The following is a 54,281-nucleotide window of genomic DNA, read 5'->3' as shown; positions in this document are numbered from 1 at the left end:
CAGCGAAATCTGCGTCCCCGCGGATCTTGCAAGCGGACGGCTAAATCGCGAGGGATATTCGAGCGACTGGATGGGCGTCGACGCCCATCCCGATTCCAGGACGCGATTCGAAGGCGTGACGCTGCCGGCATACGAGCAGTGCGTGCGCAAGGTGATCGAGTTGCATGCAAAGGTGCCGTACGCGCGCTGCGTAGGGTGGGATGTGACCGTCGATGCCGATGAGCAAGTCATGCTGATGGAGTGGAACGCGGAACACAACGACGTCAAGTTCAGCGAAGCCACGCAAGGACCCTGTTTTTCCGACCTCAAGTGGGAAAAGCTGAAGCTGGGCGCATAGTCGATACTTCATATAACGGCATCATCCGATGCCGAGGACAAAACCGTTTAATGGCTTCATTCAAGAGGAACTTCACGATTCTGATGACGTTGCAGGTGTCCACTTACCTGGCACCGCTTCTGACTCTGCCGTGGCTCGCGCGCGTGCTCGGTCCGAACGAGTACGGACGTCTGTCATTCGCGCTGGCGTTCACCGCTTACTTCATCACGCTGACGAATTTCAGCTTCTCGCTCACGGCCACGCCGAAAATATCGATCAATCGGGACGACCGCGCGACGCGTTCGCGCGTCTTCTGGGAAACGATGTCGGCGCAGGCGTTGCTCGTCGTCAGCAGCTTTCTTGTTCTGCTGGCGCTGACGTTCACCGTGCCGCAGCTCGCCGAGAACCGTGACTTGCTGCTGACCGGCTTCGGCATGGCCGTCGGCGCGATGCTCATTCCAACATGGTACTTCCAGGGCGTGGAGGATCTCGCGCCGATCAGCATTTTCGTGTTCGCGGGCCGTGCGCTCAGCGTGCCCGCGATGTATCTGTTCGTGCGTCATCGCGACGATGTCTACATCGCGATGCTGGTCAACACGCTGGTTCCGCTGTTGTCGGGCATCGCGATCTGCACGTTTCTCTATTTCCGCCGCGAGATCGACTTCGTGCCGGTGTCGGTCAAGGCCGCGCTGGCGCGGCTGAGGGAAGGATGGAGCGTGTTCATCGCGACGTCGCTCGTCGAGATCTATGCGTCGAGCAATATCGTGCTGCTGACGCTCATGGCGGGCAACGTGGCGGGCGGCTATTTCGCCGCGGGCGACAAACTCATCCGCGCCGCGCTCGGCATGTTGCAACCGTTGAGAACCGCCGCTTATCCACGCGTGAGCTTTCTCATGCATCACGCGCGCGACGAAGCGTTCGTCTTTCTGCGCAAGATGTTCGTCTTGCAGGGCGGCATCGCGTCGATGATCTCGCTATGCATTTTCTTCGGCGCGCCGCTCGCGGTGAAGCTGCTCTACGGCCCGCAATACGAGCCAACCGTCGACGTGCTGCGCTGGATGGCGTTCGTTCCGCTGATGTCGAGCCTGTCCGACCTGTTCGGCGTTCAGACCATGCTCCCACTCGGAATGAACTCGGCGTTCAGCCGCGTGCTGATCGCATCGGCCGTGCTGAATTTCGGTTTGCTCGCGGTGCTCGCGAAGCTGTTCGGCGAGCAAGGCGCCGCCGCGACGGCGCTGATCGTGGAAACATCGATTGCGGCGGCGATGGCCTTGACGCTGCATCTCGAAGGCGTGCAGTTTCTCAGGCGTCCCGTCACGACCGAAAGCGCGGAATCGTGATCGGGCCTTTTCAAGCCCCGATCAAAACCCCGGTCCTGAACGCCTTCTCGCCTGAAACGCGCCCCATCGGCGCGCCTGCATACGCGAACCGGATCGCCCGGCGCATGTAGAACACCCCATCGTTTTTGGCATATAGCGTCGTCACTTCATCGGTCAGCGGGTCGACGATATCGAACACGGGATCGCCCGCCTTCAAACGCGCCCCGACCGCCGCACGATAAACCACCACCCCGCTCACCGGCGCGACGAACTGCTCGCTGCCGGCAAGCGGTGTCGCCGGATGCAAGAGCGGCGGCAGCTCGCGCGCCTGGCCTTCGATCACCCCGCGCCGCACGAGAAACTCAACGATCGCATCCGCATCCTCGCGTGCCGTCTCGTACGACACGTCACGCTGTCCGCGATGCTCGATCGTCACCGCGACGTTCGGCGCCGCGAGCGGCATCTCCCCCAGCAGCGCGCGCACTTCATTCCACAGCAGCGTGTGAATCTCATCGAACGATTGCCCGCCCGAGTCGGTCGCGAGCAGCACGCCATTCGCACCGATGTAGCGCGCGAGCGGCTCGACCTCGGGCCAGCTCGCCGGGCTCGTGTAGAGATGCATGGTCGCTTCGAGCGAGCAATGCAAGTCGAGGATGACGTCGGCATCGGCGGCGAGCGTGAGAAGCGTCAGGCGCAGCGATTCGAACTCGTTCTTCGCCGTGCTTTCAGCCAGCATGTCGCGCACTGCGCGCCGCAAGAGCCGCGTGTTCTCGCGTGCATCGCGCGTCCACTTCGAACCGATGCGCGTGACCAGCGCCGCAGCGGTCGGCATCGGAAAGCTGCGGTTGAAGTTGTGGCCGCTGTTTGCCTCGAAGCGTCCGAGAAATTGTCCGAGCACGTGCTGCGAAAGCCCGACCGGATTCGCCACCGGCACGAGCACCACTTCACCACGCAAGCGTCCATCGGCTTCGAGTTGCTTCAGACGTTGCTTGAGTTGCCACGCGGTCAGCATCGCGGGCGTTTCGTCGGCGTGAAGCGACGCCTGTACATAGACCTTCTCGCCCTCGCCCGGCGTGCCGAAGTGAAAGCTGACGAGTTCGCGCTGGGTACCGAGCGTGGTCGAGACGAGCGACTTGCGTTGCGTTTGCATCGATGATCCTTGAATAGAGAGCGTCAGTCGCCGTAGACGTCGAAGTCGAAATACTTGCGGGCGATCTTCTGGTACGTGCCGTCGGTGCGCATGTCGGCGACGGCGCGATCGACTTTCGCCTTCAGCGCGGTGTCGTCCTGACGCAAGCCCATGCCGACACCGTGATCGCCCATCGAAAGCGGCTCGCCGACGAACGCAAACCCCGTCCCGCGCGATGTCTTCAGAAAGCCGTGCTCCGCTTCCACCGAGCCGAGCAGCGCGGCGTCGATGCGTCCCGCGACGAGGTCGTTGAACACGCCCTCCTGACTCTGGTAAGCGACCACTTCGACGCCGCCCGGCTGCCAGTTCTTGAGCGCATACGTTTCGAACTGGCTGCCGCTCTGCACGCCGATACGCTTGCCGCGCAGCCCTTGCGCGTTGGCGGTCAGCGCCGCACCACTCTTCGCGATCAGCCGCGACTTGAACTGGAACAGCTTCGTGGAGAACGCAATCTGCTTCATGCGCTTATCGGTGATCGCCATCGAGGACATGATCCCGTCGATCTTGCGCGCCTGCAGCGCCGGGATCATTCCCGAGAACTCCAGCTCGACCCACTCGCAATGCATCGCGATGCGGCGGCAGATTTCGTCGCCGAGATCGACGTCGAAGCCCGCGACGTGTCCGTCCGGCGTCTTCACGTCCATCGGCGGATATCCAGGATCGATCCCGAGGCGCAGTGCGTTGGCGTCTTTGGCGAAGGCGAAAGCGGGGGACGCGGCAAGAACCGCGGCGAGCGTCGAGGTCATCAGAAGCGAGGTGAGTTTGGTCATCGAAGGAGCCGGCTGGTTTTTTGAGAAATCGCCAACCGATACTAAGGCTGCAAAACGCCACGAAAAAGGGCCGATTTGCTTATCATGATCACTTTTCGAGATCACTCGACGAAGGCGGCCCATCGTGGAAACAACGTGGAATTGACGCTTGCACAGTTGCGCATGTTCATCGCGGTGGCGGAAGCAGGCAGCCTGCGCGCCGCTGCGCGGAGTTTGAATGTCGCGCAGAGCGGCGTGACGCAGCAGTTGCGCAAGCTCGAAGCGAGCGTCGGCGGGCCGCTTTTCGAGCGTGGACATCGCGGTGCACGGCTCACCGCGATCGGCGAACGCCTGCGGGTGCGCGCCGACGTGATTCTCGGCGAGTGTCTGCGGACGGAAGAGGAGATGCGCCAGTTGCGCGGCGAATCGACGGGACAGGTGGCGCTCGGCCTCGCCGCCGAAGCAACGATGCGGCTCTTTCCCGCGCTGCTTGCGAGTTTTCGGGAGCGCTGCCCGCGCATCGACGTGCATCTGACGAGCGCGACCTCGCGCGTGCTGACGTCGTGGGTGCGCGACGGCAGCCTCGATTTCGCGCTGGCGCTCGTCTCGCAGGACGCGGACGTGCACGATCTCGAAACCACGCGTCTGTTCGATTCAGAAGTCGCGGTGATCGCGCGGCGCGGTCACCCGCTCGCGGGCGCGCGCACGCTCGCCGAGTTGAGCGATGCAGGATGGGTCAGCACGCGGCCGCGCAGGGTCGTATCCACGGCGAATCGCCTCTCGATGCTCTTCGACACCGCCGGGCTCGACGCGCCGCGCATCGCCGCAACGACCGAAGCCGTGTTCGACACGATGCACTGCGTCGCGAACTCCGACTATCTCGCGCTCGAGCCCGCTCGGCTCGCGGAGCATGCTTTTTTCCGCGAGCACGTCGCCGTGGTGCCGATCGTCGAGCACGTGGCGAGCACGCCGGTCTGCCTGCTGCGCCGCGCGGGCGTACCGCTCACGCCCGCCGCGCAGGAGCTCGCGACGATGGCGGTCTCGTTCGCGCGGATGTTGCCGGCTTCAGCGGGACGCGTGCCGTCGGCCTGACCCGCTCGCGCCCTTCGCGGCAGCGGCCTTGCGGCGCGTCGCCCAACCCTTCTTCGCGGCGGCGGAACGGTCGGCAGCGGAACGGCGCGATGCGCTTGCATGCGCCTGCCGCGACAACGCGGTATGCGATGCCGCCTGCGTGCCCTCGCGCTTTAGCACGCGCGTCGCGACGGTCGAGCGTTTGCTCTTAGACTCCGTGCTCGCGCTCTTCTTCGTCTTGTGCTGGCCCGCGGCGGTGTCCTTCATGGCCTTCTTGCGCGTGGCTTCGGAGGTGGTGCCTTTCTTCGGCGCCTTCACGCCGACGCCTGAGCGCCGCGCTTCCGACAGGCCGATCGCGATCGCCTGCTTGGCCGACTTCGCGCCATGCTTGCCTTCGCGAATATGGTCGATCTGTTCCTTGACGAAGGCGCCGGCCTGCGTGCTCGGCGATTTGCCTGCGCGCTTGGCGGCGTGGGCGCGCTCCACGGTTTTCTTCTCGGGCATGTCGACTCTCCTTGAAGAGTTCAGGTTGACTTGCACCGAACAGCACAGCAACACACGTGCCCGCGACTTTCATCGCGGGCACTGGGCTTCATTGCACGAGCCGCAGGATGCCGAGATTGCCCGCGATCTGCTGGAAGATCTGATCGAGCGTGGCGTTGGTCGGCGCGTGATAGTAGTTGCCCGGCGACGCGCAGGACTGCATCACCTGCTGCGCGACGCCGCTCGACGCGTCCGAGCCGAACGTGATCGCGTAGACGATGATGCCGCTGTTCTTCATCGCCGTGCAGACACCGAGCTGGAACGCGTTGATGTCCGTCACCGACGACATCGACCCGTTCACGAGCGACGTGCCGTTCGTGCGCGTGAGCGTCGGTGCCTGGAGCACGTTGTTGCCGACGCCCGACAAGCCGTTGAACGACGGCATCGGCATGATGCCGCTCGCGCTGCCCGGATCGTTCTGGCCATCGGTCAGAACGATCGCGACGCGCTGCAGCGCCTGCGTGGTTTCCGGCCTCGGCAGCGTGGAATCCGTCGAGATCCAGCCGTTGCCGCTGCCCGCCACGGCGTTCGACCAGTCCGACGACAGCATGCGCCAGCCCCACAGCAAGCCGGTCGGAATGATCGTCGAGCCCGCCGCCTGCATCCGGCCGATGGAAGCCGTGAGCGCTTTCGAATCGCGCGTGAGGAAAGTCGCGGGCTCGATGCCGCAGGGGCCGTTACTCGACCCGGTCGTGTTCGTATTGCCGTTCTGGTAGACCGTCGTGGTCGCGGGGCTGTTCGTGCTCGGCTGGCCCCAGGCGCTTGCGATCGTCGAGCCGTTCTTCGTGCCGCAGTACGTCAGCGAGCCGTTGTTCTGCAGCGTGAGCGGGCCGCCCATGTTGGTCGTGGTGCTGACCACCTTGCAACTACTACTGTTGTCGTAGGTCGTGACCTTGAAGCCCGTACTCGGCACGTTGTAGTAGAACGGCGTGAAGCCCGGCACGCTCTTCGGCGCGTAGGCCTTCGGATACAGGTTGCCCGACGCGTCGCGCGGCTCGACCGGGCAGCCGTCCCAACCCGATTGCGTGACCTTGGCATTGTCCGCGAGCGAGACGTTCAGCGGATTGTAAGTGAACGACGGCGTGAGCCAGCTTCCGCCCGAATTCAGCGAGTTGCTGACGTTCACCATCGTCGTGAACGGCACGAGGCCGACGTAAGAATCGTTCGACGATTGATTGAAGAGCGCCGTCACGAGGTTCGACGCCGCGGCGCGCAGCCCCGCGATCTTCGTGCCCTGCGTCTTGTCGCTGCTCGCGTAGTCGGACATCGAGCCGGTGTTGTCGAGCACCATGACGAGTTCGAGCGTGCTCTTCGGCAGGCGCAGCGCCGCGTTCGACGCCGTGACGGTGCCCACCGTCGGCATGTCGCCCGTGCCAGTGCCGTTGCCCGAGCCGCCCGTCGTGTCGCTGCCGAAGATGTACGGCGCCATCAGCGGCATCGAACCGGACGCCGACAGCTTGATCGTCTGCCCCGTCGCGGGCGAGCCGGTGACCGTCGGGACGAACTTGTTGTCGGGCATCACGAGGTCGAGATAACCCTTCGGCATGTTGGCGTCGTAGTAGGCGCGCGCGTCCTTCTGCCAGTTCGCGAGATCGGTGCCGGTCGTCGTGGCGTAGTGCGAGAGATCGGCACCCGCCGAGAGCGTCGCGACGTCGAGCGCCATCTGCATGCGCGCCTGCGTCATTTCGTAGTGGATCATGTCCATCGTGGTCGCCATCGAGCCGATCATCAGGCTCGCGCACACCGCGAACAACATCGTGACGGCGCCATCGTCGCCTTTGAAGAGCGTTTTCGTTGCGGCTTTCCTCATGACGCCGCCTTGAGCAACAGCGGCTGGCCGTCGCGCTGGCGCACGTAGACGCGCGTGTAAATCGTCTGCGTGCCGGGGGCTTTTGTCCAGAACGGCGCGGTCATCGCGAACGGCGTGTACGTGTAGAACACTTCAACCACGATCGCCGAGTCGCCGCTGCGAAATGGCCAAGTCTTCGGCAGGATGTTAGTGGACGTGACGCGCGAGGTCATGCCGGAAGCCGCCCACGGTGCCTTGCGCTGCCACGTGATCTGCGGCGTGCCCGCTCCCCACGACTGGGCGGGCGTCGTGAGCGGCGTCGTGCAGCCGGTCGTCTGGTCGCACACGGAGGTCACGACGACCCCGCCCTTCGCCTGCAGCGTATTGGGCGCCGCGATCAGCGTGGCCGCCTTCCAGATCGAGCCGAGGGTGTTCGAGTTACTGGTCGAAGTGTCGTCGATGACCTGCTGCATCTGGCCGATCGAATCGGCGAGCGTGAACGCCGTGCGTTCCACGATGCTCACCGCGCGCATGTAAAGATACAGCTCCGTGAAGCCGAGCAGCACGAGCAGCATAAGGGGAACGACGATCACGAATTCGATCGCCACGCTGCCGCGTTCGGAGCGCCAGAAGCGGTGCACGAAGCGACGCATGAACGGCCGAGGCGGTGTGTTTTCGGACGTGCTTTTCATTTTTCGTTTTGCACGAGATAGTTGCGTTGGAACGTCATCGACTTCACGCCAAAAAGCTTTGGAATGCCCGAGAAACCTGGAATGGTCACGGCGATGTTGTATGACACGACATCGCCGAGATTGCCCATGTTCGCCTGATAGTTGCTCGTGCCGACGTTGCTGTAGGTGCCATAGTTGAGCGTGGAGATACTCACCGTGCCGCCGATGTTCTGCCAGCGGCCCACGATGGCCATCACGATGCGCTTCGCCTGGTCGGCACGCGTGCCGCTTGCGGGATCGACGGTCGTCAGCCCGACGCGCGAGGCCGCCTGCGCCGCGATCTGCACCGACGCATCGACGATCATGTCGAGCGCGAGTTCCACCGTGCCGAGCGTCAGGAAGATCACGACCGGCCCGACGAGCGCGAATTCGATGGACGACATGCCCCGGCTGTCGCGTGCGATGCGCGGGAGGAAGTCCTGGCGGCACCGGTCGAGGAGCGGCTTCATCTTCATCGCACGCTTGCGACGGGAATCGCTGCGACCGTGGCGGGCGTCGCCTGCGCGGAAGGCTGCGTCATGCGCGTGCGCTGGATTTCGTAGTAGCGCAGGTTGTCCTGCACCGACGCCTTCGGCAGATCGTGCGAGAGGATTTCCGCCGCCGCTTCCGTATTACCGAGCAGGCCGTACGCGAGCGCGAGATTCTGCCGTGCCTGCGGCGGCGCCGCCGGATAGCGCGTCACGTCGAGCAGCACGTTCGCGCCTTCGCGCGGATTGCCGGCGAGAATCAGCGACAAGCCGAGGTTCACGCTCAGCACCGGATCTCCAGGATTGGTCTTGAGCGCCTGGCGCAGCACCGACTGCGCGAGCGCGTGATCGCCTTGCAAATCGAGCGCGGCGCCGAGGCCCGCGGCGGCCAAAGGATCGTTCGGCGAGACGGTCAGCACGCGCTTGTACGTCGCGATGGCATCATCAAAGCGGCGCTGATGGATCGCCACGCGCGCGATGCCGATGAGGGGTGCCGTCGCGTTCGGATCGCTCTGGCTCGCGCGCTGATAGTAGACACCGGCGCGCGTGAAATCGCCCACCGCATAGAGCGTGTTGCCGAGTCCGGTCAGGCCCGCCACGGACTTCGGATCGGCCTGCACGGCCTTCTCGAAGAGGCTCGTCGCGAGTTCGAGATTGCCGGAATCGAGCGCCGTATCCGCGATACGCAGTTCGCTTATCGTGCTCGGCGCCGTGTTGCGCGTGATGGGCCGGGCGCTATCGGAGACCTGGCGGGTCGTCGTCGTGCAGGCGGCGAATGCGAGCGCGATCGATGCGCCGCAGGCCAGCGTCACGACACGGCGGAAAAGTTCGGTTGAGTTCATTGTTATTGCCCCGCGACGAAAGCGAGAAGTTGGATGACGGCCGGGCCGGCTGCGATCGCGATGATCGCGGGGAGAATGAAAAGCATCATCGGCACGACCATCTTCGGTGCGAGCTTCGCGGCCTTTTCTTCGAGCGAAACGATATGCGCGAGCCGCTCGGTGCGCGAGAGCGTGCGCAGTGCCTGCGTGATCGGCGTGCCGTAGCGCATCGACTGGGTGAGCGTGGATATGAGCGCGCGGATCGACGGCAGGTCGATGCGTTCGGCAAGCGCCTGGAGTGCGCGCGTGCTGTCGCCGGAGAGCTTGAGCTCGTCGGCGGTGAGCGAGAATTCGTCGGAGAGCGGCGGGCAGATCGACTTCAGTTCGTCCGCGACGCGCCGGATACTTACGCCGAGGCTGTTGCCCGCGTTGGTGCAGATCACGAGCAGGTCGAGCGCATCGGGCAGGCACCCCGCCATCGCCTTGCGGCGGCGCGCCGCGCGAAACGCGACCACGTACTCCGGCAGAATCATGCCGACGATGAACACCATCAGCATCGCAATGCCGCGCGCCGCCGGATACTCGCCGATCATCGGAATGTGCGAGCCCATCATCACGGTAAGCGCCGCGCAGATCAACCCGACGCAAAACTTGACCGCGAGCAGGATCGAGACGGCCACGTTGCTGCGATAGCCGCTGCGCACCATTTGCTTTTGCAGCTTCAACCGGTACTTGGCATCGAAGAGCGGAATCTTGTCGCCGATTCGCGCGAGCCGGCGCAAAAGTCGCGTGCGAAAGCCTACGTCCTCGCTGGCATCTTCGAGTTCCGCGCGATCGCTGCGATGCGTGAGCGCGGCAAGACGCGCGCGCTCCGCGATCCGGCCACGCCGTCCGCCGTGCTTCGTCGCCCACCACACGGCCAGCACCGCGAACAGGGCGAACAGCATCAGCAGGTTGATCAGTGTTTCGGCGTTGTCTTGCGTCATCGTGGTATCAGCGCGAGGTATCGAGTTTGGACATCTTGGTGATCACGACGATGCCCATCACGATCGAAATGACGCCGAACGTCAGCAGCTTGTTGCCTGCTTCCGTGTCGAACAGGACCATCAGGTAGTCGTGGTTGGCGAAGTACATCGAGAGCATGATGACGACCGGGATCGCCGCGAGGATCTTCGTCGTGATGCGCGCTTCGCCCGTCAGCGCCTTCGTCTTCTGGCGAATCTCGCGGCGCGTGCGCACGATTCCCGCGAGGTTTTCCAGCGTCTCGCCGAGTTGCCCGCCGGTTTCGCGCTGCAGCAAAAGACACACGCAAAAGAACGAGAAGTCGGCGACCTGGATGCGGCGCACCGCCACCGCGAGCACTTCTTCGAGATCGAGCCCGACCTGCAGCGAGTCGCCCATCAGCTTGAACTCGGTGCGCAACGGCTCGGGACATTCGCTCGCCGCCGAGGCAATCACCTGCGTCACCGGCACGCCCGCGCGCACGGCCCGCACGATCAGATCGATCACGTCGGGGAAGGCATCGAGAAAGCGCTTGCGGAAGCGGTCGACGAGAAAGCGGTACGCCTGCACGACGGCAGCCGCCGGCAGTCCGAGCGTGAGCAGCGGCGTGGCGAAATCGGGCAGCGGCATGAAGTGCACCATCAGCAGCGCGACGATTTCGCCCACGATTCCCGCGCCGATCACGATCTGCACGCCGCGCGCGGCCGCGACCGTCTTCAGGCGCACGAGTTTTGGGCCGAACCAGCGGCTCAGGATGTTGTCGTGGCGGCTCACCTTGAAGAGATCGTGGTCGGCCTTGCCGCCTTCCTTGCCGCGCACGACCTGTGTCACGAACGACTGCTGCATGCGCGTGCGGATGCGTGCATGCGGCTGGTGGTTGCGCATGTCCTGCACGGTCAGCCACATCACGCCGAGCAGGATCACGCCGATGAACGAACAGATCGTGATGAGGTTGACGAGATTCATGGCGTCATTGCTTCGAGCAAGGCGGCTTCGAGGCCGTAGTACGCGGCGCGCGCGGAGAACGCCGGCCGCACCGATGCCGATTCATACGTGCCCTTCACTTCCTCGCTATACGCGCTCGCGTCGTAGCGGAACGTGAAGAGATCCTGCGTGATGATCACGTCGCCTTCCATGCCAACGAGCTCGGTGATGCGCGTCACGCGCCGCATGCCGTCACGCATCCGTTCGATTTGCACGATCAGATGCACCGCGCTCGCGATCTGCCGGCGGATCGACAGCAGCGGCAGGTTGCCGTTCGCCATCATCACCATGCTTTCCAGACGTGTGATGCCGTCGCGCGGCGTGTTCGCGTGGATCGTCGTCATCGAGCCGTCGTGGCCGGTGTTCATCGCCTGCAGCACGTCGAAGGCTTCGGGGCCGCGCGTTTCGCCGAGGATGATGCGATCAGGACGCATCCGCAGCGCATTGCGCACGAGGTCGCGCTGCGTGACGGCGCCGAGTCCTTCGGCATTCTCCGGCCGCGTTTCCAGGCTCACGACGTGCGGCTGTACGAGTTGGAGTTCGGCCGCGTCCTCGATCGTCACGGTGCGCTCGCCCAGACCGATGAAGTGCGACAGCGCGTTGAGCAGCGTCGTCTTGCCCGAGCCCGTACCGCCCGATACGATCACGTTCAGCCGGCACGTGCTCGCCAGCTTGAGCACGTTCGCCATTGCCTGGGACATGTTGCCCTGCTGCGCCATCCGGTGCAGCGTGATGTTGCGCTTCGAAAACTTACGAATGGAGATCGACGCGCCGTGGATCGCGAGCGGCGGCAGCACGACGTTGACCCGGCTGCCGTCGGCGAGACGCGCATCGACCATCGGGCTGCTTTCGTCGACGCGGCGCCCCACGCCCGCCGCGATGCGCTGCGCGACGTTGATCACGTGCGTGTTGTCGCGGAACTTGCACGACGTCAGTTCGAGCCGGCCGTGGCGTTCCACATAGACCTGATCGGGACCGTTCACGAGCACGTCGGTGATGGTTTCGTCGGCGAGAAGCGGCTCGATGGGGCCGAGGCCGAACATGTCGTTGAGCAATTCCCCGACGATCTGCCCCTGCTCCGACAGCGTGATGTTCAGCCGCTCGCGTTCGGCGACTTCCAGCACGAGCTGCTCGACGGCGGGCTTCATCTGCTCGCGCGTCTTGCCGACCGCCGCCGACGCGTTCATCGCGCTGAACACGCCGTTGCGGATCAGCTTGAAGAGGTCGGAGCGGACCAGCGTCTCGTTGCCTTCCGGCGCCGCCGAACGGGACGCAGGCGGCGCGACCGGTTGAGCGGGTGCGGCGGGTGCCGGCTCGGCCGGCGCGAGCGCGGCGCCTGCCTGCGCCACGACGGAGGGATCGATCGCCGGCTGCGGCCTGGAAGCCTGCTTTTGCCCGAACATTATTTCCTCCTCAGCTTGAGCTTCTGGAGGAACGTGCGATCGGCTGCCGCGTGTTGTCCGGTGAGGTCGCTCGCGATGCGCGCGATAGCCTGATTGAAGCCCGTCGGCGATTTTTCGAGCGGCGCCTCGCCGAGGTTTTCGGCGGTGGCGATCGCCTTCGATTCGAACTGCACTTCGTGCAGCACCGTGCGTCCGACGGCCGACATGAAGTCGGTCGGCTGCACCTTGCCCGCGGTCGCGGCGTTCGGGTTGTTCAGGAGGAGCGAGGTCGGCGGATTGTTGTCGCGGTCTTCGATGTAGCGCAGAAGGCGGATCGTCTCGCGCGTCGAATGCACGGAGCGGTCCACCACGAGGTAGACGCGCGACGCATGATCGAAGGCTTCCTGCGCGAGCGTATCGGCGGGATTGCCGACATCGAGGATCACGTAGTGGAAGCTGTCGCACAGCAACTCGATCACGCGCGTCAAGGCGCCCGGCTCGAAGTCCTTCGCGGTGCCGTAGTCGAGATCGGCGGAGAGCACATACAGGCGGCTGCCCTTCGCGACCAGCGTGCGCTCCACGTATTGCGGATCGAGCCGCCGCACGTTTTGCAGCACGTCGATCAGGCCGTTGTTGCTCTGCATGCCGAGCATGCCGTTCGCGGCGCCGCCGTGCAGATTCAGGTCGACGTAGGCGACGCGCCGGTGGGTGTCCTCGGCGAGGTGACGCGCGAGATTCAGGCCGAGCGTCGTTACGCCCACGCCGCCGCGCGTGCCGGCGAACGCGATGGTCTTGCCCGCGCGCGCGAGCGTCACCGGGCTCACCTTGCCCTCCGACACGTTCACCGTGCGCTTGAGCAGTTCGACCGTCAGCGGCTTGACCAGATAGTCGCGCACGCCGATCTTGAGCAGACTGCGAAAAAGGCCCACGTCGTTGCGTTCGCCGAGCGCCACCACTTGCACCGACGGCTCGCAGACTTCCGCAAGGCGCCCGAGGTCCGAGAGCGGCATCACCGAATCCTGCAGGTCGACGAGCAGGAAAAGCGGCGAGCGCTCGATCTTGGACAGGTGCGCGATCGCATCGTCGACGTTGCCGATCGCGATATGCGCGTGCGGCATCGCCTGTTCGAGCACGAAGGTCTTCAGCACCTGCTCGGTCTTGCGATCCGCGACGAACGCGATGAAATCGGCGATCCGCACTCCGGTCTTCGGCTTGAGGAAACTCAGTTCTGTCGTGCTCATTGTGTTCTTCTTCGAATGTGGCGCGTTACTTGGAATCGCGCGACGTCGTGGCGTCGAGCGGAATCACGCGACCCAGTTCATAACGGCGCACTGCGCTCGCTGCGACGGCGGCATCGGCCGGGCCGAGCGTTTGCGGCTTCACGATGTCCTCGGGGTGCGCCAGTTGCGCCGCGAGATTCGTGTAAGTCGCGCAGCCCCATTGCATGCTCGGGCGGCGAATGCCGCCGTCCGTCAAAAGCGAAGGTTGCGCCAGGCTCGCGCAGTCGGGCGGCACGGCTCCGTGGCCGTCGTAGCTGATGACCGTCTCGTTGGGCATGCCGCGCGGCGGCTTGAAGCAGCCGCTCGCACCAGCCGCGAACGCGCAGGCGAGAAGAAGCGAAAGAAGTCTCGTATGGTTCATGGCTGGGCGCTCAATAGACATATCCGGCCGCGCCGACGAGACGCGGTTGACCAGCAGCCGGCGGTTCGTCGCCGGAGCGGTGCGTGAAGCTGTATTCAACGTCGCTGCTCGGTGAAGTCAGCGACTCGAGCGGCGTGCGCAGTTTCGCGGGATCGGTCGGCTCGACGAGGTACGGCGTCACCATGATCACGAGTTCGGTCTTGTTGTTCTGGTAGTTCGACGACGAGAACAGCTTGCCCAGCACCGGAATCGACCCGACGCCCGGCACCTGCGAAATGATGTCGGTCGTGTTGCTCTGCAAAAGGCCGCCGATCGCGAAGCTCTGGCCGCTCGCGAGTTCCACCGTCGTATCCGCCCGGCGCACCGAGAGACCCGGCACCGTGATGCCGCCTGTCGTCACGCTCACGGACGTATCGATCTGGCTCACTTCCGGACGCACCTTCAGGCTGATCCGGTGTTCGCTGAGAACGGTCGGCGTGAAGTCGAGCTTGACGCCGAACTGCTTGAACTCGACGGAAATCGCGCCGTTCGTCTGCGAGACCGGGATCGGGAATTCGCCGCCAGCGAGAAAGCTCGCTGTCTGGCCCGACAGCGCAACGAGATTCGGCTCGGCGAGCACGGTCAGCAAGCCTTCCTGGTTCAGCGCATCGACGAGCGCGCGGATATCGACGTTGCCCGTCTTGAACGCGCCGAACATCGAATAGGCGTTGTTGGTCGGCAGGTTCACCGGATAGGTCACGCCGCCAGCACCGTTCGCGAGCGGCTGGTTCAGGTTGTAGATCGGGCGGCCGCTGAAGAGACCACCGTAGAAATTGCCGACCGCGCTGCCCATCGCCTGCCAGTTGATGCCGAGTTGCTGCGTGACGTTGCGGTCCACTTCCGTGATCCGCACGCGCAATTGCACTTGCAGCGGCCGGTCGATCGTCATGCGGTTGATCAGCGTTTCCTTCTCGGCGAGATAGGGTGTGACGGCCTGCACGACGGCGTCGGCATCGGAGGAGTTGCTCACCTGGCCCGTCAGCAGCAGCGAGCCCTGCCCCGTGGTCAACTGCACGTTCAGGTTCGGAAAGCGCGACGAGATCATGTTGCGCACCGCGATCATGTCGCGCGAAACCACGACCGTGCGTTGCAGTAGCGTGCGGTTGTTCGCGCCGAGCACATAGACCGTCGTCATGCCGGTCTTCTTGCCGAGGACGAACACCGCTCTCGGCGACGGGGCCTGCACGTCCGCGATGCTCGGATCGGCGACGAAGACCGAGGTCGCGTCTTCACTCAGGTTCAGCATCGTGCCCTTGCCGGCATCGAGGGAAAGCGGACCCTGCATGCTGGCGGGCAGCGGCGGCGGGTTGACCATACCGCTCGAAGACGCCCTGGGCGCCTGCGTCGGCACGCGCACCTGCGCCATCTGTATGGGCGGCTCGGGATGATAGGCCGGCATGCTATCCAACGAAGGAAGGCCGATGGCGGCGGGCTGTGCCGCGAGCGCCGCGGCGCCGGGCATCAGCGCCGCGCACGCCAAAGCGAGCGCGATGCGCGCGGCTTCGGTGCGGCTCGAACTGGACTGCGTTTTCATGACTTTCTTGTCCTGGCGATATGAGTCGGCATGGGCTCAGCGCTGCGAAGCGACGGTCGGCAGCGGCGGCGCGCCATCCGCGGCACCGGTCACCTGCGCGCCAGCCCCGTCGGCTTTCTCGGAGCCGCGATAGATGACCACCGTGCGCGGCACGGGCGGCGGTGCGTTGTTCGTGCTGGCGCTGGCCTTGTGCGAGCGCGGCAGGTCACGCACTGCGCGCGAAATATCGCCGGCCCAGATCGGCGAGCGTTCCGACGACGAAGCCGCCGTGACAGCCGCAGCCGCCGGATCGCGCGTGACCGTCGCGAAACTGCGCAGCGCGAGCGACAAGCTGCCAAGGCGCGCGGCCACAGCGACCACTTCGCCCATGCGCGGCGTCACTTCGAGCGTCACGGTGCGAGCGCGACTGCCGGTTTCGGGCGCGTCGGTGGCGTTGTTCTTCGGGCGCTTGATCTCCGAGCCGACCGCGAGAACGCGTACATGCTCGACCACCGTTTCACTGGATACCGCCATGTCCGGCGAATCCGTGCGACGGTCCATTTGCTGCGTGAGCAGGAGGTCGACGTAGTCGCCCGGCTGAATGAGGCCCGCGTTGCCGGAGACGTCGTCCACCGCCACCGATACCGCGCGCATCTCGGGCTTGAGCGTTGCCGCAAGGAAGCCAGGGGCGCTCGGCAGGATCACGTCGTCGGCGACGAGCACCGCACCGCTTGCCACCGGATGGCGCAGCAGCGCGCCTTTCAGGTCGGGTGCGTTGGGTGCGCCGGAGATGATCGCGTTAGGCGGAATCTGTGCGGCGGGCACTTGCTTCCAGACGAGGTCTTCGTCGCGCAAGAGCAGGCCCTGCGGAAGATCGGCGGCGCTGACCTGCACTTTCTCCGTCGTGACGGCGGGCGGTCCGGACGGACGCGTCGCGCTCGCGATGACCACGCGCACGATCAGCGCGATCAGGATCGCTCCGACGAGGAGCACGGCAAACTTGATGATGTTGGACATAGGGACGCCGTCCTATCGCGTCAGAAGCAAAGGCAGAAGTGCGGGCAGCACGATGACGAGACCGCCGCCAAGCGCAAGCGCCACGCCGTAAGGCACGCCGCGCGCGCCGGAGAACATCGCGAGCGCGCGCATCGGCTGCGAGCGCTGCGACGGATCCATGTTCCGCGTGGCAAGACTGACCAGGGACACAAGCGTCCCGATCACCGAAATCAGGGTTAAGGCAGCCAGCGAAAGACCCAAGCCTGCCCACAGAAAAATGACGGAGGCGAGCTTCGCATCGCCGCCGCCCAGCATCCGGGCCGCGAACAGCGCGGCGCAGATCAGAAAGACGCCGAGCGCGAGCAGCAGATGCGCGAGGACGTCATCGACGGACATGCCTTGCAACAGCGCATCCGCGAAAAATAGAGCACCGATCGTGAGGACGATGTTCGTGGGCAAGCGCCGCGAACGAACGTCGATGACGGCGAGCCAAAGCAGCACGCACAGTACGACGAGGCGAATGGCAAGCGACAGGATCTGCACGATGGTTACGTTGTGAGTTCGGGGGAAACTAGGGGAGAGCCGGCCAGACAGCGTCCGGACTCCCGACACGTCAGATCAGTTCGCGTTGTTCTGCGAGGTCGTGACCTTGGTGAACAGCGTGCTGAACATCGTGCCGATGCTCGTCTTGAACGTGGCTGCCATGCCGCCGAGAGCGATCACGACGATGCCTGCCAGGACGGCATATTCCATGGCGCTGACGCCGCGTTCGTCGCGGACAAACGCTTTGAAAAGCTTGCGCATTTTTGAAAATCCTTTTACGAGAAGGTAGGTGTGGACCCGATCCAAAACTGAATCGAGTACGCCAATCCTAGCGACTCTTAAAAGAAATAGTCTTGCCATTTGAGGCACAAACTGGCCTCAATTCCCGCGTTTGATTTGCCGCGTTAAAACCGCTAATCGGCAGAAACCGGGAAAACTTTAGGGAGTAGAAATTTGCTTTTTCGCCTTTTGCCGGCAAAACCGCAAAGGCCCGCCGGGCGCAGTGTTTTGCGCCAAACGTTTGCGGCTGACCAAGCTCCGGCAAGGGTTTTGGCGAAATTAGCGCCGCGTTTTGTCCTGATTTTTTTTGCGGCGCTTTTAGCCCGGTTCATTTTGCAGCGTTAAAGCCGCTTTAAACCGTCCGTCCATGTTTCGTACGGTATTTCCACATTTTATCCCGTAAACACCCGCCACTGGCAAGTGCAATTTCGCGGTTTGATTGAAGTTATCGTAAATGCCGCCGATAAACCCCCGGCTATTTTCTTTCCCGTCGATCCACGGAGGGAAGGTCGATTTCCCGGCTCGCGTCGCGCAAGTCGTCGCGGGCGTCTCTCGCGAGCTTTTCGTAGCGCTCGCGAAACCGTGCGAGATCCTTTTCGTCGAGTTCTTCGAGATCGAGCAGCGCGTTATGCGCCTTGTCGATCGCGCGGATCAGTTCGTCGAGCTTGATCTGCATCGCGGCGGTATCGCGGTTCTGCGTGTTCTGGATGAGGAAGACCATCAGGAACGTCACGATGGTCGTCGACGTATTGATGACGAGCTGCCACGTATCGCTGAAGTGAAAGAGCGGCCCGGAGATCGCCCAGACGATCACGAGACCCACCGCGATCACGAACGTCGAGGCGTGGCCGGCTACCTGCGCGAGCTTGTTCGAGAACTTGAGGAACCACGAGCTTTTCATGTCCGTTTCTCCGCGATGATCGAGTGGGCGAGCCCGGCTAGAATAAGGCCTGTGACCTCTCCAATCGATTTTTCCGCTCCTTCCGAACATGTTGCGCGCGTGTTGATCGGCGCCGTGGTGACGCTCGACGGCGTCGGCGGACGTATCGTCGAAACCGAGGCGTACGATCGCGAGGACCCGGCCTCGCACACCTTCTCCGGACCCACGCCGCGCAACGCGGTCATGTTCGGGCCGCCCGCGCACGTGTACGTGTATCGCTCCTACGGCATCCACTGGTGCCTGAACTTCGTGTGCCGCGAGGCCGGCCACGGCGCCGGGGTGCTGATCCGCGCGATCGAGCCGCTGCACGGTATCGACGTGATGCGCGAACGGCGCGGGCTCGAACCGCTCAAGCTGCTGTGCTCGGGGCCGGGGCGTTTGGCTCAGGCGCTCGGCATCACGCATCGAAACAACGGGATGTCGCTGCTCGAGCCGCCGTTTAACGTCGAAGCGGCGAGTGGCGAGATCGCGATCGTGACCGGCCCGCGTATCGGTATAACCAAGGCGATGGACGTGCCGTGGCGCTTCGGGCTCGCCGGGTCGAAGTATGTCAGCAAGCCGTTTCCGAAGGCTTAATCGGCCGGACGCAGCTTCTTCACTTCGTCGTCGGACGGCTGCACGCTCGCGCCATCGATGTAACGATACGACGTCATCACGCCCTTTCCGTCTTTCAGCGCCGTCACGCCGACATACGCGCCCATCGTCGATTGATTGTCTTGAGGCCGGTAGGTGATCGGCCCGAACGGTGAATCGACGGCGAGGCCCTTGAACGCCGCGGCGAGCTTGTCCGAATCGGCCGAGCCTGCCTTCTTCAAGCCGTTAGCAAGCGACATCATCGCCGTATAGCCGACCACCGACCCGAGCCGCGGATAGTCGTGATACTTCGCGCGATAGTCGGCAACGAATTTCTTGTTGGCCGGCGTATCGATCGAATACCACGGATAGCCCGTCACGATCCAGCCCGTGGGCGCCTCGGCGCCGAGCGGATCGAGGTAGTCGGGCTCACCCGTCAGCAACGACACGACCGCGCGATCCTTGAAGAGCCCGCGCGTGTTGCCTTCGCGCACGAACTTGCCGAGGTCGGCGCTGAAGAGCACGTTGAAGATCGCATCGGGCTTCGCATCGGCGAGCGCCTGCGCGACGGCGCCCGCATCGACGTTGCCGAGCGGGGTCGCCTGCTCGTTCACGAACTCGACGTCCGGTTGCGCCGACTTCAAAAGCCGCTTGAACGTGGCGACCGCCGATTGCCCGTACTCGTAATTCGGATACACGAGCGCCCAGCGCTTCTTCTTGAGCTTCGCGGCCTCGGGCACGAGCATGGCGACCTGCATGTAGGTGGATGGCCGCAGACGATACGTGTACTTGTTGCCGTCCTGCCAGACGATCTTGTCGGTAAGCGGCTCGGCGGCAAGGAAGAAGATGCGCCGCTGCTTCGCGTAGTCGGTCAGCGCGAGGCCCGTGTTCGACAGATAGCCGCCGAACAGCAGCTTCACCTGCTCGCGCGCGACGAGTTCCTGCGCGACGCGGATCGTATCGCCCGGGTTGCCGTTGTCATCGCGCGAGACGACTTCAAGCTGATTGCCGTTGACGCCGCCCGCCGCGTTGATCTGATCGAGCGCGAGGTTCCAGCCGTTCTTGTACGGCACGAGAAACGCCGGCTGCGCCTTGTAGCTGTTGATCTCGCCGATTTTGATCGTCTCGGCCCGTGCGCCGAATGCCGCACACGAGGCCGTCGCGATGACCGTCAGCCGAAGAAGCGTTGCCGCGCGCATCATGGAAATCTCTCCGTTGAATGTTCGGTTAAAACGTGATTGTGCCAGCGCTCATACGCTCAGGTAATCGCGCCGCAGCGCTTCGTCGCACGTGAGTTCGTCCATCGTGCCGGAAAAGCGCACTTGTCCTTTTTCCAGCACGTAGGCGCGATCGCTGACGAGTTCGGCGAAATGCAGATTCTGCTCGGACAGCAGGATCGACAGCCCCTCGCGCTTCAGTTCGAGAATCATGTTCGCCATCTGCTCGACGATCACCGGCGCCACGCCCTCCGACGGTTCATCGAGCAGCACGAGATGCGGATTGCCCATCAATGTGCGCGAGACGGTGAGCATCTGCTGCTCACCGCCGCTCATGCGGCTCGCGAGACGCTCACGCATCTCGCCGAGATTCGGGAACAGGCGAAAGAGCTTCTCGGGCGTCCACACAGGCGCACCTTCGCGCGGCGGCTGGCGGCCGGTGTCGAGGTTCTCCATCACGGTGAGGTCGCCGAACACGCGCCGGTCCTCCGGCACGAAGCCGAGCCCGAGCCGCGCGATGCGATACGGCTGCCATCCGCCGATCTCGTGACCCCTGAAGGCGACCGTGCCCGACGTGCGGGGCATGAGGCCCATGACGGCTTTCATCGTCGTCGATTTGCCCGCGCCGTTGCGGCCCATCAGCGCCACGACTTCGCCGCGCCCCACTTCGAGGCCGACGTCGAACAGCACCTGCGCGCGGCCATAGAACGCATTGAGGCTCGAGACGGCGAGCATCGGTTGATCGCCGCTCATCGCCTGACTCCGCCCGCGAAGGTCGCGCGCGGCGTGAACGACTTGCCGGTGCCGAGATACACCTCCTGCACGTGCGCGTGGTTGCGGACGGTCTCGGCGTCGCCTTGTGCAATCAGCTTGCCGCGCGCAAGCACAATGAGTTTGTCGGCGTATTCAAACACCACGTCCATGCTGTGTTCGGTGAAAAGCACGCCTATGTCGCGCTCCTTCACGAGTTGCTTCGTCAGTGCCATCAGGTCGTTGCGCTCGTTCGGCGCCATGCCGGCAGTGGGTTCGTCCATCAGCAGCAGCTTCGGCTGGTTCGCGAGCGCGATCGCCAACTCGACACGCTTAACGTCGCCGTACGCGAGGACGCCGCATGCACGCCGCGCGTGTCCCGCCATGCCCACCTGTTCGAGCAGCGCCATCGCTTCATCCGTATGCGATGCCGACGCCGGTTTCCACAAGCCGAGCAAATGTTTATCGCGCGATGCAAGTGCAATCTGCACGTTCTCGATGACGGTCATCGAATTGAACGTGGCCGCGATCTGGAACGTGCGTCCGACGCCGAGCCGCCAGATGTCGCGCGGACGCATGCCGGCGATTTCCTGATTATTGAAGCGGATCGATCCCGAGGTCGGCTTCAACTGGCCGTTGACCATGTTGAAGCAGGTCGACTTGCCCGCGCCGTTCGGACCGATCAGCGCGACGAGCCGTCCTGCGGGGACTTCGAACGTGACGCCATCGACGGCCTTGAAGCCATCGAACGATTTGGAGAGGTTGCCGACGCGCAGCAGCATCACTCGGCCTCCGCGAATCGTTCGCGCACGAAGCCGACGATGCCCTGCGGGAACGCGATCACGAGCAGCAGGATCGCGGCGCCGAGGAGCGCCTGCCAGTAGTCGGTCTGACGCGCGACCGTGTCTTCGAGCCACGTGAACACCGCTGCGCCGACGATCGGCCCGGCAAGCGTCTGCACGCCACCCAGCAGCACCATCACGAGGCCGTCGACGGAGCGCCCGACGCTGATCACGTCCGGCGAGATGTTGCCCTTCGAGAATGCATAGAGCGAACCCGCGAGGCCGCAGAAAATCGACGCGATCACGAACGCGGTCCACTGGATGCGCTGCACGTCGATGCCGATGGCCTCGGCACGCAGTGGCGAATCGCGCGAGGCGCGCATCGCGTGGCCGAGCGGCGTGAAGAGCATGCGTCGCAGTAACCATACGCCGGCCACGACGAAGATCAACGTCACATAGTAATACGCGATGGACGAACTCAGCCAGGGCGAAGGCCACAGACCGAGGATGCCATTGCTGCCGCCCGTCACCGCGTCCCACTGGAACACGACCGACCACACGATCTGCGCGAACGCGAGCGTGAGCATCGCGAGATAGACGCCCGAGAGCCGCACGCAGAACCAGCCGAACACGATTGCACCGAGCGCGGCGAGCAGCGGGCCGAACACAAGCGCGAGCTCCATCGGCCACGAGAACACTTTGAGGAAGAGCGCCGCGCCGTATGCGCCGAGCCCGAAATACGCCGCATGCCCGAACGAATGCATGCCGCCCGGCCCCATGATGAAGTGCAGGCTCGTGGCGAACAGCACGGCGATCATGATCTCGACGAGCAGTACGGGCAGATACGGAAACTGTCCGGCCAGAAGCGGCGCGAGCGCGAGCAGCAGCACGACGATCGCAGCGCCCCGCTTCAGGCGCTTGCTTGCCGGACGCAACGGCGTTTCAGCGGCGCCCATCGCACGCACGGCGGTTTGCGCGCGTCCGAAAAGGCCCCACGGCCGCACGACGAGCACGATCGCCATCACGACGAACTCCGCGACGAGCGTAAACTTGCTCAGCGAAAAGTCGATGCCGAACACCGACACATGTCCAATGCCGATCAGCAAAGCCTTGATCTCCGCGATCAGCAGCGCCGCAACGAACGCGCCCGGAATCGACCCCATCCCGCCGACCACGACGACCACAAACGCGTTACCGATCGTATCGAGATCGAGCGAGGGATTCGCCGACATGCGCGGCACCTGCAACGCGCCGCCCAGCCCCGCGAGAAACGCGCCCGCGAAGAACACGCTGGTGAAGAGCCACGCCTGATTGATGCCGAGCGCGCCGAGCATCTCGCGGTCGCTCGTCGCCGCCCGCACGAGCGTGCCCCAGCGCGTGCGCGTGAGCGCATACCAGAGCGCCCCGAGCACGAGCGGACCGATGACGTTCAGCACGACGTTGTACGCGGGCAGTTGATGGCCGAGCAATTCAACGGCGCCCGCGAGATGAGGCGCACGCGGCCCGAAGAGATCCTGCGGCCCCCAGATATAGAGCGCGGCGTCGCGCAAGATCAGCACGAGCGCGAACGTCGCGAGCAGATGGAACAACTCGGGCGCCTGATAGATCCGCCGCAGGACAACCATCTCGACCAACGCACCGAGCACCGCGATCATCAACGCTGCCGCCACCACCGAAAGCCAGAAGCCGCCCACGGTCGCGCCGAAGCGGTTCGCGAGGCTGCACGCGACATACATGCCGAGCATGTAGAACGAGCCATGCGCGAAGTTGACGATGCGGGTCACGCCGAAGATCAGCGAGAGGCCCGACGCGACGAGAAAGAGCGCGCAGGCATCGGCGAGTCCGTTGACGAGTTGTATGGCCAGGTTGGAAAGCATCGGCTCTGTGGCGATTGGCGAAAGAGGCGTAATTATCGATGAAATGCTTCGTGCGGTGTCGCGGTTGCCGAATAAGCGTCACAGGCTGCTGGAAAAAACGTATTGACGATGATATTGGCTCGTATATCCTGAATGACAGGGAATCGTCAGCCTGAACTGTGACACCACCCTGCACCCTCAACATCCGAGTGAAATCGTGAGAGTCCGAAGCCCGTTGGTCATATGGAGCAGAAGCCAGTACGCGGGCCATCCCCGTGCTGAATGCTCCATCATCGGTCGCTGCGGCAAGCTACTCGATCGCCGCTTCCAGTCCGCCTTCACCATCCTGTCGCGCCGCTCCGTGCGACGCCACAACTCCGTCGCCGCACGCGCGTTCATCGCGGTTCATTGCGTCGGCGTGTCGTCGCTGCTGCCGTAGCGCCTCTTTAAGCCTCACCTTTCCCTTCGTCGTTCGATTCGTTTATCGCGCTTGAGCGTGCGCTTCGTCGCGTCTGCTCGACGCTGACGATCGATCGTTATTTCCAGCGGTCTTGCCAAGCGCAAAGGCCGCGGGCGAAGTGCTGCCCGCTTATTAACGCTGTTATGAGAACACTACCTGTCATCGGCATCAGCGCCGATCGAACGATGATCGGCGCCCATCCCTCGCACGTCGCGGGAGAAAAGTACATCACGGCGATCGTCGACGGCGCGAAGGCACTCGCCTTCGTGCTGCCCGCGCTCGGCGAAAAGCAACCTGTGGACGATGTGCTCGCGGCCGTCGATGGCCTGCTCTTCACCGGCAGCCATTCGAACGTCGAGCCGCATCGTTATGGCGCTGCTGCGAGCGCTCCTGGCACGTCGCATGATCCCGCACGCGATTCCACCACGCTGCCGCTGATGCGCGCAGCAATCGAGCGCGGCGTGCCTGTCCTAGCGATTTGCCGGGGCTTTCAGGAGATGAACGTCGTGTTCGGCGGCACGCTGAATCAGGATGTTCATGAAGCGCATCGCGAGCGCAAGGACGATCCGCTCGACGTGCAATACGGCCCGTCGCATCCGGTCGAAATCAGCGCGGGCGGCATGCTGCACCGTTTGAGCGGCCTGCGCGAAGCACGCGTGAATTCGCTGCACGCGCAAGGCATCGACCGCCTGGGCGACGGTCTCGAAGTCGAGGCCGTCGCGCCCGACGGCGTCATCGAAGCGATCAGCGTCAAGCACGCGAAGAGCTTCGCGCTCGCGCTGCAATGGCACCCCGAATGGAAACACGCTGACGACCCGCTCTCGCGCGCCATCTTCCGCGCCTTCGGCGACGCATGTCGCACCACTTCAACCCAAGGATGAAGCCATGCAACACATCGACGAGTTTCTGAAGAAGCATCGAATCACCGAGATCGAGGCGATCATCCCCGACATGGCCGGCACTGCGCGCGGCAAGATCATTCCGCGCAGCAAGTTCGAATCGGGCGAGTCGATGCGGCTGCCGCAAGCCGTGATGATCCAGACCGTCACCGGCGACTATCCCGCCGACGGCAGCTTCACCGGCGTCACCGATCCCGACATGGTCTGCGTGCCCGATCCATCGACGATTCGCCTGATCCCGTGGGCCGTCGATCCGACCGCGCAGGTGATTCACGACTGCGTGCACTTCGACGGCACGCCCGTCGCGATCTCGCCGCGCCGCGTGCTGCGCCAGGTTCTGGAGAAGTACGCAGCGAAGGGCTGGAAGCCGGTCGTCGCGCCCGAACTGGAGTTCTTTCTCGTCGACATGAACAAGGACCCGGACCTGCCGCTGCAGCCGCCGATCGGCAGAACGGGGCGGCCCGAAACGGGACGTCAAGCGTATTCGATCGAAGCCGTCAACGAGTTCGATCCGTTGTTCGAAGACATCTACGAGTATTGCGACGTGCAGGAACTCGAAGTCGATACGCTGATCCACGAAGTGGGCGCGGCGCAGATGGAGATCAACTTCCTGCATGGCGATCCGCTCAATCTCGCCGACCGCGTGTTTCTCTTCAAGCGCACGGTGCGCGAGGCGGCGCTGCGCCACAAGATGTACGCGACGTTCATGGCGAAGCCAATGGAAAACGAACCGGGCTCGGCGATGCACGTGCACCAGAGCCTCGTCGATGCCGAGAGCGGGCGCAATCTCTTCACCGGCCGCGACGGCGAAGCAACGGCGCTCTTTCACGGCTATATCGCGGGGCTGCAGAAATACACACCCGCGCTGATGCCAATCTTCGCGCCGTACATCAATTCGTATCGGCGGCTGTCGCGCTTCATGGCTGCGCCGATCAACGTGCAATGGGGCTACGACAACCGCACCGTCGGCTTTCGCATTCCGCATTCGGCGCCAGCCGCGCGGCGTATCGAGAACCGCATTCCGGGCGTCGACTGCAATCCGTACCTCGCGATTGCGGCGACGCTTGCGGCGGGCTATCTCGGCATGACGCAGCATCTCGAACCGACAGAACCGCTCGCGAGCGACGGCTACGCGCTCGCGTATCAGTTGCCGCGCAATCTGGAAGAAGGGCTCACTTTGATGGGCGCGTGCGAGCCGCTTGCAGAGATGCTCGGCGAGAAGTTCGTGCGCGCGTATCTCGCGCTGAAGGAAACCGAGTTCGAAGCGTTCTTTCGCGTGATCAGTTCGTGGGAACGCAAGCATTTGCTATTGCACGTCTAAGGCACCAGGGGACCAACATGAACGACAGAATCGCTCTGAAGCCGGCACGCACCACCGCCGAATACCGCGCGCTCGATGCCGCGCATCACATCCATCCGTTCTCCGATATGGGCGCGCTCAATCGCGCGGGCAGTCGCGTGATCGTGAGGGCCGAGGGCGTGTATCTGTGGGACTCGGACGGCAACCGCATGATCGACGGCATGGCGGGGCTATGGTGCGTAAACGTGGGCTACGGCCGCCGCGAACTGGCCGATGCCGCGTATCGTCAGATGCAGGAACTGCCCTTCTACAACACGTTCTTCAAGACCACACACCCGCCTGTCATCGAACTATCGGCGCTGCTCGCCGAACTCACGCCCGCGCCGTTCAATCACTTCTTTTATTGCAACAGCGGTTCCGAAGGCAACGATACGATGCTGCGTATCGTGCATCGCTACTGGGCCGCGCTCGGCCAGCCGCAGAAGAAAATCGTGATCTCGCGCAGGAACGGCTATCACGGTTCGACGATCGCGGGCGGCACGCTTGGCGGCATGGACTACATGCACGAGCAGATGCCGTCGCCGGTGCCGAACATCGTCCATATCGATCAGCCGTACTGGTTCGGCGAAGGCGGCGATATGACGCCGGACGAGTTCGGTCTCGCGCGCGCACGTCAGCTTGAAGCGACGATCCTCGAAGCGGGTGCGGAGAACGTGGCGGCGTTCGTCGGCGAGCCGTTCCAGGGCGCGGGCGGCGTAATCTTTCCGCCGCGCACGTACTGGCCGGAGATACAACGCATCTGCCGCAAGTACGACGTGCTGCTCGCCGCCGACGAAGTCATCGGAGGATTCGGGCGCACCGGCGAATGGTTCGCGCATCAGCACTTCGGCTTCGAACCGGACCTCATTACGCTAGCGAAGGGGCTCACGAGCGGCTACGTGCCGATGGGCGCGGTGGGCCTGCATGATCGTGTGGCGCGGGTGATCATCGAGAACGGCGAGTTCAATCACGGACTCACGTATTCGGGGCATCCGGTCGCGGCGGCGGTGGCGGTCGCGAATCTCACGCTGCTGCGCGACGAAGGGATCATCGAACGCGTGAAGCGCGACACCGGACCGTATTTTCAAAAGCGTTTGCGCGAGACGTTCGGGGCGCATCCGATCGTCGGCGAAATCAGCGGTGCCGGGCTGGTCGCGGGCATCCAGCTTGCCGAAGAGCCGCGCACGAGGAAGCGTTTCGCGAACGGCGGCGAGATCGGGACGCTGTGCCGCGACTTCTGCTTCAACGGCAACCTCGTGATGCGCGCAACCGGCGACCGTATGCTGCTCTCACCGCCGCTCGTCATATCGCATACGGAAATCGACGAGATCATGGAGAAGGCGAAGACCGCGATTGATTCGACGGCGCGCCACCTCGGGTTGGGTTTCGCTGGCGCTTGGGGGTGGCGGTGGGGTGGGGGTTGGGGGTTCAACACCGTTTGATGCACCAGGGCTTCAATGGACTTTCGTTCTTATCGGTCTATTAGCTCTGCCCCTGTCCGGGGCGGGACTCACTTTCTTTGCTGCTGCAAAGAAAGTAAGCAAAGAAAGCAGCTTCCACCCGCCAGTCCTTGCCCCATACCTCCAGACCACTCGCTCGGAGTGGTCCGACCGGGGGAGTGTCGTCAGCGCGGTTTTGTCGTTGTTGGCACGAAGAAGCGGGCGCGCACGTCGCGAAGCCACTCAGAGTGGAACAGCAGTCATTCATCCGTCCTGGCACTACGTGCCCGACGACAGGTATGCTAGTGGCGGGGCTTCGATGCGCGGTTGGCAAGCGCAAGCACGCCATTGGTTTGAGTCTCGCCTCTCGGGTGAGCGCTTTGCGCGAGGCCGGATGAATGATTGCTGATCCACTCCCTGTCGCTGTGCGAGATGCGCGCCCGCTTCTTCGTGCCAACAACGACGAAACCGCGCTGACGACACTCCCCCGGTCGGACCACTCCGAGGGAGTGGTCTGGAGGTATGAGGCAAGGATAGGCGGGTGGAAGCTGCTTTCTTTGCTTACTTTCTTTGCAGCAGCAAAGAAAGTAAGTCCCGCCCCGGACAGGGGCAGAGCTAATAGACCGATAAGAACGAAAGTCCATTGAAGCCCTGGTGCATCAAACGGTGTTGAACCCCCAACCCCCACCCCACCGCCACCCCCAAGCGCCAGCGAAACCCGGAGGTCCAATCATGACCAAGTCAAATGCACCAGAGAGCGACGAAGCGCGCATCCGCGAAATCATCGAGGAATGGCGGCAGGCAGTCGTCGCGAAAGACGTGAACTTGCTGATGCGACACTATGCAAGCGATGTCGTCGTGTTCGATATCGTGCCGCCTGCGTCCTTCACCGGAACGGAGCGCTATCGCGAGCACTGGCAGGGCTGGTTCGATTCGATGAAAGGACCGTTCTCGTTCGAAATGCCCGACGTGAAAGTGGCCGCGAGCGGCGACGTCGCCTTCGCGCATAGCGTGAACCGCGTGGTCGTCGGCGAGCAGGACAATCTGACGCGCGGCACCGCGTGTTTTCGCAGGATCGACGGCGAATGGCGCGTGGTGCACGAACACGTATCGATGCCGCTCAATATAGACATGGACCCCGACGACCATTCATAACCCAAGGAGTAGACATGCTGGTACAACCCTATCTGTTCTTCGAAGGCCGTTGCGAGGAAGCGCTCGCGTTCTACACGGAAAAGCTCGGCGCGCAGCCGGCGATGATGATGCGCTACAAGGAAGGCCCGCCGGAGAACAACGCCTGCAACACCCGCCCCGAGATGGCGGAGAAGATCATGCACGCGTCGTTCCGTGTCGGCGACTCGGTGATCATGGCCTCCGACGGCATGTGCTCCGGCAAGCCGAATTTCCAGGGCGTGTCGCTGTCGCTGACCGTGGCGGACATCGAAAAGGCGGAGCAGTGCTTCAACGCGCTTGCCGATGGCGGACAGGTACAACTGCCGCTCACGCAGACGTTTTTCGCCAAGCGCTTCGGCATGGTCGCGGACAAGTTCGGCCTGTCGTGGATGGTGCTCGGCGGCATGGAAGACCACGGCCCGCAGTAAGCGCTACGCGAACACACTGTCACGCTCAAGCGTTGGCGCGCTTCGTGCATAAGAATGCGCGAAGCCAACCCCCTTGGAACGCCGCTTGCGCGCGTGTCAAATGTCCTCATCAAAGGAGACACGACATGAGCAACTACGCCGGACGTTCACAGGAAGACCGCATCGCCCAGCGCAAGGGCCAGAAGCAGAAGGCCGAGGAGCAGCCAGGCGGTTCGATGGCGCAGGAAGGCACGCAGCCGGACAAGGACCACAGCAGCGGCAAGCTGACCGAAGAAGGAAAGGAAGCCTGGCGTACGGGCTCGGGCATCGACGGCGGCGGAAAGACCTGACAGGCCTGTCGGAATCTCGAAACATGGAACAATGGCCCTCTTCAACCAAGAGGAACAGGAGTCTTCGATGAGCGTCTCGGGCAAAACCACCCCTTCCGCTTCGGACATGCCGGCGGGCTCCGCCGATCGTCCCAGCCGCGAAGAAGCCGAAGCCGCCGTGCGCGTCTTGCTGCGCTGGGCCGGCGACGATCCGCGCCGCGAAGGTCTGCGCGATACGCCGGCGCGCGTCATCCGCGCGTATGAGGAATTCTTCCGGGGCTACGAGCAGGACCCGCGCGAGATCCTCCAGCGCACTTTCTCGGAGGTCCAGGGATACGACGAGATGATCGTCCTCAAGGACATCCGCTTCGAAAGCTACTGCGAGCATCACATGGTGCCGATCATCGGGCGCGCGCACGTCGCGTATCTGCCGAGCAAGCGCGTCGTCGGCATTTCGAAGTTGGCGCGGCTCGTCGATGCCTTCGCCAAGCGCCTGCAGATCCAGGAAAAAATGACCGCGCAAATCGCCGATACGCTCGATGAAGTATTGCAGCCGCTCGGCGTCGGCGTGATTCTGGAGGCTGCGCATCAGTGCATGTCGACGCGCGGCGTTCACAAGGCGGGCGCGTCGATGGTCACGTCGCGCATGCTCGGCGCCTTCCGCGACGATCCTTCGACACGCCGCGAATTCCTCGCGATCGTCGGCAATCAGAACGCCTACAGCGTCTCGAACACCTGAGTCAGGCGCCGTAGCTGTGGTGCCCGTTGTCCGGCGGCTCGGCGCCCGCGCCTTCGCGCACCTTCCCCTGTGACACATTGCTCCCCGGCGGCACACTGTGCGTAAGCCACACGTTGCCGCCGATCACCGAACCGCGCCCGATCGTCACGCGGCCGAGAATCGTCGCGCCCGCGTAGATCACGACGTCGTCCTCGACGATCGGATGGCGCGCGTTGCCCTTCACGAGCGTGCCGTCGCTGCTCGACGGAAAACTCTTCGCGCCGAGCGTGACCGCCTGATACACACGCACCCGCTCGCCGATGATCGCTGTCTCGCCGATCACCACGCCCGTACCGTGATCGATGAAAAAGCTCGGGCCGATGGTCGCGCCCGGATGGATGTCGATGCCGGTCGCCGAGTGCGCGATCTCGTTGATGAAGCGCGCCAGGAGCGGCACGCCCAAGCGATGCAGCGCATGCGCGAGCCGGTGATGCGTCATCGCCCAGACGCCCGGATAGCACAGAAGAATCTCCGTAATGTGCTGCGCGGCCGGGTCGCCGGTGAACGCGGCCTGGATGTCGGAGACGAGCAGCGCGCGGATCGCAGGCAACTGCGTGCCGAACTCGCGCGCGATATCGAACGCGTGATTGCTCAACTCGGCGTCGCTCGAGTCCCGGTACTGGGGCAGAAAGCGCAGCGCGCGGCGCATCTGCTCGTGCAGCAGACGCAGCGTGCTTTCAAGCGTCTGGCCCACGTAGTAGTCGACGCTTTCGTCGGTCAGATCGGGCGCGCCGTAGTGCGTCGGAAAGAGCGCCGAGCGCAGGCCGTTGACGATCCGCACGATCGCCTCGCGCGACGGCAATTCACGAATGCCGAGCGGATGGCGCGTGCGATGCAAGTCCTCGCGCGATGCCCTGAGGCCGGCGACGATTTCGGCCAGTCCCCACTCGCGGGACGGATCGTTGGGAGGCGATGGCAGTTTGTTCGGCATGGTGGCGATAGACGGAAAAGGACGGTTCGCCTGGAGCGGCGCGTTGAAAACAGTGTCCCAAGATTAACCGTTTTTTGCGGATCGCTGTGACAGCGCCGGTTTCGCAGCAGCTTATGCGGCGCGCTTCGCGCAGGCTTGCGCTGAGCTTTCGGAGATACGCGTTCAGACGGTGATGTTGCTCGCATCGATCCATCGGACGGCCCAGTCGCGCGCGTGGGCAATCGCTTCGTCCGGGTTGCGAAAGCGCAGTTCCGACGGAAAGAAGCGGTTCGCCACGAGTTCGCCATCGCTCGATCGCGATATCACGACGTAGGGCTGAAAGCTGCCATCTCCGGCCCGGGCGGGCGCACAATTGAGCAGATAGCCGCGATGTGAAAAAGCAGCATCTTGTTGCATGAGTCACCTGTGTGAAAGTGCCCTGCTAATTCGATTTCGCAGCGCTCGTGCACAGTGGCAAAGCCCGTTGGCCAATGATGAATCGTGGGACTTGAGCGCTGGCAGGTCCAAATCATACTCTGTAGAAAACGTGCCTTGGGTTGAAAAACGTTCGTGATTTCTGGTGGTAATCTGAAGGTTCGCTCCGACAAGGCTCACGGGTCCGTCGCTAAAAAGCCGGAACGAGTCTTGCAAGCGCATCCCCTTGTTTGGCTGAACAGGAGCGCATCATGAGCAACGCAAAGAACGACGAAACGCAGGACAAGCAGGTGCAACGTGCAGCCGATAGCCCGATCAAGAAGCCCGAGACCGAGACGGCCCACGTCAAGGTCCAGGATGCAGCGAAGGCGGCGAGCGGGCAGGAAGCGGGGCTTGGGCAGGCGAGCGGCGAGCGGTCGACAAAGCCTGCGGCTGCCGCTGATACGAAGGCGGCATTCCATCATCCAGTCGGGCTAGACGTGCTCAACGACGGCTCGCTAGACGACACCGTCGACACCGACGGCAAGAACCGCGATGCGAAGCGCGAGATGGAGATGCGCGAGCGCGAACCCGACGCCATCGTCACGACGAATGCGACGCTCGTGAACTTCGTCGGCGAGATGGGCGACGGCCTCGGCGGCTTCGACAGCCGTCCCGCGCGCAACGGCCTCTTGCTCGCGCTGGAGCGCGGCTATCTGATGATCGACAAGGGTATGGTCGAGCCGCCCGTTCGCGAGATCGAAGAGAAGTTGCGCTTCCAGGGACGCGATCCGCACGGACACACGCTGCGCGGGCGCAAGCACTACGCGCTCAATCACATGCGGCCGTCGCGGCTGATCGAGTTGCAGCGGCGGGAGAAATAGCTTCTCCGCCTGATCAAAGCATAGGGGCCGTATAGTTTGCGGCCCCTCTTCTATGGCAAATTCACTACGCCTTCTTGCCCTTCTCATCCTCGCTTTCGATGCGTGTCACGCCGCCCGTCGCGGGCGGATCGCTTGCCGGGAAACTGTCCTCGACGGCCTTGTCCACGTCCTCTTCGTCGCGTTCGGAATGCGGGTTTTGCTCTTTCGTGTCGATCATCGCGGGCTCCTTTGCCGTTTCGTCCATCGACCTGAGCAAAACCTGAGCAACCGCCGTTCCACCGGGCGCCCGGAGCAGGCACGAGTTGTGCGATCGCCCTCCCGGATTCCAAAAATTATCGGGCCGACCAACCTTGGGGAGCAGGACATGAGTGCTGTGAACGCGTATTCTCGCGACGCCGTCAGTGCCATCGAAACCAATCGTGCAGCGGCGTGGACCGCGCGCCTCCTGCGCGGCGAGCGCCACGCCGCCGCGCTCACGGGCCTCGCGCTCGCTTACGCGCTGTCATGGGCGGAACTAGGTCTGTCGCTCCTGATCGGCCTTCCCGCCGATGCCGCCGGCGGTCATCCGTTCGCGGCATCGGTCGTGGCGCGCGTGCTGGTCGGCGTGCTTTATCTGTGCGTCGCGGCGCGCCTGCAGTGGGCGCGCTGGGTGACGGTCGCGCTGGGATTCGCGTCGGTGGTGCTCGTCGCGCCGACGCTCGCGCTCCAGTGGCAGGTCTTTCCCGCAGCCGCTGTTGTGTCCGGGCTGGCGGTCGTGTGCAAGCTGAGTGCGTCGTTGTTCCTTCTGGCTCCGGCAGCTCGCGCAGTAGCCCAGCCAGTCTGACGATTCAAAACCGCTGGTTGGCAAAGCTCCAATGAGACGCGGCTTTGTTTCCCCGCGCCGCCCGCGCACAATGGCTCATTCCCTTTCGAGTGAGCCAAAGCCATGAAAATCGCTGTGATCGGTGCAACCGGCACCGTCGGCCGGGCCGTGTTCGCGGAACTTGCCAAGCGCCATGAGGCAGTCGAAATCGGCGCGACGCGCGGCGCGCATCGCGTGGATCTGACCGACGTCGACAGCATCCGCCGCCTGTTTGATTCCATCGGCCGCGTCGACGCGATCGTCGCCGCGGCCGGCCACGTCCACTTCGGCCCGCTCGTCGAGATGACGCCCGCGCAGTTCCGCCGCGGTCTCGACGACAAGCTGATGGGCCAGGTCAACCTCGTCCTCACCGCGCGCGACTACCTGAACGACGGCGGCTCGTTCACACTGACGAGCGGCATCGTCGGCGCGGAGGTGATTCTCCAGGGCGCGAGCGCGGCCGCCGTGAACGGCGCAATCGAAGGCTTCGTGCGGGGAGCGGCGATCGAACTGCCGCGTGGACTGCGCATCAACGCCGTCAGCCCGACGATGCTCGAAGAAGCGGCCGAAAGCTTCGGCCCGTACTTCCGGGGCTTCGAACCGGCGCCGGGCGCGCGCGTCGCGCTGGCGTACAGCCGCAGCGTCGAAGGCGCGGAGACCGGACGCGTGTACAAGGTGCATTGACCTCGCTTATGCTCGAACCCGGTTGAAACCGGGAGCGCATCGATGCAATGGACGAAGGACGATTACCGCGTGACGACGAACGTCGACGAATTCCAGTTCGACGTCATCCACCGCTATCTGAGCGAAGTCGCGTACTGGTCGCCGGGCATTGCGCGCGCGAAGGTCGAGCGCGCGGCGCGGCGATCGCTTGCGTTCGGCCTCTTCGAGCGCGACGCGCAGATTGGCTACGCGCGCATGATCACCGATGCCACGACCTTCGCCTATCTCGCCGACGTCTTCGTGCTGCCCGGGCATCAGGGCAAGGGACTCGGCACGTGGCTGATGGCGTGCATCCTCTCGCACGACGATTTGCAGGATCTGCGGCGCATGATGCTCGTCACCTCCGACGCGCACGGCCTCTACGCGAAATTCGGCTTCACCGCGCCGGTCAACCCCGAGCGCATCATGGAACGCAAACCCTGACGCGCCTTCACCCGCGTGGCTGGAACGCGATCACACCCATGCCGGCAAGCGCGATCGCCGCGCCCGCCAAGTCCCATGCGGTCGGCCGAATGCGATCGACCGCCCAGAGCCAGCCAATCGCCACGCCGATATACACGCCGCCATACGCCGCATAGACGCGCCCGGCGGCGGTCGCATGAAGCGTCAGCAGCCAGGCGAACAGCGCGAGCGCGAGCGCGCCGGGCACGAGCAGCCACGGCGAGCCGCCCGCCTTCAGCCATCGATACGGAAAATAGCAGCCGGCGATCTCGGCGATCGCCGTCACGACGTAGAGCAAGAAGGTTTTCATAGGCGCACATTATCGTCCGTGGAAATCGTGCGCGGTTGCATCACAATAGCGCCTGCGCCTTCCCACCGAGTCCAATTGACCACTCCCCTCGATCCGCCGCCGCTACCCGTGCGCTGGCATCGCCGCGTGCTGATGCTCGCGTTTCCGATCGTCGTCGCGAATCTGACACAGCCGATTCTCGGTGCCGTCGATACCGCCGTCGCCGGGCATCTCGACGGCCCGCAGTATCTGGGCGGCGTCGCGCTGGGCGGGCTCGTCTTCAGCTTCGTGTTCTGGGGCTTCGGCTTCCTGCGCATGGGCACGACGGGCTTGGTCGCGCAAGCCTTCGGCGCCCGCGACGACGACGCCCTGCGCGCCACGCTCCTGCGCGCGCTGTTGCTCGCCGCCGCGATCGGCTTGGTGGTGCTCGCCGTGCAGACGCCGCTGATCGCCTTCGGCGTCGGCGCGCTCGGCGGCAGCGAGGCCGTGCAGGCGACCGCGCGCCTCTATTGCCACGCGCGCATCTGGGCGGCGCCGTTCGCGCTCGCCAACTACGTCGTACTGGGCTACCTGCTCGGCTGCCAGCGCGTGCGGCTCGCGCTCCTCACGCAGGTGTTCATCAACGCGGTGAATATCGTCGCGGTGCTGGTCTTCGTGTATCGATTCGACTGGGCGATCGCGGGCATCGGCGCCGCGACCGCCGCCGCGGACGCCTGTGGTTTCGCGCTCGGCATGGCGATTTTGTGGCGGCTGCGTCCGCGCGGACTTCCGCCGCTCGCATGGAGCGCGTTGTCGGATTCGCATGCGCTGAAGCGGCTCGTCGTGATCAATCGGGATATTTTCGTGCGCACGCTTTGCCTGCTCGGCTCGTTCGGCTGGTTCGCGCATCTCGGCGCGCGCGAAGGGGACGCGATTCTCGCCGCGAATGCGCTGCTGCTCAATTTCCAGACGTTCATGGCGTTCGGACTCGATGGCTTCGCGCACGCGGCCGAGGCGCTCGTGGGCGCGGCGACGGGCGCGCGCGACCGGCATGCGTTCCGGCAGGCTGTGAAGGTGACGATGTTCTGGTCGGTGATCGGCGCGACGGGGTTTTCGCTGGTGTACTGGGCGGGCGGCGCGTGGATCGTCGGCTTGCTGACGGATCAGGCTTCGATCCGCACCGCCGCGCTACAGTATCTGCCGTGGGCGGCGGCGTCGCCGTTGGCGTCGGTGGCGGGGTTCCAGCTTGACGGCGTGTTCATTGGCGCGACGCGCACGCGTGAGCTGATGCTGGCGATGACCGCCTCATCGGCGGTCTTCCTGCTGGCGGCGTGGGCGCTGGCGGGGCCGCTCGGGAACCACGGGCTGTGGCTCGCGATGACGGTTTTTATGATCGCGCGCGGGGTGACGTTGGGGGTGCAGTTGCCGGCTATCGAGCGCCGACTGGGCCCGGCTTAGGACGGGTTGTTTGTGGGCCGTCGCGGTTCCGGCGGCGAGTTCCGATCGAAACCGCGCCTCGCAACCCACCCGCTGCACCATACTGAAAACATCCGCATCAGGGCGAGCCAACGTTGAACAGACGGCCTTTGCGGGACTTGCGAATTGAGCATCGGCGTACAGGCGCAGATTCGTAGATGGCAAAGCGGACTTCTGCTTTCTAGGGCAGGGCGAACGATTGCCAACGATCCCACCGTCGACGTCGATTGTCCGCACCTGGCTGACTACAGCCTATCCACACGCGGTCTCCCTGAACATTCGCGAAGCCGTTTCCACTGGCCGTGAACGACGCAGGAGTACGGTGGCGGAACGCTCAGCGGTTCGCCGCCGCCAACCCCTCCAGCAACGCCTTATGAAACGCCGCCGGGTCCTGCATCTGCGGTGCATGGCCCAGCTCCGGAAACTCGACGAGCTTTGCCCCCGCGATCCTTTCCGCCGCCAATTTCGCCAGATCGGGATAGCGGCCAAGCGTCGGGCGAATCTCCGGCGGCGCGAAGTCCTTGCCGATCGCGGTCGTGTCCTTGTCGCCGATCAGCAGCAGCGTCGGCGTACGCAACTGGTCGAATTCATACACGACCGGCTGCGTATAGATCATGTCGTAGAGCAGCGCCGAGTTCCAGGCGACCACCTCCTTCCCCGATCCGCGATACATGCCCGCGAGCATCTGCACCCACGGTTCGTAGTCGGCGCGCCAGTGACCCGCGTAATACGTGCTCTGCTCGTAGCGGCGGATGCCGTCGGCGCTGGTCTTCAGCTCGCGCGCGTACCAGTCGTCGATCGAAATCGACGGCACGCCTTTCGCCTTCCAGTCCTCCAGGCCGATCGGATTGACGAGCACGATCTGCTCCGTCTCGCGCGGATACATCAGCGCATAGCGCACGGCGATCATGCCGCCCGTCGAATGCGCGATGAGCGTCGCATTGTGCACGTTGAGCGCCTGGAGCAGCGCGTGCGTGTTACGCGCGAGTTGCTGGAAGCTGTACTGATAGCGCACGGGCTTGGTCGACTTGCAGAAGCCGATCTGATCCGGCGCGATCACGCGATAACCCGCGTCGGTCAATGTCTCGATCGTCTGACGCCACGTCGCCGCGCAGAAGTTCTTGCCGTGCAGCAACACCGCCGTGCGACCGTTCGGACGCGCCGGATGCACGTCCATGTAGGCCATCTTCACGACCTGCCGCTGCGACGTGATGGCGAACTGCGCGACCGGGTACGGGTAATCGAAGCCTTGCAGCTCGGGGCCGTACACGGGGCCGTCGTTGCCGGCGGGTTGCGATGCGGGTTCGTCGGCGTGGGCGTGGAGCGCGGCGACAGCGATCAAAGCAGAAAGCAAGCGGCTCTTGAAGGTCATGGAAGCGATCGAAGTGGGCGAACTCGGTGCGGAAGATTCTATCGCGCGCGGTTTTTGATCGCCTGCGCGCGCTAACGTCTTATACTTTGCGGCCATCATTTGCCGCGCGTCCCAGGCGCCCTCAAGACCCGAGCATGACAGCACGCCTCAAGGCATTCGTCGCCGCGCTTTTCTGCGCCTCGTCCCTCACCGCCGCAGCCAGCGACTGCGCGCAATTCAGCCCCGGCGGCCAGCCACCCGTGGTCGTCAACCAGAAGATGCGCGCGGCCACGCAGGAACTCTGCTATTCCGACTTCGCCGTCCTGCACTCCGGCGTGACGAAAGGACCGCTCTGGTCGGCGGAACACCTGACGGCCGAGCACGTCGACGACGCCAAGAACAACACGCGCACCAATCGCTTCTTCGCCGAGCGCAAGCTGCCGCCCAGCGAGAGCGCGCAACTCTCCGATTACAAGAAGAGCGGCTACGATCGCGGCCACATGAGCCCCGCCGGCGACCGCTGGAGCAAGAAAGGCATGGCCGAATCGTTCTCGCTTGCGAACATCGTGCCGCAGAATCCGTCGAACAACCGGCGCATCTGGTCGCGCATCGAGGAAGCGGTGCGGCGTCTGACGGAAGAATCGGGCGATGCCTACGTCGTGACCGGGCCGCTGTTCTCGGGTGGTGAGCTCCAGACGATCGGCGAATCGCGCGTGTTCGTGCCGACGCAGCTCTACAAGGTCGTGTATCTGCCCGCGCGCGAATTGTCGTTCGCGGTCGTCGTCGACAACAGCGCCCCGACCAGGGACTACACGGTCAAGACCGTGCACGAACTCGAGACGATGAGCGGGCTGCGGTTTCCCGGCATCCCCGAGTCGCTGAAAGACAAACGAATTGGAGGACTGAAAGGTGTTTAAACCATTTGCCAACGATACCGACGCGCTCAACGTCAACGGCGACGCGTTCTCCGTCACGAACGGCATGACGCGCATCGCGATCGCCGCCGACATCGAGATTCCCCGCGACAAGACTGGTCTTACGACGGCGCTCGCTTTGCAAAAAGCGGTGAACGCGATCGTCGACGCGTTGCAGAAGGACGCCGCGCTGCCCGCCAAACTCGCGGAAGAACCTGCTGCGCCGACCGGCAAAACCGGGAATCCGTTCATCTGACGCGACGCATCGCAAGCCGGGACGCGAAATGATCGAATGCCATGTGGCGCCGAGTCCGATCGGGCACATCCTGTACCGCTCCGAGGGCGACAGCCTGACGGGCCTTTTCTTCGTCGGACAGAAGCATTTTCCGGCGGGCATCGCACAGCCGACGCTCTCGGAGGGCGCGCCACTGCCGCGCGTGATCGAGGAAGCGCGCGAACAGGTCGACGAGTATTTCGCCGGCGAGCGGCGCGCGTTTTCCGTGAAGCTGCGGCTCGACGGCACGGGGTTCCAGCAGCGCGTGTGGAGCGCGCTACGCGACATCGCTTTCGGCGATGCCTGGACCTACGGCGACCTCGCGCGGCACCTCGGCTTGCCGGCGGGATCGTCGCGCGCGGTGGGCGGGGCGAACGGGCGCAATCCGGTGGCGATCATCGTGCCGTGCCATCGGGTGATCGGCGGCGACGGCACGTTGACGGGCTACGCAGGCGGCATCGAACGCAAGCAGCATTTGTTGACGCTCGAAGGCGGACCGGGGCGCGCGCAACTCACGCTCTTCTGAATCCGCGCGACTGAGCACACAAAGCAAAAACCCCGCAAGCCTTTTGGGCTTGCGGGGTTTTTTGCGTCACGCGGACGATACGCGATTCAGCTTATTGCTGCGTGCTCACGCTGACTTCGACACGGCGATTCTGCGCGCGCCCAGCCGTCGTCGCGTTCGACGCCACCGGGCTCGATGCGCCGAAGCCTTGCGCCGAGTAGCTCTGCGAACGCAGGCCGTGGCCCTTCAGGTACGACATGACCGACTGTGCGCGACGCTCGGAGAGCTTCTGGTTATGCGAAGCCGAACCTGTCGAGTCCGTGTAGCCGGCAACCCGCACCGACTTGAACGTCACGTTTTGTCCAGCCTCGATGAACTGGTCAAGCGTGTCCGTGGCTTTCGGCGTCAGCGATGCGCTGTCGGTTGCGAAGTTCGCGTCGCCGCTCAGGTTGATCTGACGCGGCATTTCCGGCGCCGGTTGCGGAGCCGGCTCGGGTGCCGGCACCGGTGCGGCGGCGGTTTGCGGCGCACCGCACTGGAACGTGACGATACGCGGATCGCTCGCGTCCTCGTTCGGCGCGCGCAGGCGTTCCATCGTGTCGAGCTTGTATGCGGGCTGGTCGCCGCAGACCTTCTGCGCAGCCGAGACGCATGCGGCGACGGTTTCGAACGCGCCGTGGCATTCCGCGCGATACGCCTTCATACCGTTCGACGTCTGGATCTGATACACGTTGAACGTCGGACCCTGGGCGACGGTGGTGCAACCGGCGATCACGCTGATCGAGAGAATACTTGCGACTACTAGTTTTTTAGACATCCTGGTTACCGTTCTGAAATTACTCTATGACTGAAAAAATCGAGACAAATACGCACTGCAGGGGCACCGACGACAACCCGATCTTCACAGCCACCCTATTCGCCTCATGCCGACGACCCAGATCTCGAAATAATCGGGAATCCGAAAATCGCGCGGAATCTTAGCACGGGGTATACAGCGCTTTTCACGCGAAAACTCTTAAAGCGGAGCGGGCATTTGCAACGCGTTGCTCGCCTTTTGCGAGCGGCGCGCCTGGTTTAAAAAATCGCTCGCCGCCATCTGGCATTAGCCTGCCCTGGATGTCATCTGGAAGGCGTCGGCAGATCGCCTTCCTGCTGCTTCTGCAGATCCTGCACGCGCGCCTGCAATGCGCGCAGTTGCGCCTGCGCCGCCGCCTGCTCGTTGCGCAGCGCGCGGATCGCTTCCTGTTGCTGTTGCTGGCGATCGGCGACCTGGCTTTGCTGCGCCCGCGCGACTTCGAGGTCCGCCTGCAGGCGGCTCGCCCGGTTTTGCTGCGTCGCGATCAAGCGGTCCGCGTACGATTTCTCCGCTTCCAGTTTGATGCGGCGGATTTCAGTATCGGAAAGCTGCATCGTAGATTTGGCAAAATCTGCATATACCGTTTCAGCGCGCGCATCATTTTGCGTCTTGATTACGCGCCAGAATTTCTTTTGCTGAAACATTGCGACGTAGTAAAGCATTTCGTCGGGGTAGTACAAGAGGCTCGCGCCATAACTGCCGTTATAAGTCGTGCGCAATTCCCGGACTTTGCCGTCGCGAATCATTTGCTGTAACTCGGCGATATCGCCGGTTGCCGGGGTTTGCGAGTCGTCGGTAGTGCCTGACAGCACGTCGCGGCGCATGCTTGTGTCCCCGAGCGCATTGCTGGCCGGGCCCGCGGCGATTGCGCCCGCGGTCGAAAGCAATAATCCTGCGACCACGGCAGCATCCCTGAAGATCGATTTGTAATTCATTGAGTGTCCGTGTCCGCTTAAAGAGAAAAGCATGGTCTTCTGGATTATGGCTACTGGAAACGTCGAATTCCAGATTTAAGTGAGCGCTACCGGCCGGATCGTTTTATCCGGAGGTAAATGTCCGCGCTTAAAGCGATTCACCCGGCGCCCACAGGTTCCGGTGTGCGATTTCCGAATCCGTGGGCTTCCATTGTTCGCGTTCCATAAAGAAGCGCGGATCGACGGGCGTTTCCGGCAGACGCTTGAAAATCTCGCGATCGGCCTTGAAGCGAAATGGAGCGGCGGCAAGGATGCCGACATCGGGAAGTTTGTCTGCGGTGGCGGGCGACGGTGTAGAAGCCGGTGACGGCATGTTGACGAAAACGCCCGAAGTAAAGATCGCGGCGGCAACAGCGGCGTGAGATACGGACATGGTGTGATTCGAGGCAGAAGCCCGCGCGCTTGAGAATTTGAGAGAATATTCCGGCGCGTACCGGGAAAATTAGGGAAAAGACGTGGTTTGAAAATGCCAAAACACGAGGGCCCTAATGAGACCACCGACTGATCGAGACCGGCATCAGACCCATCCCAATCGATCCGATCAAATCCGCAGCACCGGGCGCAGAAAATGCTGCATCTCCCGACGAACACCGTATGAGATGTAAAAGGCGCCGATCGTTCATTCGACATCGTTCGCCACGAAATCATGCTCATCGAGCAGTCAGGCACTGTCGAAACGCGACACCCGCGGTCCTGTCGTCCATAATTCGCGTTCGCGCAAGCGCTTTGACACAAAAAAAGACATCTTCATGAATAAAGACGACACGCCATCGACCCCGCCGCCCGACGAGCCGGCGATCGATACGACCAACATCACGACCGGCGTTCCCGGCTTCGACGACATCCTCGGCGGCGGTCTCGTGGAGGGCGGCCTGTACCTGATTGAAGGCATGGCGGGCGCGGGCAAGACGATCCTGTCCTCGCAGATCGGCTTTCACCGCGTGGCCCAGGGCGACATGGTGCTTTACGTCACGCTGATCGCCGAGTCGCACACGAAGTTGCTGTCGCACCTGAAGCGCCTCTCGTTTTACGACGCCGACGCGATCTCCGACCGCATGCTCTTCGTTTCTGGCTACCACGAACTGATGCGCGACGGCCTGTCGGGCTTTCTCGCGCTGATCGCGCAGACGATCAAGATGAACCGGCCGCGCTTCATGGTCATCGACGGATTCCGCAGCGCGCGCGAATTCAGTTCGACCGAGCTGGAATTGTCGCAATTCATCCACGAATTGAGCGCTTTCGTCACGGCAGCGCGCTGCACGACGCTGATCCTCGCGCCTTTATCCGGCAACGAACCGCATCCCGAACACACGCTCGTCGACGGCCTGGTCGAGCTGAACCGCTACAGCACCGGCATGCGTCGCGCGCGCGAGATCGAGGTGCACAAGCTGCGCGCGCGCGATCATCTGCTCGGCAAGCATTTCATCAAGATCACTGACAACGGAATCGTCACGTTCCCGCGGCTGGAAGCACGGCCGTCGCTCTTCGAAGGCGCGCCCGACCTCAAGTCCCGGCTCGGCTTCGGCATGCCGGAATTCGACATGATGACGGGCGGCGGCGTCGTGAAAGGGTCGACGACGACGTTGATCGGTCCGTCCGGCGTCGGCAAGACGCTCCTCGGGCTGAAGTTTCTCGAAGCGGGGCTGGAGCGCGGCGAGAAGTGCGTCTACTTCGGCTTCTACGAATCGCCGGAGCGGCTGGTTGCGAAGGCCGAGTCCGTGTCGATCCGGCTCGAGGAAGCGGTGCGCGACGGGCGCCTTACGATTCAGTGGCAACCGGCGGTCGAGCTTGCCATCGACGAACTCGCCGCCGAGCTGATGGCGGTTCTCGAGCGCACGAACGCGTCGCGGCTCGTGGTGGACGGCATCGAAGGCTTCCACGATTCGGCGAACCGCGTCGAGCGCTTCGGGCTCTTTCTGAACGCGCTGTCGCACCGGCTGCGCCAGTCCGGCGTCACGACAATCCTCACCGAGGAACTGCCGCTCTATACGGACGCGATCCCCGGCGTCGCATTGCGCGCCTCCGCCATGACCGAGAACATCGTGCTCTTGCGCTATGTCGAGTCGAACTCGGGGCTGTACCGGATGCTGTCGGTCGTCAAGCAGCGCGAGAGCGCGCACGATTCGGCGATCCGCCGCTTCATCATTGACGAGCGCGGGCTGCACGTAACCGAAGGCTTCATCGGCGCGACGGGGCTTCTGTCGGGACGCAGTTCGATCGGGCCATCGCTTTCAGTGTCCGATGCCGGCGCGCGGACATGAAAAAAATTCTCGTTGTCGATGACGAATTCGACATTCTCACCACCTGGCGCCTCGTGCTGGAGATGGAGGGGTATGAAATCGTCACGGCGTCGAACGGCATCCTGGCGCTCGACGCCGCGCGCGCGCACGTCCCCGACCTGATCATCACCGACTGGATGATGCCGCGCATGGACGGCGTCGCGCTGATCGGCGCACTCACGCTCGACGCGGCGCTTTCGAGCGTGCCGGTCGTGCTGATGAGCGCGGCCGCGAAAGCGCCGCGGCTGGAACACGACGGCGTGGAATTCCACCGCAAGCCGGTTTCCATCGACGATTTGCTGGCCATCGTCGTACGGTTGATCGGCGCGCCCTGATTTTCAGCGCTGGGCATGAACCGTGCTGTATGAGACGTTCCGGGGACACCGGACAACTTTGAACACGCAATCATCCAGAACGGGAGGCACCATGGTGCAGGATCAGGTAGAAGGCGCGGCGCAGAACGTCGTGGGCAAGGTGCAGGACGCCGTCGGCGCCATTACCGGCGACGCCTCGACCCAGGTCGAAGGCAAGGCGCGCCAGGCGCTCGGTTCGCTGCAACAGAGCTACGGCCAGACCATCGACAACGTGCGCACCGCTGTCGTCAGCCAGCCGATCAACGGCGTGCTGATCGCGGCGGCGGTCGGCTTCGTGCTCGGCGCCCTGTGGAATCGGGATCGTTGACAATTTGTTGTCGAATGTAAAAACGGCGGTCCGGTTTGATGCGGACCGCCGTTTTGCTATTTGTAGCGCTTATTTCGACAGATAGGGACCGCGCGACTCGGTCGCGCTCGCGTGCGACGCCGCGCAGCCGATCGCGGCCGCCACGCCTGTGACGAGCAGCGCGCCGCTGCCCGTGACGACTCCGGCTGCGACCACGGAACACGCGGCGGTGCCGTTCATCGCCGAGACGAGTGCGGGCCAGGCCGTGCCGGCGAGCGCCATCGTCAGGTGGGAGGCGATCAGCGCGGCCATCGCGATGACGATCACGACCGCCAGCACGCCCTGCTCGTGCCCCGCCGCATAGCCGATCACCGCGCACGCGCCCGCGCATGCGAAGTGAAGCGACTCGTTTGGCGTGATGCGACCCAGCCGGGCAAGTGCCGCAACGCCGGCCAGCGCGACTCCCGCGCCAAGAACAGCGAAAAACGGCGCATCCGACGGCCCGAAAAGCGTCGAGGCGAGCGCCGCCGCCGCAATGGCGCCCTGGAAGTGCGTCAGGCGCGGCTTAAGGTCCAGTCCGAAGCGTCCACACACCGCCGCCGCGCACCCCGCGATAGCAAGCGCGACGATCACCGAAAGCACGGCGCTCTCGCTCCCGCCAAGTGCCTGCGCCACGATGACACCCGCGCCCATCGCGCCGATTTCCCACAGCACGCGCCGCCGCGCCGTCGAGAGGCGAAGCGCCTCCATCGTCGCGACGACCGCCAGAACGCAAACCACGCCGCCTGCAACGTCGAACATGGCTAGATCGCGAGCCGGTTCGTGAGCGTGCCGATCCCGTCGATCGAGACATCGACGCTCGCGCCGTCCTTGATCGACCCGACGCCGATCGACGTGCCGCACATGATCACGTCGCCGGGGACGAGTGTCATGTCGGCGGAGATCATCGCGACCTGCTGGGCGGGCGTGAAGATCATGTCGTCGAGCGGGTAATTCTGGCGCTCGACGCCGTCGACCTTGGTCACGACGTTCGCGCGCCGCCAGTCGAAGCCCGTCACGATCGACGGTCCGAGGCAACTGAACGTGTCGAAGCCCTTTGAGCGGCACCACTGGGCGAAATTCGGGTCTTCCTGCAACAGTTCGACCGCGGTGACGTCGTTCACGCAGGTGTAGCCGAAGATCGCCGCCTCGGCTTCCTCGGGCGTGGCGTTGCTGCACGTCTTGCCGATCACGATGCCGAGTTCGCCCTCATACGCGATCTTTCCCTGATAACTCTTCGGCCGGCGAATGTCCGCGCCTGGCCCGATCACCGACATCGGCGGCTTGATGAGGAAAAGCGGATGCTGTGGCGGCGCCTTGTCGAGCTTCTGCGATAGCGCGTAGTAGTTGTTCCAGAGCGCGATCACCTTGGTCGGCTCGCACGGCGCGAGCAGCGTCACTTCCTTGACCGGGAGCGAGTGGTTCGTCGGCTTCGGTCTGTCAAAAATGTTGCCGTCGTATTGCAGGACGCGGGTAGCGTGCTGATCGAGCGTGCCGAAGCCGATGCGGCCCTCGGCGTCGCGAAAGCGAATCCAGTTGGTCACGAAGAAGTCCTCGAAGGTGAAATAGGAAACGAGCTCAGATCGCGCCCAGGCTCTTGAGCGTCGCGATCTGGTCGGCGTTGTAGCCGAGTTCGGCCATCACCTCGTCGGTATGCTCGCCGAGCAGCGGCGAGCGCGTGACCTCGGTCGGGCTGTCGGAAAGCTTGATCGGGTTGCCGACCGTCAGATACTTGCCGCGCACCGGATGATCGACTTCGACGATCGTTCCCGTCTTGCGCAGCGATTCGTCCTCCGCGATTTCCTTCATCGACAGGATCGGGCCGCACGGAATGTCGTGCTTGTTGAGGATGTCCATCACCTGGAACTTGGTCTTCGACATCGTCCAGTGCTCGATTTCCGCGAAGATATCCTTCAGGTGCGGCAGACGCGCGGCGGCCGTCTTGTAATCGGGATGGTCGATCCATTCTTCCTTGCCGATCACCTTGCAGATTTCGCCCCACACCGGCGCCTGCGTGATGAAGTAGATGTACGCGTTCGGATCGGTTTCCCAGCCCTTGCACTTCAGAATCCAGCCCGGCTGGCCGCCGCCCGATGCGTTGCCGGCGCGCGGCACGGCGTCGCCGAAAGTGCCGTTCGGGAACTGCGGATATTCCTTCATGACGCCGGTGCGCTCGAGCCGCTGCTGGTCGCGCAGTTTCACGCGGCAGAGATTGAGCACGCCGTCCTGCATCGCGGCGAGCACTTTCTGGCCGCGTCCGGTGGTGTTGCGCTGAAAAAGCGCCGCGACGATGCCGAGCGCGAGATGCAGCCCCGTGCCCGAATCGCCGATCTGCGCGCCCGAGACGACGGGCGGGCCGTCATCGAAACCTGTCGTCGATGCCGCGCCGCCCGCGCACTGCGCGACGTTCTCGTAGACCTTGCAGTCCTCGTACGGGCCGGGGCCGAAGCCCTTCACCGACGCCACGATCATCTTCGGATTCAGTTCCTGGATGCGCTCCCACGTGAAACCCATCCGGTCGAGCGCGCCCGGCGCGAAGTTCTCGACCAGTACGTCGCACTTTTTCACGAGCGATTCGAGAACCTTCTTGCCTTCCGGATTCTTCGTATCGATGGTGATCGAACGCTTGTTGTGGTTGAGCATCGTGAAGTAGAGGCTGTCGGCGTCGGGGATATCGCGCAACTGCTCGCGCGTGATATCGCCCGCGCCCGCGCGCTCGACCTTGATCACATCCGCGCCGAACCACGCGAGCAACTGCGTGCAGGTCGGACCCGATTGAACGTGCGTGAAATCGAGGATGCGCACACCATCCAGTGCCTTGCTCATTACCGTCTCCCTATCGTTTTTGCACATTCGTCGGCGCCGTTGGGACAGCGCGTGGACAGCTTTCGTTGACCCTTGGTCTGATCAAGCTGCCTCACAGTTGTGATATACAATATTCCAGACACAGTATTAGTCAAGTGTTCAGCGCATCTCGGAAACCCTGTATTGCGATGCAGCACGTCTCTGAGGCTCATATTTGCTGGCTTTTCTTGCATTGCTCTTGCAGTGCACCAACGTCATCTGGGCAACATAATTTGTTGTCATCGCGCTAAGCGTCCGCTTACATTCTCTGCGCTTCGGCTCTTGCCAAATTCCGTTTTTGGCACTCGTGAAATGTGATATATCATATTTCAGCGCAAGACTTCGGCTTCTTCGACAGCTCGCGCTCATTCCCATCAGAGGATCAGGAGACGCAATGAACATCCACGAATATCAGGCGAAGACGCTGCTGCGAAAGTACGGCGTGGCGGTGCCGGACGGCCGCGTCGCGTTTTCGGCGCAGGAAGCCGCCGACGCCGCTCACGCGCTCGGCGGCTCGGTCTGGGTCGTCAAATCGCAGATTCACGCGGGCGGGCGCGGTGCCGGCCGTTTCACCAACGATCCCGACGGCAAAGGCGGCGTACGCGTCGTGAAATCGGTCGAGGACGTGAGCGCGAACGCGCAGAAGATGCTGTCGTCAGTGCTCGTCACGAAGCAAACCGGCCCGGCCGGCAAGGAGGTCAAGCGCCTCTATATCGAGCAAGGCTGCGACATCGCGCGCGAGTTGTATCTCGGAATGCTCGTCGATCGCGCCACGTCGCGGATCACGATCATGGCGTCGACCGAAGGCGGCATGGAAATCGAGGAAGTCGCGCATCACTCGCCTGAGAAGATTCTGAAGGTCGCGATCGATCCGGCCACTGGTCTGCAGCCCTTCCACACGCGTCAGGTGGCCTTCGGGCTCGGGCTGACGGGCAAGCAGATCGGCGCGGCGTCGAAGTTCATCGGCGCGCTGTATCAGGCGTTCGTCGATCTGGATGCGTCGGTCGTCGAGGTCAATCCGCTCGTCGTGACGGGCGCGGGCGACGTGATCGCGCTCGACGCCAAGCTCAATTTCGACGACAACGCCCTCTACCGCCATCCCGATATCGAAGCCCTGCGCGACGAGGACGAGGAAGAGCCGACCGAAATCGAGGCGGCGAAACACGGCCTGAACTACGTAAAGCTCGACGGCAACATCGGCTGCATGGTGAACGGCGCCGGCCTCGCGATGGCGACGATGGACATCATCAAGCTCTACGGCGGCGAGCCGGCGAACTTCCTCGATGTCGGCGGCGGCGCGACGCGCGAGCGCGTTTCGACGGCGTTCAAGCTGATCCTGCGCGATCCGAAGGTCGAAGGGATTCTGGTCAACATCTTCGGCGGCATCATGCGCTGCGACGTGATCGCCGAGGGCGTGGTCGCGGCGGCGCGCGAAGTGAGCCTGGGCGTGCCGCTCGTCGTGCGCCTTGCCGGCACGAACGTGGACGCGGGCCGCGAGATCCTGAGCGCCTCGGGCCTCACGATCATTCCCGCCGACAACCTCGCCGACGCCGCCGACAAGATCGTCAGCGCCGTCGCCGCCGCACGCCACTGAAGGGGACAGCACATGAGCGTTTTGATCGACAAGGACACGCGGGTGATCTGCCAGGGTTTCACCGGCGCGCAGGGCACGTTCCATTCGGAGCAGGCAATCGCCTACGGCACGCGGATGGTCGGCGGCGTCACGCCCGGCAAGGGCGGCACGACGCATCTCGATTTACCCGTCTTCGATACCGTCGCGGATGCCGTCGCGAAAACCGGCGCCGAGGCGTCGGTGATCTACGTGCCGCCGCCCTTCGCCGCCGACGCGATCCTCGAAGCGATCGATGCCGAGGTGCCGTTCATCGTCTGCATCACCGAGGGCATTCCGGTGCTCGACATGCTGCGCGTGAAGCGCGCGCTGGCAGGATCGGCGAGCCGGCTGGTCGGGCCGAACTGTCCGGGCGTCATTACGCCGGGTGAGTGCAAGATCGGCATCATGCCGGGGCACATCCACCGGCCGGGGAAGATCGGCGTGGTGTCGCGCTCGGGGACGTTGACCTACGAGGCCGTCGCGCAGACCACGGCGGCCGGGCTCGGGCAGACGACTTGCATCGGGATCGGCGGCGATCCGGTGAACGGGACGAATTTCATCGATTGCCTGTCCCTTTTCATCGACGACGATGCCACGGAGGGGATCATCATGATCGGCGAGATCGGCGGATCGGCCGAGGAGGAAGCGGCGCAGTTTCTGAAGGATTCCGGGACGAAGAAGCCGGTCGTCGGATTTATCGCAGGGACGACGGCGCCGCCGGGGCGTCGGATGGGACACGCGGGCGCGATCATCTCGGGCGGATCAGGAACGGCGAGCGCGAAGATCGACGCGATGAAGGCAGCGGGGATTCTGGTGGCCGACTCGCCCGCGGCGCTGGGTGAGACGATGTGGAAGGCGATGGGCTAAAAACAGAGGCCGCCCGGCGATTTGATCCACCGGGCGGCCTTGATCGTTCAAGCGCGTCTAACTAACGCTTCAATCCAGAAAATCGCAATTAGCCTCGACAAACGCGGCCAAATCGAGCGAATGCTGCCGAACGAGCCGTTCGACCAGCTCCGTATCGCGCTTTTCCAGCGCCTCTATGATCCGCATGTGATCGACGATCGAGCGCGACGCGCGGTCGCTCTGCGAGATCGTCATCTTCCGGATCGCGCGGACGTGCACAAAAATGTTCTTGATCGTGTCGAAAATGATCTGCGACTTGCCCAGTTGCACGATCGCCTGATGGAACGCGATGTTCGCTTCCGAATACTCGTCGATGTGCTCGGCGGGCGTCGCGTCGCGAAAATTGTCGAACATGTGGCGCAGGCGGGCGATTTCGTCGTCTGTCGCGCGCTGCGTGGCGAGGCGCGCAGCCATGCTCTCGAGCGCGGCCCACATATGAATCATCTCGACGATTTCACGCTTCGTCTTGCGCAATATGTATACGCCCCGGCGCGGCACCGTGCGGAGGAAACCCTCCTGCTCGAGCAGCGTCATCGCTTCGCGGATCGGCGTGCGGCTGACGCCGAGCGCTTCCGTCAGCTCCTTTTCGTCGAGCCGGATCTCTTCGCGAGAACGATAGATGTCCGCTTCGGCGATCGCCTGCCGCAGTTTCGCGTACGCCTGATCGCGCAGCGAAACCGTGGCATTGATCGGTTCCAGCGAAAGCGTCAGTCCATGCGGACGGACGTCGGGTCTGTCTACAGATTGAGTATCAGATGGCATTGATGGTTCGATTTCCCAAGTGCGGCTGGCCGGCCGAGACACGCTTGCCCGAGCCGCCATTCTGATCGTCCGCCGCCAAGCCGGCAAAGCGACCGTGATCTTGTGCGCGCTGCAACATCGCTTGCGGCACTGCCGATGCAATCATAAACGTAACGCCGACACCCATGGCTACCAATGCGAATCCCAAGACGACTACAAGTGCGATGCTCATTTCAAGGCTCCGGGTAAGTACTTAAGAGCCTCCAGTATATGTTGCGTCGCAGCAGGACGCAACATATTTTGCATCTTGTATATCAGAAACAACAGTGACGGCTTAATACCCAGTTTAGGCCGCTTTCTGCGTTTCGACAGGCGCTCGCGGCTTGGCCGTGCCCTGGTTCACGCCCTCGCGCAGCTTGATCAATGCGAGAACCGCATCGAGCATCGGCGTCTCGACGTGGACCAGGCGGCCGATTTCCTGCACGACGGTCATCAGCGGATCGATTTCCATCGGGCGGCCGGCTTCGCAGTCCATCAGCATCGATGTCTTGTGCGCGCCCACCGCGCCCGCCCCGTTGATGCGCTTCTCGACATCGACGCGGAAGTTCACGCCGATCTTGTCGCCGATCGCCTTCGCTTCGAGCATCATCGCCTTCGAGAGCGCGCGGGTGCCCGGATCGCTCGTCAGGACGTCGAGCGTCGCGTGCGTCAGTGCGCTGATCGGGTTGAAGCAGAGGTTGCCCCACAGCTTCAGCCAGATTTCGTCGCGGATGTTATCGCGCATCGGCGCTTCCATGTCGGCGGCAGCCATGATGTCGTGGAACGCCTGCAGGCGCGGCGTGATCTCGCCGCTCGGCTCGCCGATCGGGAATTTCTTGCCGTAGACGTGCTTGATCACGCCCGGCTCGGCGATCTCGGCGGCCGGCAGCAGTACGCAGCCGATCGCGCGTTCCGGTCCGAGCACGTTCCACTGCTTGCCGCCCGGGTCGATGCTTTGCAGCGTCGTGCCGGCCAGATCGCCGCCGTGGTTGTAGAAGTACCAGTACGGCAAGCCGTTCACCGCGGTGACGACCGACGTGTCCGGCCCGAGCAGCGGCGGCATCAGGTCGACGACGCTCGGCACCGAATGCGCCTTCAACGCGATGATCACGTAGTCTTGCGGCCCGAGTTCGGCCGGATTGTTCGTGCAGCGCACCTTGACGGTGTGTTCCTCGCCGTCGATTTGCAGGCGTACGCCGTTCGCCTGCATCGCCGCGAGGTGCGGCCCGCGTGCGACGAAACTCACGTCCGCTCCGGCGCGCGCGAGTTGCGCGCCCATGTAGCCACCGATTGCACCCGCTCCGTAAACGCAGATCTTCATGCTCGTCTCCTTAGGATGATTTTGCCTTCTGATATACAACATACTACATTCCACATAGCCTCATAACAAGGCGAATCGTGAGGGTTGGGGCACGCCAAAACCCGCATGTTTCGCGGGTTCTGCGTGAAGTTTAGGTATGGAACGAGGCAGTTGCGCCTCTGGTAGAAATCAGGCTTCGACGGCCTGCGGCGCAACCGCGCCAGAACGCTGCGTCGTCGACGACGCCACGAAATGCGCCCACAGATTCGCCGCGCCGGGACGCAGCGCGCGGCTTTGGCGGCGCACGAGCACGACGGCGCGCGACACGGCGGGCGTGAGCGCGACCGCCTGCACGCCGCGTCCGATCGACGCGCACGCGTGCATCGGCAAAACGCCGATGCCGAGGCCCGCTTCGACCATCCGCGCGACCGATGTCGCTTGCGCGAGCGGCTGGAGCGTCACACCTGCGACTTCGTGCAGCGCGAGCGCACGGTCGATGGCGGCCTGGCTGCCGGTATCGTCATCGAGGGTGAGAAGCGATGCGCCGCGCAGCATCCGCCAGTTCGCGCTTTTCTGAGCGGCCAGCGGATGGCGTGCCGGCACCAGCGCGCACAGCGGATCGTGAAAGAGCGGCTCGGCGACGAGTTCATCGAAGTTTTGCGACTCTTCGCCCACGATCACGATTCCCAGATCCGCCTCGCCCGCGCGCACGAGTTGCAGCACCGTGCCCTGCGGCCGATCCACGAGCGCAATCGACAATTCGGGATAGCGCGCCTGACACGACGCGAAAAGCGCGGGCAGCACGCTCGCCGTCAGGCTCGAACTGCTCGCGAGCTGCACGACGCCCGCCTCGGTCTCGTCGTCGAAACCGGGGCGCAACGCCGCTTCGAGTTCCTCGACGAGCGGCGCCACGCGCGCGAGCAGCCTGCGCCCGGCATCGGTCAGAGCGACCTGACGCGTGGTCCGGTCAAAAAGCCGCAGCGCGATTTCGTCCTCGAGTTCTCGGATACTGCGGCTCACTGCCGATTGCGTGATGCCGTATTCGTCGCCCGCGCGGGTAAAACTGCGATGCCGCGCGAGCGTGACGAACAGCCGCAATTGATGCATCGACACACTGAGCGATTTCGGAACATGCGCGACATCGGGCGGCACATCGCGCATGTCATGTCCCTCGACACTCATTGCGCGGACGACTTGCTCGGCGCATCCACCCAGGCGGCCTTGAACGACGCATCCATTGAACCGGACGACGACGTCTGCGCGACCGTGTTCTCGATCCAGCGCTTTCTCATCGGCGCGAGGACGAACTTCGCGCACAGACCCGCCGCGATTGAAATCACGGCCGCCGCGATGAACACCGCGTTCCACGAGCCGATCGCGGAAAGCACCGAGGCGAGCGGCACGAGCATCGACGCCGTGCCTTTCGCCGTGTACAGCGTGCCGGCGTTGGCCGCCGCGTACTTGCTGCCGAAGGTATCGGCACAGGTCGCCGGGAAGATCGAGAAGATTTCGCCCCAGCAGAGGAACGTCATCGCCGCGAAGAAGATGAAGAGATACGGGTTGTGACCGAACTCCATCAGGCCGAGCAGCGCGAGCCCTTCGCCGATGAAGATGAAGAACATCGTGTTTTCGCGACCGATTTTGTCGGAGATGAAACCGCACAGCGGACGCGTGAAGCCGTTGCAGAGGTTGTCGATGGAGAGCGCCATCGTGAGGAGCGGCAGCGTCACGCCGAGCAGGTTCACCGGCATTTTGGCGAAACCGTATTCCTTCGCGATCGGGCCGAGCTGGGCGGTCGCGATCACGCCGCCCGCCGCGACGAACACGAACATCAGGTACAGCACCCAGAAAAGCGGCGAGCGCACCATCTGACCCGTCGTGTAGTCGATTTTCGTCGCGACGATGCGCTTCGCCGGCGCCGCGAAAGCGGGCGGATTCGGCCGCACGAGCATCAGCGCGAGCAGAAAAATGCACACGCCCTGGAAAATGCCGAAGAACATGAACGCCTGCTCGTAGCCGGAGCTCTGGATCATGTTGGAGATCGGAATCACGGTGACGGCCGCGCCCGCGCCGAATCCCGCGGCCGTCAGGCCCGCCGCGAGACCGCGCTTGTCCGGAAACCACTTGAGCGCCGTGCCGACGCAGGTGCCGTACACGCAGCCCGCGCCCACACCCGCCACGACCGCGCCGATATAGAGATGCACGAGGCTCGTCGCGTGAGCATCGATGATCCAGCCGAGCGCCGCGCAGATCGATCCGCCGATCACGACGGGACGCGGCCCGAACTTGTCGACGAGCCAGCCTTCGACGGGAACGAGCCAGGTTTCGGTGACGATGAAGATGGTGAAAGCGGTCTGGATCGCCGCTTGTCCCCAGTGGTGCTTGGCGTCCATCGGAACGACGAAGAGCGTCCAAGCGTATTGCAGATTGGCGACGAGCCCCATGCAGATGATGCCGATCGCCAGTTGAATCCATCGATTGTGGTGACGGCCGAGCGAATGCCCGGGCGTGACTGTGCCTGCGTTTGCCATGTCTGTCTCCGATTTTCGTTTTCAGCGCTCGTGCGGCGCTTGATTTGATGCAGGATCACCGGCGTTATTTTTGCCGATGCAGCAGCGGTCGGTCTGTCAGGGGAAATGCTCAAGCCATGCGGCGCAGGCTGGCGGCGCACGTCGGGCGCAGTCGTTTTGCTGCACTGCTCTCATCGCTCGTGG

61 protein-coding genes (1 of these 61 only partly in view) are annotated in these 54,281 nt (G+C 63.7%); 24 read left to right on the top strand and 37 right to left on the bottom strand.

The window, feature by feature from the left end; genetic code table 11:
* Positions 1-337, top strand: partial view of a sugar-transfer associated ATP-grasp domain-containing protein gene (locus AWB65_RS14990; RefSeq protein ID WP_235007626.1) — the end only. The gene continues 716 nt to the left of window position 1, outside the view; 337 of the gene's 1,053 nt are visible here — the last part of the coding sequence; the start codon falls outside the window, past its left edge; its stop codon occupies positions 335-337.
* Between the two features lie 50 nt (positions 338-387).
* Positions 388-1,656 carry a flippase gene (locus AWB65_RS14985; RefSeq protein ID WP_087667899.1) on the top strand — a complete coding sequence of 423 codons (1,269 nt, stop codon included), beginning with the start codon at positions 388-390 and terminating at the stop codon, positions 1,654-1,656.
* 10 nt (positions 1,657-1,666) lie between these two features.
* Here AWB65_RS14985 and AWB65_RS14980 read toward each other — a convergent pair whose 3' ends face one another.
* Entirely contained in the window at positions 1,667-2,785 is a 1,119-nt protein-coding gene (locus tag AWB65_RS14980; RefSeq protein ID WP_087667898.1) for a succinylglutamate desuccinylase/aspartoacylase family protein, read from the bottom strand.
* A 23-nt stretch (positions 2,786-2,808) separates the two neighbouring features.
* Positions 2,809-3,594 (bottom strand): transporter substrate-binding domain-containing protein, encoded by a 786-nt coding sequence (locus AWB65_RS14975; protein ID WP_087667897.1) that lies wholly within the window; start codon positions 3,592-3,594, stop codon positions 2,809-2,811.
* A 135-nt stretch (positions 3,595-3,729) separates the two neighbouring features.
* Between AWB65_RS14975 and AWB65_RS14970 the strand changes: the two genes are divergently transcribed.
* Positions 3,730-4,665 (top strand): LysR substrate-binding domain-containing protein, encoded by a 936-nt coding sequence (locus AWB65_RS14970; RefSeq protein ID WP_087667932.1) that lies wholly within the window; start codon positions 3,730-3,732, stop codon positions 4,663-4,665.
* On the opposite strand, the gene AWB65_RS14965 is transcribed toward AWB65_RS14970, so the two are convergent.
* The 15 genes from AWB65_RS14965 to AWB65_RS14895 form a co-directional block, all read right to left on the bottom strand.
* Complete coding sequence (locus AWB65_RS14965) at positions 4,639-5,148, bottom strand: DUF6496 domain-containing protein (RefSeq protein ID WP_087667896.1); 510 nt, start codon at positions 5,146-5,148, stop codon at positions 4,639-4,641. The genes AWB65_RS14970 and AWB65_RS14965 overlap by 27 nt on opposite strands.
* Before the next feature lie 88 nt (positions 5,149-5,236).
* Entirely contained in the window at positions 5,237-6,997 is a 1,761-nt protein-coding gene (locus tag AWB65_RS14960) for a TadE/TadG family type IV pilus assembly protein (protein WP_235007625.1), read from the bottom strand.
* Positions 6,994-7,668: a TadE/TadG family type IV pilus assembly protein gene (locus tag AWB65_RS14955; protein WP_235007624.1), complete on the bottom strand. Its 675-nt coding sequence runs from the start codon at positions 7,666-7,668 to the stop codon at positions 6,994-6,996. The genes AWB65_RS14960 and AWB65_RS14955 overlap by 4 nt, the downstream gene beginning before the upstream one ends.
* Positions 7,665-8,162 carry a TadE/TadG family type IV pilus assembly protein gene (locus tag AWB65_RS14950; protein ID WP_235007623.1) on the bottom strand — a complete coding sequence of 166 codons (498 nt, stop codon included), beginning with the start codon at positions 8,160-8,162 and terminating at the stop codon, positions 7,665-7,667. The genes AWB65_RS14955 and AWB65_RS14950 overlap by 4 nt, the downstream gene beginning before the upstream one ends.
* Positions 8,159-9,016: a tetratricopeptide repeat protein gene (locus AWB65_RS14945; protein WP_087667895.1), complete on the bottom strand. Its 858-nt coding sequence runs from the start codon at positions 9,014-9,016 to the stop codon at positions 8,159-8,161. The genes AWB65_RS14950 and AWB65_RS14945 overlap by 4 nt, the downstream gene beginning before the upstream one ends.
* A 2-nt stretch (positions 9,017-9,018) precedes the next feature.
* Positions 9,019-9,981: a type II secretion system F family protein gene (locus AWB65_RS14940; protein ID WP_087667894.1), complete on the bottom strand. Its 963-nt coding sequence runs from the start codon at positions 9,979-9,981 to the stop codon at positions 9,019-9,021.
* A gap of 7 nt (positions 9,982-9,988) precedes the next feature.
* A complete protein-coding gene (locus AWB65_RS14935; protein ID WP_087667893.1) occupies positions 9,989-10,963 on the bottom strand; it encodes a type II secretion system F family protein in 975 nt (324 codons plus the stop codon).
* Positions 10,960-12,384, bottom strand: coding sequence for a TadA family conjugal transfer-associated ATPase (locus AWB65_RS14930; protein WP_087667892.1), 1,425 nt, complete (start codon positions 12,382-12,384; stop codon positions 10,960-10,962). Before AWB65_RS14930 ends, AWB65_RS14935 begins: the two co-directional genes overlap by 4 nt.
* A complete protein-coding gene (locus AWB65_RS14925) occupies positions 12,384-13,604 on the bottom strand; it encodes a CpaE/TadZ family protein (RefSeq protein ID WP_087667891.1) in 1,221 nt (406 codons plus the stop codon). Before AWB65_RS14925 ends, AWB65_RS14930 begins: the two co-directional genes overlap by 1 nt.
* Positions 13,605-13,629: 25 nt before the next feature.
* Positions 13,630-14,004, bottom strand: a complete 375-nt coding sequence (locus AWB65_RS14920; protein WP_087667890.1) for a CpaD family pilus assembly lipoprotein — start codon at positions 14,002-14,004, stop codon at positions 13,630-13,632.
* 10 nt (positions 14,005-14,014) lie between these two features.
* The gene (locus AWB65_RS14915; protein ID WP_445344293.1) at positions 14,015-15,577 is read right to left on the bottom strand and encodes a type II and III secretion system protein family protein; all 1,563 of its coding nucleotides are present in this window, start codon (positions 15,575-15,577) and stop codon (positions 14,015-14,017) included.
* Between the two features lie 36 nt (positions 15,578-15,613).
* On the bottom strand, positions 15,614-16,573 hold the full coding sequence (gene cpaB / locus AWB65_RS14910) for a Flp pilus assembly protein CpaB (protein ID WP_087667889.1): 960 nt from the start codon (positions 16,571-16,573) through the stop codon (positions 15,614-15,616).
* A 12-nt stretch (positions 16,574-16,585) separates the two neighbouring features.
* A complete protein-coding gene (locus AWB65_RS14905) occupies positions 16,586-17,095 on the bottom strand; it encodes an A24 family peptidase (protein WP_087667888.1) in 510 nt (169 codons plus the stop codon).
* Between the two features lie 75 nt (positions 17,096-17,170).
* Positions 17,171-17,356 carry a Flp family type IVb pilin gene (locus AWB65_RS14900; protein WP_087657378.1) on the bottom strand — a complete coding sequence of 62 codons (186 nt, stop codon included), beginning with the start codon at positions 17,354-17,356 and terminating at the stop codon, positions 17,171-17,173.
* A 493-nt stretch (positions 17,357-17,849) separates the two neighbouring features.
* A complete protein-coding gene (locus AWB65_RS14895; RefSeq protein ID WP_087667887.1) occupies positions 17,850-18,275 on the bottom strand; it encodes a low affinity iron permease family protein in 426 nt (141 codons plus the stop codon).
* 15 nt (positions 18,276-18,290) lie between these two features.
* Between AWB65_RS14895 and AWB65_RS14890 the strand changes: the two genes are divergently transcribed.
* Entirely contained in the window at positions 18,291-18,890 is a 600-nt protein-coding gene (locus AWB65_RS14890) for a DNA-3-methyladenine glycosylase (RefSeq protein WP_087667886.1), read from the top strand.
* Here AWB65_RS14890 and AWB65_RS14885 read toward each other — a convergent pair.
* The 4 genes from AWB65_RS14885 to AWB65_RS14870 are packed head-to-tail and all read right to left on the bottom strand — an operon-like array spanning position 18,887 to position 23,513.
* Positions 18,887-20,089: an ABC transporter substrate-binding protein gene (locus AWB65_RS14885; protein ID WP_087667885.1), complete on the bottom strand. Its 1,203-nt coding sequence runs from the start codon at positions 20,087-20,089 to the stop codon at positions 18,887-18,889. The two genes, AWB65_RS14890 and AWB65_RS14885, sit on opposite strands and share 4 nt — an antisense overlap.
* A 48-nt stretch (positions 20,090-20,137) precedes the next feature.
* On the bottom strand, positions 20,138-20,857 hold the full coding sequence (locus AWB65_RS14880) for an ABC transporter ATP-binding protein (protein WP_087667884.1): 720 nt from the start codon (positions 20,855-20,857) through the stop codon (positions 20,138-20,140).
* Entirely contained in the window at positions 20,854-21,639 is a 786-nt protein-coding gene (locus AWB65_RS14875; protein ID WP_087667883.1) for an ABC transporter ATP-binding protein, read from the bottom strand. Before AWB65_RS14875 ends, AWB65_RS14880 begins: the two co-directional genes overlap by 4 nt.
* On the bottom strand, positions 21,636-23,513 hold the full coding sequence (locus AWB65_RS14870; protein WP_087667882.1) for an ABC transporter permease: 1,878 nt from the start codon (positions 23,511-23,513) through the stop codon (positions 21,636-21,638). Before AWB65_RS14870 ends, AWB65_RS14875 begins: the two co-directional genes overlap by 4 nt.
* A gap of 582 nt (positions 23,514-24,095) precedes the next feature.
* Between AWB65_RS14870 and AWB65_RS14860 the strand changes: the two genes are divergently transcribed.
* The 7 genes from AWB65_RS14860 to folE all read left to right on the top strand — a co-directional run bounded on the left by AWB65_RS14860 (position 24,096) and on the right by folE (position 30,277).
* Entirely contained in the window at positions 24,096-24,833 is a 738-nt protein-coding gene (locus AWB65_RS14860) for a gamma-glutamyl-gamma-aminobutyrate hydrolase family protein (RefSeq protein WP_087667881.1), read from the top strand.
* Positions 24,834-24,837: 4 nt separating this feature from the next.
* Positions 24,838-26,172, top strand: coding sequence for a glutamine synthetase family protein (locus tag AWB65_RS14855; RefSeq protein WP_087667880.1), 1,335 nt, complete (start codon positions 24,838-24,840; stop codon positions 26,170-26,172).
* 17 nt (positions 26,173-26,189) lie between these two features.
* Complete coding sequence (locus AWB65_RS14850; RefSeq protein WP_087667879.1) at positions 26,190-27,632, top strand: aspartate aminotransferase family protein; 1,443 nt, start codon at positions 26,190-26,192, stop codon at positions 27,630-27,632.
* A gap of 729 nt (positions 27,633-28,361) precedes the next feature.
* Entirely contained in the window at positions 28,362-28,784 is a 423-nt protein-coding gene (locus tag AWB65_RS14845; protein ID WP_087667878.1) for a YybH family protein, read from the top strand.
* Between the two features lie 14 nt (positions 28,785-28,798).
* Complete coding sequence (locus AWB65_RS14840; protein ID WP_087667877.1) at positions 28,799-29,230, top strand: VOC family protein; 432 nt, start codon at positions 28,799-28,801, stop codon at positions 29,228-29,230.
* A gap of 125 nt (positions 29,231-29,355) precedes the next feature.
* Positions 29,356-29,559 carry a hypothetical protein gene (locus AWB65_RS14835; RefSeq protein ID WP_087667876.1) on the top strand — a complete coding sequence of 68 codons (204 nt, stop codon included), beginning with the start codon at positions 29,356-29,358 and terminating at the stop codon, positions 29,557-29,559.
* A gap of 67 nt (positions 29,560-29,626) precedes the next feature.
* On the top strand, positions 29,627-30,277 hold the full coding sequence (gene folE / locus AWB65_RS14830) for a GTP cyclohydrolase I FolE (protein ID WP_087667875.1): 651 nt from the start codon (positions 29,627-29,629) through the stop codon (positions 30,275-30,277).
* Position 30,278: 1 nt separating this feature from the next.
* Here folE and epsC read toward each other — a convergent pair whose 3' ends face one another.
* Both epsC and AWB65_RS14820 read right to left on the bottom strand, forming a co-directional pair.
* A complete protein-coding gene (gene epsC / locus AWB65_RS14825) occupies positions 30,279-31,247 on the bottom strand; it encodes a serine O-acetyltransferase EpsC (RefSeq protein ID WP_087667874.1) in 969 nt (322 codons plus the stop codon).
* A 162-nt stretch (positions 31,248-31,409) separates the two neighbouring features.
* Complete coding sequence (locus tag AWB65_RS14820) at positions 31,410-31,643, bottom strand: hypothetical protein (RefSeq protein WP_087667873.1); 234 nt, start codon at positions 31,641-31,643, stop codon at positions 31,410-31,412.
* A 269-nt stretch (positions 31,644-31,912) separates the two neighbouring features.
* On the opposite strand from AWB65_RS14820, the gene AWB65_RS14815 reads away from it, so the two are divergent.
* Complete coding sequence (locus AWB65_RS14815; RefSeq protein WP_087667872.1) at positions 31,913-32,524, top strand: DUF3005 domain-containing protein; 612 nt, start codon at positions 31,913-31,915, stop codon at positions 32,522-32,524.
* Positions 32,525-32,588: 64 nt separating this feature from the next.
* Here the strand turns inward: AWB65_RS14815 and AWB65_RS36665 are convergent, their stop codons facing one another.
* Complete coding sequence (locus AWB65_RS36665) at positions 32,589-32,741, bottom strand: hypothetical protein (RefSeq protein ID WP_200821723.1); 153 nt, start codon at positions 32,739-32,741, stop codon at positions 32,589-32,591.
* Positions 32,742-32,888: 147 nt separating this feature from the next.
* On the opposite strand from AWB65_RS36665, the gene AWB65_RS14805 reads away from it, so the two are divergent.
* The 3 genes from AWB65_RS14805 (at position 32,889) to AWB65_RS14795 (ending at position 34,511) form a co-directional block, all read left to right on the top strand.
* Positions 32,889-33,347: a hypothetical protein gene (locus AWB65_RS14805; RefSeq protein WP_200821722.1), complete on the top strand. Its 459-nt coding sequence runs from the start codon at positions 32,889-32,891 to the stop codon at positions 33,345-33,347.
* A gap of 102 nt (positions 33,348-33,449) precedes the next feature.
* A complete protein-coding gene (locus tag AWB65_RS14800; RefSeq protein WP_087667870.1) occupies positions 33,450-34,049 on the top strand; it encodes a short chain dehydrogenase in 600 nt (199 codons plus the stop codon).
* Between the two features lie 42 nt (positions 34,050-34,091).
* Entirely contained in the window at positions 34,092-34,511 is a 420-nt protein-coding gene (locus tag AWB65_RS14795; RefSeq protein ID WP_087667869.1) for a GNAT family N-acetyltransferase, read from the top strand.
* Between the two features lie 7 nt (positions 34,512-34,518).
* Here the strand turns inward: AWB65_RS14795 and AWB65_RS14790 are convergent, their stop codons facing one another.
* A complete protein-coding gene (locus AWB65_RS14790) occupies positions 34,519-34,839 on the bottom strand; it encodes a YnfA family protein (RefSeq protein WP_087667868.1) in 321 nt (106 codons plus the stop codon).
* Positions 34,840-34,971: 132 nt separating this feature from the next.
* Here AWB65_RS14790 and AWB65_RS14785 point away from each other — a divergent pair, with 132 nt between their 5' ends.
* Entirely contained in the window at positions 34,972-36,255 is a 1,284-nt protein-coding gene (locus AWB65_RS14785; protein WP_087667926.1) for an MATE family efflux transporter, read from the top strand.
* Between the two features lie 352 nt (positions 36,256-36,607).
* Here the strand turns inward: AWB65_RS14785 and AWB65_RS14780 are convergent, their stop codons facing one another.
* Positions 36,608-37,645 (bottom strand): alpha/beta fold hydrolase, encoded by a 1,038-nt coding sequence (locus AWB65_RS14780; RefSeq protein WP_087667867.1) that lies wholly within the window; start codon positions 37,643-37,645, stop codon positions 36,608-36,610.
* 134 nt (positions 37,646-37,779) lie between these two features.
* Here AWB65_RS14780 and AWB65_RS14775 point away from each other — a divergent pair, with 134 nt between their 5' ends.
* From AWB65_RS14775 to AWB65_RS14765, 3 genes are read left to right on the top strand one after another with little or no spacing between them, the layout of a single operon-like run.
* On the top strand, positions 37,780-38,541 hold the full coding sequence (locus AWB65_RS14775) for a DNA/RNA non-specific endonuclease (RefSeq protein WP_087667866.1): 762 nt from the start codon (positions 37,780-37,782) through the stop codon (positions 38,539-38,541).
* Complete coding sequence (locus AWB65_RS14770; protein WP_087667865.1) at positions 38,534-38,794, top strand: hypothetical protein; 261 nt, start codon at positions 38,534-38,536, stop codon at positions 38,792-38,794. Before AWB65_RS14775 ends, AWB65_RS14770 begins: the two co-directional genes overlap by 8 nt.
* Before the next feature lie 28 nt (positions 38,795-38,822).
* The gene (locus tag AWB65_RS14765) at positions 38,823-39,338 is read left to right on the top strand and encodes a methylated-DNA--[protein]-cysteine S-methyltransferase (protein WP_087667864.1); all 516 of its coding nucleotides are present in this window, start codon (positions 38,823-38,825) and stop codon (positions 39,336-39,338) included.
* Between the two features lie 91 nt (positions 39,339-39,429).
* Here the strand turns inward: AWB65_RS14765 and AWB65_RS14760 are convergent, their stop codons facing one another.
* From AWB65_RS14760 to AWB65_RS14750, 3 genes are all read right to left on the bottom strand, one after another.
* Positions 39,430-40,134, bottom strand: a complete 705-nt coding sequence (locus AWB65_RS14760) for an OmpA family protein (RefSeq protein WP_087667863.1) — start codon at positions 40,132-40,134, stop codon at positions 39,430-39,432.
* A gap of 302 nt (positions 40,135-40,436) precedes the next feature.
* On the bottom strand, positions 40,437-41,108 hold the full coding sequence (locus AWB65_RS14755) for a DUF2968 domain-containing protein (RefSeq protein ID WP_087667862.1): 672 nt from the start codon (positions 41,106-41,108) through the stop codon (positions 40,437-40,439).
* A gap of 127 nt (positions 41,109-41,235) precedes the next feature.
* A complete protein-coding gene (locus tag AWB65_RS14750; protein WP_087667861.1) occupies positions 41,236-41,520 on the bottom strand; it encodes a hypothetical protein in 285 nt (94 codons plus the stop codon).
* A gap of 376 nt (positions 41,521-41,896) precedes the next feature.
* On the opposite strand from AWB65_RS14750, the gene AWB65_RS14745 reads away from it, so the two are divergent.
* The 3 genes from AWB65_RS14745 to AWB65_RS14735 all read left to right on the top strand — a co-directional run bounded on the left by AWB65_RS14745 (position 41,897) and on the right by AWB65_RS14735 (position 44,107).
* A complete protein-coding gene (locus AWB65_RS14745; RefSeq protein WP_087667860.1) occupies positions 41,897-43,408 on the top strand; it encodes an ATPase domain-containing protein in 1,512 nt (503 codons plus the stop codon).
* Positions 43,405-43,761 carry a response regulator gene (locus AWB65_RS14740; RefSeq protein WP_087667859.1) on the top strand — a complete coding sequence of 119 codons (357 nt, stop codon included), beginning with the start codon at positions 43,405-43,407 and terminating at the stop codon, positions 43,759-43,761. Before AWB65_RS14745 ends, AWB65_RS14740 begins: the two co-directional genes overlap by 4 nt.
* A gap of 91 nt (positions 43,762-43,852) precedes the next feature.
* The gene (locus tag AWB65_RS14735) at positions 43,853-44,107 is read left to right on the top strand and encodes a CsbD family protein (protein ID WP_087657406.1); all 255 of its coding nucleotides are present in this window, start codon (positions 43,853-43,855) and stop codon (positions 44,105-44,107) included.
* A gap of 69 nt (positions 44,108-44,176) precedes the next feature.
* Here the strand turns inward: AWB65_RS14735 and AWB65_RS14730 are convergent, their stop codons facing one another.
* From AWB65_RS14730 to frc, 3 genes are read right to left on the bottom strand one after another with little or no spacing between them, the layout of a single operon-like run.
* Positions 44,177-44,887 (bottom strand): hypothetical protein, encoded by a 711-nt coding sequence (locus AWB65_RS14730; protein WP_087667858.1) that lies wholly within the window; start codon positions 44,885-44,887, stop codon positions 44,177-44,179.
* 2 nt (positions 44,888-44,889) lie between these two features.
* Entirely contained in the window at positions 44,890-45,669 is a 780-nt protein-coding gene (locus AWB65_RS14725) for a fumarylacetoacetate hydrolase family protein (RefSeq protein WP_087667857.1), read from the bottom strand.
* A gap of 34 nt (positions 45,670-45,703) precedes the next feature.
* Positions 45,704-46,951 carry a formyl-CoA transferase gene (gene frc / locus AWB65_RS14720; RefSeq protein ID WP_087667856.1) on the bottom strand — a complete coding sequence of 416 codons (1,248 nt, stop codon included), beginning with the start codon at positions 46,949-46,951 and terminating at the stop codon, positions 45,704-45,706.
* A 412-nt stretch (positions 46,952-47,363) separates the two neighbouring features.
* Between frc and sucC the strand changes: the two genes are divergently transcribed.
* Together sucC and sucD are read left to right on the top strand one after the other, a co-directional pair.
* Positions 47,364-48,563 carry an ADP-forming succinate--CoA ligase subunit beta gene (gene sucC, locus AWB65_RS14715; protein WP_087667855.1) on the top strand — a complete coding sequence of 400 codons (1,200 nt, stop codon included), beginning with the start codon at positions 47,364-47,366 and terminating at the stop codon, positions 48,561-48,563.
* Between the two features lie 12 nt (positions 48,564-48,575).
* Positions 48,576-49,448, top strand: a complete 873-nt coding sequence (gene sucD / locus AWB65_RS14710; protein ID WP_087667854.1) for a succinate--CoA ligase subunit alpha — start codon at positions 48,576-48,578, stop codon at positions 49,446-49,448.
* A gap of 69 nt (positions 49,449-49,517) precedes the next feature.
* Here the strand turns inward: sucD and AWB65_RS14705 are convergent, their stop codons facing one another.
* The 5 genes from AWB65_RS14705 to oxlT form a co-directional block, all read right to left on the bottom strand.
* Complete coding sequence (locus tag AWB65_RS14705; protein ID WP_087667853.1) at positions 49,518-50,249, bottom strand: GntR family transcriptional regulator; 732 nt, start codon at positions 50,247-50,249, stop codon at positions 49,518-49,520.
* Positions 50,239-50,460, bottom strand: coding sequence for a hypothetical protein (locus tag AWB65_RS14700; RefSeq protein WP_087667852.1), 222 nt, complete (start codon positions 50,458-50,460; stop codon positions 50,239-50,241). Before AWB65_RS14700 ends, AWB65_RS14705 begins: the two co-directional genes overlap by 11 nt.
* A gap of 114 nt (positions 50,461-50,574) precedes the next feature.
* Positions 50,575-51,588, bottom strand: a complete 1,014-nt coding sequence (locus AWB65_RS14695; RefSeq protein ID WP_087667851.1) for a 2-dehydropantoate 2-reductase — start codon at positions 51,586-51,588, stop codon at positions 50,575-50,577.
* A gap of 168 nt (positions 51,589-51,756) precedes the next feature.
* A complete protein-coding gene (locus AWB65_RS14690) occupies positions 51,757-52,728 on the bottom strand; it encodes a LysR family transcriptional regulator (RefSeq protein WP_087667850.1) in 972 nt (323 codons plus the stop codon).
* A 17-nt stretch (positions 52,729-52,745) separates the two neighbouring features.
* Positions 52,746-54,098, bottom strand: a complete 1,353-nt coding sequence (gene oxlT, locus AWB65_RS14685; RefSeq protein ID WP_087667849.1) for an oxalate/formate MFS antiporter — start codon at positions 54,096-54,098, stop codon at positions 52,746-52,748.
* Positions 54,099-54,281: the final 183 nt, after the last annotated feature.

The sequence above is a fragment of the Caballeronia humi genome (genome assembly GCF_001544475.1).
Taxonomy (GTDB): domain Bacteria; phylum Pseudomonadota; class Gammaproteobacteria; order Burkholderiales; family Burkholderiaceae; genus Caballeronia; species Caballeronia humi.
Note: the sequence above shows the minus strand (reverse complement) of the source record. Positions and strands in the feature narration are given on the sequence as shown.

What these genes read in the sequence shown, in the direction of transcription:
- AWB65_RS14985 (WP_087667899.1), top strand. Translation starts at nt 388, where the DNA reads ATGGCTTCATTCAAGAGGAACTTCACGATTCTGATGACGTTGCAGGTG.
- AWB65_RS14980 (WP_087667898.1), bottom strand. Translation starts at nt 2,785, where the DNA reads ATGCAAACGCAACGCAAGTCGCTCGTCTCGACCACGCTCGGTACCCAG.
- AWB65_RS14975 (WP_087667897.1), bottom strand. Translation starts at nt 3,594, where the DNA reads ATGACCAAACTCACCTCGCTTCTGATGACCTCGACGCTCGCCGCGGTT.
- AWB65_RS14965 (WP_087667896.1), bottom strand. Translation starts at nt 5,148, where the DNA reads ATGCCCGAGAAGAAAACCGTGGAGCGCGCCCACGCCGCCAAGCGCGCA.
- AWB65_RS14960 (WP_235007625.1), bottom strand. Translation starts at nt 6,997, where the DNA reads ATGAGGAAAGCCGCAACGAAAACGCTCTTCAAAGGCGACGATGGCGCC.
- AWB65_RS14955 (WP_235007624.1), bottom strand. Translation starts at nt 7,668, where the DNA reads ATGAAAAGCACGTCCGAAAACACACCGCCTCGGCCGTTCATGCGTCGC.
- AWB65_RS14950 (WP_235007623.1), bottom strand. Translation starts at nt 8,162, where the DNA reads ATGAAGATGAAGCCGCTCCTCGACCGGTGCCGCCAGGACTTCCTCCCG.
- AWB65_RS14945 (WP_087667895.1), bottom strand. Translation starts at nt 9,016, where the DNA reads ATGAACTCAACCGAACTTTTCCGCCGTGTCGTGACGCTGGCCTGCGGC.
- AWB65_RS14940 (WP_087667894.1), bottom strand. Translation starts at nt 9,981, where the DNA reads ATGACGCAAGACAACGCCGAAACACTGATCAACCTGCTGATGCTGTTC.
- AWB65_RS14935 (WP_087667893.1), bottom strand. Translation starts at nt 10,963, where the DNA reads ATGAATCTCGTCAACCTCATCACGATCTGTTCGTTCATCGGCGTGATC.
- AWB65_RS14930 (WP_087667892.1), bottom strand. Translation starts at nt 12,384, where the DNA reads ATGTTCGGGCAAAAGCAGGCTTCCAGGCCGCAGCCGGCGATCGATCCC.
- AWB65_RS14925 (WP_087667891.1), bottom strand. Translation starts at nt 13,604, where the DNA reads ATGAGCACGACAGAACTGAGTTTCCTCAAGCCGAAGACCGGAGTGCGG.
- AWB65_RS14920 (WP_087667890.1), bottom strand. Translation starts at nt 14,004, where the DNA reads ATGAACCATACGAGACTTCTTTCGCTTCTTCTCGCCTGCGCGTTCGCG.
- AWB65_RS14915 (WP_445344293.1), bottom strand. Translation starts at nt 15,577, where the DNA reads ATGAAAACGCAGTCCAGTTCGAGCCGCACCGAAGCCGCGCGCATCGCG.
- cpaB (WP_087667889.1), bottom strand. Translation starts at nt 16,573, where the DNA reads ATGTCCAACATCATCAAGTTTGCCGTGCTCCTCGTCGGAGCGATCCTG.
- AWB65_RS14900 (WP_087657378.1), bottom strand. Translation starts at nt 17,356, where the DNA reads ATGCGCAAGCTTTTCAAAGCGTTTGTCCGCGACGAACGCGGCGTCAGC.
- AWB65_RS14895 (WP_087667887.1), bottom strand. Translation starts at nt 18,275, where the DNA reads ATGAAAAGCTCGTGGTTCCTCAAGTTCTCGAACAAGCTCGCGCAGGTA.
- AWB65_RS14890 (WP_087667886.1), top strand. Translation starts at nt 18,291, where the DNA reads ATGATCGAGTGGGCGAGCCCGGCTAGAATAAGGCCTGTGACCTCTCCA.
- AWB65_RS14885 (WP_087667885.1), bottom strand. Translation starts at nt 20,089, where the DNA reads ATGATGCGCGCGGCAACGCTTCTTCGGCTGACGGTCATCGCGACGGCC.
- AWB65_RS14880 (WP_087667884.1), bottom strand. Translation starts at nt 20,857, where the DNA reads ATGAGCGGCGATCAACCGATGCTCGCCGTCTCGAGCCTCAATGCGTTC.
- AWB65_RS14870 (WP_087667882.1), bottom strand. Translation starts at nt 23,513, where the DNA reads ATGCTTTCCAACCTGGCCATACAACTCGTCAACGGACTCGCCGATGCC.
- AWB65_RS14860 (WP_087667881.1), top strand. Translation starts at nt 24,096, where the DNA reads ATGAGAACACTACCTGTCATCGGCATCAGCGCCGATCGAACGATGATC.
- AWB65_RS14855 (WP_087667880.1), top strand. Translation starts at nt 24,838, where the DNA reads ATGCAACACATCGACGAGTTTCTGAAGAAGCATCGAATCACCGAGATC.
- AWB65_RS14850 (WP_087667879.1), top strand. Translation starts at nt 26,190, where the DNA reads ATGAACGACAGAATCGCTCTGAAGCCGGCACGCACCACCGCCGAATAC.
- AWB65_RS14845 (WP_087667878.1), top strand. Translation starts at nt 28,362, where the DNA reads ATGACCAAGTCAAATGCACCAGAGAGCGACGAAGCGCGCATCCGCGAA.
- AWB65_RS14840 (WP_087667877.1), top strand. Translation starts at nt 28,799, where the DNA reads ATGCTGGTACAACCCTATCTGTTCTTCGAAGGCCGTTGCGAGGAAGCG.
- AWB65_RS14835 (WP_087667876.1), top strand. Translation starts at nt 29,356, where the DNA reads ATGAGCAACTACGCCGGACGTTCACAGGAAGACCGCATCGCCCAGCGC.
- folE (WP_087667875.1), top strand. Translation starts at nt 29,627, where the DNA reads ATGAGCGTCTCGGGCAAAACCACCCCTTCCGCTTCGGACATGCCGGCG.
- epsC (WP_087667874.1), bottom strand. Translation starts at nt 31,247, where the DNA reads ATGCCGAACAAACTGCCATCGCCTCCCAACGATCCGTCCCGCGAGTGG.
- AWB65_RS14820 (WP_087667873.1), bottom strand. Translation starts at nt 31,643, where the DNA reads ATGCAACAAGATGCTGCTTTTTCACATCGCGGCTATCTGCTCAATTGT.
- AWB65_RS14815 (WP_087667872.1), top strand. Translation starts at nt 31,913, where the DNA reads ATGAGCAACGCAAAGAACGACGAAACGCAGGACAAGCAGGTGCAACGT.
- AWB65_RS36665 (WP_200821723.1), bottom strand. Translation starts at nt 32,741, where the DNA reads ATGATCGACACGAAAGAGCAAAACCCGCATTCCGAACGCGACGAAGAG.
- AWB65_RS14805 (WP_200821722.1), top strand. Translation starts at nt 32,889, where the DNA reads ATGAGTGCTGTGAACGCGTATTCTCGCGACGCCGTCAGTGCCATCGAA.
- AWB65_RS14800 (WP_087667870.1), top strand. Translation starts at nt 33,450, where the DNA reads ATGAAAATCGCTGTGATCGGTGCAACCGGCACCGTCGGCCGGGCCGTG.
- AWB65_RS14795 (WP_087667869.1), top strand. Translation starts at nt 34,092, where the DNA reads ATGCAATGGACGAAGGACGATTACCGCGTGACGACGAACGTCGACGAA.
- AWB65_RS14790 (WP_087667868.1), bottom strand. Translation starts at nt 34,839, where the DNA reads ATGAAAACCTTCTTGCTCTACGTCGTGACGGCGATCGCCGAGATCGCC.
- AWB65_RS14785 (WP_087667926.1), top strand. Translation starts at nt 34,972, where the DNA reads ATGCTCGCGTTTCCGATCGTCGTCGCGAATCTGACACAGCCGATTCTC.
- AWB65_RS14780 (WP_087667867.1), bottom strand. Translation starts at nt 37,645, where the DNA reads ATGACCTTCAAGAGCCGCTTGCTTTCTGCTTTGATCGCTGTCGCCGCG.
- AWB65_RS14775 (WP_087667866.1), top strand. Translation starts at nt 37,780, where the DNA reads ATGACAGCACGCCTCAAGGCATTCGTCGCCGCGCTTTTCTGCGCCTCG.
- AWB65_RS14765 (WP_087667864.1), top strand. Translation starts at nt 38,823, where the DNA reads ATGATCGAATGCCATGTGGCGCCGAGTCCGATCGGGCACATCCTGTAC.
- AWB65_RS14760 (WP_087667863.1), bottom strand. Translation starts at nt 40,134, where the DNA reads ATGTCTAAAAAACTAGTAGTCGCAAGTATTCTCTCGATCAGCGTGATC.
- AWB65_RS14755 (WP_087667862.1), bottom strand. Translation starts at nt 41,108, where the DNA reads ATGAATTACAAATCGATCTTCAGGGATGCTGCCGTGGTCGCAGGATTA.
- AWB65_RS14750 (WP_087667861.1), bottom strand. Translation starts at nt 41,520, where the DNA reads ATGTCCGTATCTCACGCCGCTGTTGCCGCCGCGATCTTTACTTCGGGC.
- AWB65_RS14745 (WP_087667860.1), top strand. Translation starts at nt 41,897, where the DNA reads ATGAATAAAGACGACACGCCATCGACCCCGCCGCCCGACGAGCCGGCG.
- AWB65_RS14740 (WP_087667859.1), top strand. Translation starts at nt 43,405, where the DNA reads ATGAAAAAAATTCTCGTTGTCGATGACGAATTCGACATTCTCACCACC.
- AWB65_RS14735 (WP_087657406.1), top strand. Translation starts at nt 43,853, where the DNA reads ATGGTGCAGGATCAGGTAGAAGGCGCGGCGCAGAACGTCGTGGGCAAG.
- AWB65_RS14730 (WP_087667858.1), bottom strand. Translation starts at nt 44,887, where the DNA reads ATGTTCGACGTTGCAGGCGGCGTGGTTTGCGTTCTGGCGGTCGTCGCG.
- frc (WP_087667856.1), bottom strand. Translation starts at nt 46,951, where the DNA reads ATGAGCAAGGCACTGGATGGTGTGCGCATCCTCGATTTCACGCACGTT.
- sucC (WP_087667855.1), top strand. Translation starts at nt 47,364, where the DNA reads ATGAACATCCACGAATATCAGGCGAAGACGCTGCTGCGAAAGTACGGC.
- sucD (WP_087667854.1), top strand. Translation starts at nt 48,576, where the DNA reads ATGAGCGTTTTGATCGACAAGGACACGCGGGTGATCTGCCAGGGTTTC.
- AWB65_RS14705 (WP_087667853.1), bottom strand. Translation starts at nt 50,249, where the DNA reads ATGCCATCTGATACTCAATCTGTAGACAGACCCGACGTCCGTCCGCAT.
- AWB65_RS14700 (WP_087667852.1), bottom strand. Translation starts at nt 50,460, where the DNA reads ATGAGCATCGCACTTGTAGTCGTCTTGGGATTCGCATTGGTAGCCATG.
- AWB65_RS14695 (WP_087667851.1), bottom strand. Translation starts at nt 51,588, where the DNA reads ATGAAGATCTGCGTTTACGGAGCGGGTGCAATCGGTGGCTACATGGGC.
- AWB65_RS14690 (WP_087667850.1), bottom strand. Translation starts at nt 52,728, where the DNA reads ATGCGCGATGTGCCGCCCGATGTCGCGCATGTTCCGAAATCGCTCAGT.
- oxlT (WP_087667849.1), bottom strand. Translation starts at nt 54,098, where the DNA reads ATGGCAAACGCAGGCACAGTCACGCCCGGGCATTCGCTCGGCCGTCAC.